This window comes from Azotobacter armeniacus (assembly GCF_054779355.1).
In genome coordinates this window covers 19,724-73,811 of record NZ_BAAGYK010000105.1, presented here as the reverse complement: position 1 = coordinate 73,811, position 54,088 = coordinate 19,724, and the positions used below count along the sequence as shown (strand labels likewise).

The window sequence follows — 54,088 nt, the reverse complement described above, 5'->3', positions numbered from 1 at the left end:
GCACAGTGCCGTATCACTGTTTTACAGACGAATAAAGATGCGAATAATTTTCATTAACCATCAAGTCGAACATGCAACCGCCCGCCCCGGCAGCAGCCGGGAGATTGGCCAAGTGTTCAGTCGTCAGGTTTCAGCCGGTCACGGCAGACCCGGAGCGTTGCGTATCGGGACCTGCACGACGGTCGGCGAGGGTCCCCAGCAGGGCTGGCCCATTCGCACTGGCCGAGGGTCGCCCGCTCCGGCGAGGGGGTCGTCGCGGCCTGCTCGCCGAGTTGCTCCTCGTCGACGTGGTAGCAGCTTTTCAGGATCAGCCTGGCGCAGGCGGTCGATGGCCTGGTTGCGCACCACCCGGAACAGGTAGCCGGACCGGGCACACGGCGCGGCTCTCCCAGAGCTTGAGGAAGGCTCCCTGGATCACGTCCCCGGCCAACGAGCGGCAGCCCAGCACCTTGAACGTGACTTCCACCAGCAGGCGCCACTGGCGGGTGTAGATGACCTCCAACTCCGTTTCCAACGTATCCGCCATGACCTTCACGCCGAGCGAACATGAAGCACAACTCTCCATCGATGGCTTCCCTGACTCGAATCGAGCGCCAAATCTAAATGATAAACATTATCAATACAATACCGGCCAGCAAGGAAAATCCCGTCCCTGGCACGGCCAGCGCCATTGCCTCGGCCTGGCGAAACGGGTACAGCTAGCGGCCTGTGCGGTTGATTGGTTAACTCAAGTTCGGATGACCGGGGTTTCGAGACAAGGCGCCGCGACGAATCATGGCAGGGCTATGGCGAGGAGCGGCAACGCCGTATCGGAGCCTCGGGCGCCGAAATTGACTACTCGAATCAACCAAACAGGCCACTAGGCGCTTGCGCAATGTCCGGCGCCCCTACGCACCGGCTGTCATCCCCCGCTAAGGAGCGCTCCGAGCCCATGCTTTCCACGGAATTCCTTCTCGTCGCCGTGCCGGCGGTACTGCTGACCGGCCTCTCCAAGGGCGGCTTCGGCGGCGCCTTCGGCGGCATCGCGGTGCCCCTGCTGGCCCTGGCGGTGCCGCCCACCCAGGCCGCCGCGATCATGCTGCCGATCCTCTGCACCGCCGACCTGGTCGGCCTGCGTGCCTACTACGGCAAGTGGGACGTGGCGAACCTGAAGATCATGCTGCCCGGCGCGCTGCTCGGGGTGCTGCTCGGCTCGCTGACCTTCGGCATGTTGAACGAGCAGGTCATCGGCCTGCTGATCGGCGGCATCGCCGTGGCTTTCGTGCTGCTCAACCTGCTGCGCGCGCCCGCCAGCACGGCCGGGACGCCGCCGGCCCGCGGCAAGGGCACCTTCCTCTCCACGCTGGCCGGCTTCACCAGCTTCGTTGCCCACGCCGGCGGCCCGCCGGTGATGATGCACCTGCTGCCGCAGCAGCTGGACAAGGTGCGCTACGTCGCCACCATCAACGTCTTCTTCCTGCTGACCAACGCAATCAAGCTGCTGCCCTACGCGCTGCTCGGGCAGTTCTCCAGCGACAACCTGCTGACCAGCCTCGCCTTCGCCCCCCTCGTCCCGCTGGGCGTATGGGCCGGCCTCTGGCTGCAGGACCGGGTCAACCACCTGTGGTTCTACCGCATCGCCCGCGCCGGCCTGCTGCTCGCCGGAATCCAGTTGATCGTCCAGAACCTTTGAGCCGGCGGCTGGCGGGGCGCCCTGGCCGCGGCCGAGAGCGCCCCAGTGTGGCGCCGGAGGCGGCCAAGGCAATCGCATGAACGACTTTCTCCCCTCCCTCATTCATGGGAGACGACTGCATGGATGCAGGAGGCCAAAGCCGAGGGGCCGGGGGAGAGGGCAAATGAGCGGCGATGGCTTGTTTTCCCTCTCCCCAGCCCTCTCACGCACGCGGGAGAGGGAGTGTACGGCTGCACCTGCCCCTTCATGCGATTGCCCTGCGGAGGCGGTCCAGACGCTGCACCGCGCGGCCCTTTTGCCTTAAGCTGCGCAGCCAGCCGCCTCGCGCAGCGCTTCGAAGACTATCGCCGCCCCCGGACTTGCCCCAGGACCCCGACATGAAAACACGCCACCTCCTGCCCCTGCTTGCCCTGACCCTCCTGCCCGGCGCCGCCTTCGCCCACCCCGGGCATGGCGAGAACGACCTGATCGCCGGCCTGCTGCACCCCTTCAGCGGTCTGGACCACCTGCTGGCGATGCTGGCCATCGGCATCTGGGCCGCGCGGCAGCCGCGCGCCCTGCAACTGGCCGTGCCGGCCACCTTTCTCGCCGCGCTGCTCGGCGGTTTCGCCCTGGCCGTGGCCGGCGCCGGCCTGCCGCTGGTGGAAACCGGCATCGCCCTCTCCGTGCTGCTGAGCGGCCTGCTGATCGCCTGCGCCGCGCGCCTGCCGGCGCCGGTTGCGCTGGCCCTGACCGCGACCTTCGCCCTGTTCCACGGCCATGCCCACGGCCTGGAGGCCAGCGGCAGCCTGGTGGCCTTCGCCGCCGGCTTCCTCGCCGCCAGCCTGAGCCTGCACCTGGGCGGCGGCCTGCTCGCCGCAGCCGTGCAGCAGCGCCTGCCCCTGCTGGCCCGAAGCGTCGGTGCGGCCATCGCCGCCAGCGGTGCGCTGATGATGTTCTGATCGCCCCCGGCGACCGCCAGCCTCCGGACCGGGCCTGTGCCCGGTCTTTTTTTGGGCGGGCGCTGGCGGATGGGCGCCCCCGTGGCCTGCTGCCGCCAGAACCAGCACAACCCCGCTCGACTTTCCGTGACACAAATCAACGGAAGTTCAACTTTCTGCAAGAATCGCGACAAAACCCTCTGTCGCCATCGCGACACTTTGTCGCGTGCGTTGTTCGATTTCATTGATAAGTAATTGATTTTATTTAGCAAAGCATACTTGGCATGGTTCGTGGATACAGTTAAAGAGCGAAGCCCACTGAAACGCTCCTCGGAGGAACCGCCATGAACATGCACAGGTTCGGCATTCTGACCCTGACCTTCAGCCTGCTGGCTCTGAGCAATGTACTGGCCGACGAGATCATCGGGGAAACCGAAGACCAGACTGCCGGCCAGTCTGCAGGTGGCATGACCGGCATGATGGTTGGCGCCATCGGCGGCCCGATCGGTGCCCTGGTCGGTGCCGGCGTCGGCGCACTGGTCGGCAGCACCGGCCAGGAAGCCTCCGGCTCCAGCGATCGCGCCTATCAGGTCCGCACCGACAGCGGCAAGGTGCAAACGGTGCGCTCCCCCAACCGCCGCTTCACGATCGGCGATCAGGTCGAGATCCGCGGCAACCGCCCCTATCCCACGTCCGCCGGCAAGTCCGCCGCCCTGGCCGACGCCGACGGCCGCGCACGCGCCCTGCGCTGACCCGCCTGCCGCCCGCCCGGACCGTCGACCGGGCCACTTGCGCACCGGATTGCACGGCCTCCAGCGCCACCCCTCTCCTTCCCACCTGCGTGCCAGACCGCAGGCCACCGGGCCTTGTCAAGCTTCGCCGTGCCAGGCCGCCAGAACCGCTCGCGCCGGCCTGCCGTAGAGGCCACCCCCTCCTTAAGCATAAGAAGGCGTTTCTTTTCTTGATCCACATCAATTGAATGGTTAATTTCTGTTCCAACGGAGACGGAGGCCTGCCAAAAGCTCTGCGCTGCGTCCCGATCAACCGATTTGACCAAGATCGCTGGAACGTTTCCTCGGAGGAACCGCCATGAAAAAGCTCGGCACCCTGGCCCTGACTCTCGCTCTGCTGGCCGCCGGTAGCGTACATGCCGCCGAAGTTCTCGAGGAAACCAAGGATCAGACCACCGGCAAGTCGGTCGGCGGCATGAACGGCATGATGATCGGTGCGATCGGCGGTCCGATCGGCATGCTGGTCGGCGCCGGCATCGGTGCCCTGTTCGGTGGCGAGGTTCAGGAGGCCACCGGCCTCAGCGACCGCGCCTACAAGGTCCGCACCGCCGATGGCGAGGAGAAGGTGCTGCGCTCCCCGGCCGAAGAGTTAGTCGTCGGCGACAAGGTCGAAACCCGCGGCAACCGGGTGTTCAGCGACGTTGCCAAAGCCGACGACAGCCTCTACGACAGCGCGCTCAGCTACCGCGAATAAATTAATTCATGTCAAAAGCCCGGCTCTTCAGCCGGGTTTTTGCTTTCTGGGCCCAGCTGGATTGGTATAAGCATCGAGTCTTATGTGCAAGGCCCCATGTGCTACTCGGCTACAAGCAGGCGCAGGCCCGTTTCCCGTCGTTATGACAAAGCGCTTTCCGCTGCCCGACCGACAGGTTTCGCCTCGCACGGCGAGTTCCTTTCTTCTTGCTTGCCCAAGAAGAAAGGAACCAAAGAAGAAGGGCACCCGACATCCGGCCCTTCACTGCGCTGCGCTCCGTTACGGGTTCCCTCGCTCCGGCACTGTTCCGAGGGCACCTCACGAAGGGACGTCCCTGTCCCTTCGCTCGTCGCTCGGCATCCATGCCTCGCGTCCCCCTCCACAGCGCCTGCGCTCGGCCTCCTGTACGGGACCGGGGAGTTGGCTGGCCGTTGGTAGGAAAACTGGAAAGCTCCGCTTTGCCTTTGACGCCCAAACCGTCAGGCAGCGCCGAACGCCCCTTTCAGGAGGCCGAGCGGAGTCGTCGCGCAAGGGGTCGAGCGGCATGGATGCCGCGAGAGCTGCGAGGGCCATGGATGGCCCTTCGCAGCGAGCCCCTGGAGCGACGACGGAGGGAGGGAACGCCGCCGCAGGCGGGGCCGGATGATAGGGGCAAGCGTTTTTGGTTACTTTTGCCGCGACTGGCAAAAGTGACCCGCCGTGAAAGGCGGAATATGTAGATGGGGCCGAGGAAAGCGCATCGTCCGCACACAAAACCCTGCGCCCCTACAGCCACACTGGTCTCAGCAAATCCTCGGCAACTGCTCCCCATTCAACCAGTCCACCATCCGATTCCCCCCGAACAGCGTCTCCATCTGCACGAAGCACTGCTCGTCCGCCACCACCGTACCGATGATCGCCGCCGCGCGACCCTGCGGATGCTCGCGCATCACCGTCAGCAGGCGCTCGGCCTGGTCGGCCGGGCAGATGGCGATCAGCTTGCCCTCGTTGGCCACGTACAGGGGATCGAGGCCGAGGAACTCGCAGGCGGCGCGTACCGGCTCGCGCAGCGGGATGGCCCGTTCGACGAGCTGCATGCCGACTCCCGACTGGCGGGCCAGTTCGTTGAGGGTATTGCCCAGACCGCCGCGGGTCGGGTCGCGCAGGCAGCGGATTTCCGGCACCGCCTCGACCATGGCGGCGACCAGGCCGTGCAGCGCCTGGGAGTCGGAGCCAATGTCGGCCTCGAAGCCGAGGCCCTCGCGCAGCGAGAGGATGGTCACGCCGTGGTCGCCAATGCTGCCGGAGAGCAGGATGCGGTCGCCCGGCCGCGCCCGGTCGCCGGAGAGGTGCAGGCCCGCCGGCACCACGCCGACCCCGGTGGTGGTGATGAACACCCCGTCGCCCTTGCCACGCTCGACCACCTTGGTGTCGCCGGTGACCACGGGCACGCCGGCTTCACGGGCAGCGGCGGCCATGGACTCGACGATGCGCGCCAGATCGGCCAGGGGGAAGCCTTCCTCGAGGATGAAGCCGGCGGCCAGGTAGCAGGGCCGGGCGCCGGCCATAGCCACGTCGTTGATGGTGCCGTGCACCGCCAGGCTGCCGATGTCGCCGCCGGGGAAGAACAGCGGCGAGATCACGTGGCTGTCGGTGGCCATCACCACCCGCCCGGGCGGCAGGTCGAACTGGGCCTGGTCGTTGCGCTGGTCCAGCCATTCGTTGCGCAGGGCGCGGGCGAACAGTTCCTCGATCAGTTGGCCCATGGCTCGGCCGCCGCCGCCGTGAACCATTTCCACGCTGCCGTACTTGAGATCGAGCCGGCTCATCGGGCCACCGCCACATCCGCCTGGCGCTGGCGGCCGTAGGCGTAGTAGGCGGCGCAGGCGCCCTCGGAGGAAACCATGCACGAGCCGAGCGGGTTGTCCGGGATACAGGGATTGCCGAACAGCTTGCAGTCGCGCGGACTCTTCGCCCCGCGCAGGATCGCCGGGCATTCGCAAACCTTGTTCTCCAGCCCGGTCCTGGGCTCGAGGGCGAAGCGCCGTTCGGCATCGAATTCGGCGAATTGCTCGCGAATCCGCAGGGCGCTGTGCGGCACCGCGCCCAGGCCGCGCCACTCGAAGCTCTCGCGCACCTCGAAGACCCGCTCGGTCAGCGCCTTGGCCTTGCCGTTGCCTTCGGCGGTCACCGCGCGGGTGAACTGGTTTTCCACTACGGCGCGGCCCTCATTGAGCTGGCGCACCAGCATCAGCAGGGCCTGCAGCACATCCAGCGGCTCGAAGCCGGCGATCACCACCGGCGTGCCGTATTGCTGCGGGAAGGGCTCGTAGGGCGCGCTGCCGATCACCGTGCTGACGTGGGCCGGGCCGATGAAGCCGTCCAGCTGCAGCTTGCCGGCACGCGCCTCCGGGGTGGCGAGGATGGCGTGCATCGCCGCCGGGGTCAGCACGTGGTTGCAGAACACCGAGAAATTCTTCAGACCCAGTTTCTGCGCCTGCTCGATCACCAGCGCAGTGGGCGGAGTGGTGGTCTCGAAGCCGATGGCGAAGAACATCACCTCTTTATTCGGGTTGTCCTGCGCCAGCTTCAGCGCCTCGGCCGGCGAGTAGAGCATGCGCACCGCGGCGCCTTCGGCGCGCGCCTTGAGCAGGCTGACCCGGCCGGAGGCCGGCACGCGCAGCATGTCGCCGTAGGTGCAGAGAATCACCTCCGGACGGCGCGCCAGTTCGATGGCCATGTCCAGCCGGCCGATCGGCATCACGCAGACCGGGCAGCCCGGGCCGTGGATCAGGCGCACGTTGCCCGGCAGCAGGTCGGGGATGCCGTAACGGAAGATCGCGTGGGTATGCCCGCCGCAGAACTCCATCAGCCGGTACTGGCGCGCGGGATCGGCCTCGGCGGCGATGCGCGCGGCGAGCTGGCGCGCCATGGCGCCGTCGCGGAATTCGTCGACGTACTTCATGACTCGCCTCCCAGCGCGCCCTGCTCGGCCTCGGCCAGTTGGCCCAGCTCGGCGAGCAGCGCCAGAGTGCGCTGCGCCTCGACCTCGTCGAGCTTCTGCAGGGCGAAGCCGACATGCAGGATCACATAGTCGCCGACCTCGAGATCGTCGAGCAGGGCGACGTTGATGGTCTTGCGCAGGCCGCCGATGCAGGCGATCGCGCTCTGTTCGTCGAGCAGTTCCTCGATGCGGACCGGAATGGCCAGGCACATCCGCTTATCCTCATGTCGATGGAGTGTCCGGTGCCAGCAGCACCGCCCAGGCCTGGCCGAGGGCCAGGCCACCGTCGTTGACCGGCACCCGCCGCGGCAGCAGCGGCTCGAGGCCGGCGGCGCGCAGGCGCGTGCAGAGGCCGTCGCGCAGGTGGGTATTCAGGAAGCAGCCGCCACCCAGGGCGACCCGGCGCAGGCCATTGCCCTCGGCCGCGCGCGCCACCCAGGCGGCCAGCGCGGCGATCAGCACGGCATGGAAGAGCTCCGCGCCGAGCCGCGCTTCACCCATGTCCGCCAGTTGCGCCAGCAGCGGCGAGAGGTTCAGCCGGTTGCCGTCCTCGATCCGCCAGAGTTCGGGGACCGTCGCCGGCAGTCGGCCGACCAGCGACTCCAGGCGCAGCGCCGCTTCGGCCTCGTAGCGCTGGCGCGCGCCCAGCCCCAGCAGGCCCGCCGCGGCGTCGAACAGCCGGCCGGCGCTGCTGCTCGGCGGGCAATTGAAGCTGCGTTCGAGCATCCGCGCAATAGCGGCGCTGCCGGGCTCGCCAGCGAAGCGTGTGGCGATCTCGCTGCCGCGGCCCAGCGCGTGCAGCGCGCCGGCGGCCATGCGCCAGGGCTCGCGGGATGCCTGGTCGCCGCCGGGCAGCGGCAGCGGTGCCAGCTCACCGAGCCAGTCGCAGCCATCCACCGTCACCCGCAACAACTCGCCACCGCGCAGCCGGCCGTCGGCGCCAAGGCCGAAGCCGTCCAGCGCCAGGCCCAGTACAGGTTCGTCCAGGCCATGCTCGGCCATCACCGCGGCAATGTGGGCGTGGTGGTGCTGCACCGGCTGCAGCGGCAGGCCGTGGCGCTCTGCGTAGTCACGGGCGAAGCGGCTGGCGTAAAAGTCGGGGTGCAGGTCGCAGGCGATGCGTTCGGGACGGATCTGCAGCAGCTCGCCAAGCTGCGTCACCGTGCGCTCCAGAGCGCGGCAGCTGTCGGCGCTGTGCAGATCGCCGATGTGCGGGGACAGCCAGGCGCGGTCGCCACGGGTCAGGCAGATGGCATTCTTCAGCTGGCCGCCGAGGGCCAGCACCGAGGGACCGCTGCGGGCCAGGCGGATTTCCTGGGGCGCCAGGCCGCGGCCGCTGCGGATCACCACCGGCGCGCGGCCCAGGGCGCTGACCAGCGAATCGTCGACGCGACGGAGGATCTCGCGGTCGTGCAGCAGCCAGAGGTCGGCGATGCCGGCCAGCTTGTCCTTCGCCTCCAGGTTGCCGGTGATCAGCGGCTCACCGCTCAGGTTGGCGCTGGTCATCACCAATATGAGTGGCTGGGCCTCGGCGCTCCAGGCAGTGCCGGCCGGGCGACCGGCGGCCTCGTGGAACAGCAGCCAGTGCAGCGGGCTGTGCGGCAGCATCACCCCAAGCCAGGCGAGCCCCGGCGCTACTTCGGCGGCGAGCCGGCCGTCGGCTTCGGGACGCTTGCGCAGCAGCACCACGGGCGCGGCCGAGCCCGTCAGTTCGGCCAGCCCCGCCTCGCTCAGCTCGACCAGGGATTCCAGCGAGGCCGGATTGGCGGCCATCAGCGCGAAGGGCTTGGCCGGGCGGCGCTTGCGCCGGCGCAGCGCGGCCACCGCCTCGGCGTTGCGCGCATCGCAGGCCAGGTGGAAGCCGCCGACCCCGCGCAGGGCAACAATCTCGCCGCGCATCAGGGCCGCCAGAGCCTGCCCGACCGGATCGCCGGGAAGGCACTGGCCGGCAGCATCCTCGCACCAGAGCCTGGGGCCGCAGGCCGGGCAGGCGGTCGGCTGGGCATGGAAGCGCCGGTCGGCCGGATTCTCGTATTCGCACCGGCAGTCCGGGCACAGCGTGAAGGCCGCCAGGCTGGTGTGGGCGCGGTCGTAGGGCAGGCGGCGGATCAGGCTGTAGCGCGGGCCGCAGTGGGTGCAGTTGACGAAGGGATAGCGCCAGCGGCGGCTCTGCGGATCGAAGAGTTCCTCGAGACAGGCCGGGCAGACCGCGGCATCCGGCGGCGGCGCCAGCGTTCCGCCCGCCGCGTCGCGACTGGCCGCGATGGCGAAACCGGCGAAGCGTGCCCCGGCGGGCAGGGCCCCGCGATGCAGGGCATCGAGCCGGGCCAGCGGCGGCAACTCATTGGGCAGGCGGCGCTCGAACGCGGCGAGCGCCGCCGGCGGGCCCTGCAGGTCAATGCGCACGCCCTCGCCGGTGTTGCACACCTCGCCGGCCAGGCCGAGGGACGTGGCCAGGCGGTGCACGCAGGGACGCATGCCGACCCCCTGCACCCGGCCGCGCAGCCGCAGGCGCACGCCCCTGTCGTTCAGAGCAGCGCCTCCAGGGCCTGCGCCTGGGCCTTGAGGGCGTCGATCCGCGCGCGCAGACGGGCGCCGCGCTGGCGCTCGATCCACGCCAGCCACTGGTCCATGCCCTCGCCGCTGCGCGCCGAGACGCGGATCACCTCGATGTCCGGGTTGACCCGCCGGGCGTAAGCGATGCAGGCCTCGACGTCGAAGTCCAGGTGCGGCAGCAGGTCGGTCTTGTTCAGCAGCATGAGGTCGGCGGCGTGGAACATGTCCGGGTACTTGAGTGGCTTGTCCTCGCCCTCGGTGACCGAGAGGATCGCCACCTTGTGCGCCTCGCCCAGGTCGAAGGCCGCCGGGCAGACCAGGTTGCCGACGTTCTCGATGAACAGCAGGCCGCCTTCGAGGTTATCCAGCCGCGCCAGGGCATGGCCGACCATGTGCGCATCCAGGTGGCAGCCCTTGCCGGTGTTGACCTGCACCGCCGGCACCCCGGTGGCGCGGATGCGTTCGGCGTCGTGGGCGGTCTGCTGGTCGCCCTCGATCACCGCCAACGGCCGGCGCTTGCCGAGCAATTCGATGGACTTGGTCAGCAGGGTGGTCTTGCCCGAGCCGGGGCTGGACACCAGATTGAGGACGAACAGCGACAGGGCGTCGAAGCGCGCGCGGTTCTCGGCGGCGTGGCGGTCGTTCTTGCCGAGGATGTCCTGCTCGATCCGCAGCATGCGGCTCTGGCTGAGACCCGGCGCGTGGGCGCGGGCCGGGCCCTGGCCGAAGTGCAGGTTCAGGCCCTCGACCACCAGCGGCGCGGCCTCGACCGGCGCCGGGCGGCGCACGAAGGCGTGCTCATGATGGTGATGGCCATGGGCCTGGTCATGGCCGTGATGGTGGTGCTCGCCCTCGATCCGGGTCTCGCCCTCGGCGCAGCCGCAAACGGTACACATGCTTACTCTACCTCCAGTTCCTTGACCCGCAGCTCGTCGCCCTGGGTGACCTGCAATCGGTAACTGCCGCACTGCGGGCAGGCGTCATAGCGCTGGCGGATCGCCACGCTGGTATTGCAACCAAGGCACCAGGCGCGCCCCGGTACGTCGATGATCTCCAGGCGGGCGCCCTCGGCCAGGCTGAGGCGGGTCACCGCCTCGAAGCAGAAGCGCAGCGACTCGACCTCGACCGCGGCCAGCGGGCCGATCTCCAGCCACACCGCCTTGACCCGGCCGAACTGCTGCGCCGCGGCCTGCTCCTCCAGCAGTTGGACGATACCCTCGGCGATCGACATCTCATGCATGGGCGATTTTCACCTCGAAACCGACGCAGGGATCGACCGAAAGGATCAGATCGCGCAGCAGCGCCTCGACCTCCTCTGCAGCCACCTGCACGCCACACAGCTGACGGCGCAACGGGCCGTCGGCATGGAAACTCCAGTCGGTCGGCGCAAGGAGCTGCCAGGCGCCGACCAGCCCCTCGTCCAGGCACAATCGGTGCAGCAGCCAGCCGCGGGCGGTCTGCACCAGCCCCACGCCCTCCCCCGCCGCCAATCCGGCCACGGCCGGCGGCAGCGGCGGCCGGTATAACGAGTCTATCGCCTGCGCCGTCCGCTGCAGCAGCGCGCCGACGTGCTGCTCGATCTGCCCGCCCGCACAGGCCTGCGCCCCGGCCGCACAGAGCGGGCCGGTGATCCGCGGCTGCCCGGCGATCTCGGCACGGGCATCGCCGGCACGCAGCTGCGCCAGCAGCGCCGGCAGATCGGCCGGAGCGAAAATCGGCGGCAGCGGGCCGCCGAGGACGAGCTCATGCCAGCGACTCAGACGCAGACGCAGCCAGTCGGCCGGCGCCGGCAGCTCAAGCCGCCCCCAGGCATCGGCCAGTTCGGCCAGAGTCTCTTTCAATTGCGGATCGGCGGGCAGTGGCGACGCGCGGAAGACGGTCAGCGGCTGCAACCGGGCCGCGCCACGCCGGCACAGGGCGACGAGCACCTTGAGCCGCTCCAGGGGCAGTGGCAGCTCCCAGACCTGCACCAGGCGCAGCAGGGATTCGCGGATCAGCTCCAATTCAGTGAGCTGGGTGCGCCCCCGCTCCACCTCGGGCGCGGCCGGCCAGTGGGCGGCCCGCTCCAGCGCCCGCACCGCCGCCACCTGCTGGGCAGCGGCACACAGGGCGAAGAGCAGCGGAAGGCGCGCCAGGGCCGCCTCTGCCGTCTGCCCGACCAGCAGGCGGGAAATCTGCGCCAGTGGGCGTTGCAGGCAAGTATCGACGGACTGGATGCGCCCCTCGTGCAGCCGCACACTTACCGTCAACTGCCCGGCCAGTGCCGCCAGGGCGCTCACGGCGCACCGCCCAGGGCGCGACGCAGCAGCGCGCGGCGGCCGAGCTGGCCTGACGGCGGCGACTCGGGTTCGGGAACGGCGAAGATCAGCCGGAGCACCTCCTCGGCCATCGCCCGCGCCTCGGCCTGGCCGGGGAAGTCCTGCATCGGCGAGCACAGCGAGGCGCTGGCGTAGCGGCCGAGACTGGCATCCTCGTGCAGGGTGCATTCGTAGTTGCCGGAGGACAGCGCCAGGACCACGCGCTCGCCCTTGGCCGGCAGCTCGGCCTCGGCCAGCGGTTGCCAGAAGAGGTTCATGCACCAGGGGGTGAGCAGCACGCCGAGCGCACCGACGCCCTCGACCGCGCGCCAGCCGAGCAGCTCCACGGCGAGCGCCGGGTTGTACACCGGTAGCTCTGCCATGCGCGTGCCGACCGCCCGGTAGTAGGCCTCGATGGCTTCGCGGCTGTGCATTGCGCTTCAGTCGTCCACGACCATGAACTGTTCGCGGTCGCCGTCGCACTGCGGGCAGCGCCAGTGCGACGGCAGGGCGGCGAAGGGCGTGCCCGGCGAGATCTGCCAGACCTCGTCGCCCACGGCGGGCTCGTAGCGATGCCAGCAGATCTTGCATTCGAGCACGGCATCGTCCGCCAGGCGCGCGGCGTCGCCCAGGTAGCTGCCCTCGAAGTGCGTGCTCACTCCAGCGCCTCGCGGATCTCGCGCAGCCGCTCGGCGGAGTCGTCGATGTCCTCCTGGGCGGCGCAGGCCGCCTGCGGGATGCCGGTCACCTCCAGGGTGTCGAGGATCAGCCGGTCGCTGCTGTTGAAGTACTGCACGCGCCAGATGCCGGGGGTCGCGGTGCCGGTGATGCGGCAGTTGCCGTAGCCGCGCGACAGCACGGTCACCGGCCCCTCGCCCAACTGCTCGGCGAGAAAGCGCTGGTCCTCCGGAGAGAACGGCAGCAGCGACAGATTGATCACATGGGGCGTTGCGCAGGAGCGCTCGGCGTGCTTCTTCGCCACGTCGAGCAGCTCCACCAGCACCGGGCCGGCGTTGAGCAGATCGTCCGGCAGGGCGGCGCCGAGCCGCGGCCAGCGGGCTTCGGCGAAAGCCCTGCGGCGCACCAGCGCGGGGACGTCGGCCACCTCCAGCCACTGGCCGACGACTTCGCCCTGACCGACCTCCAGTTGCACCCACCAGACTCCGGCCAGCACGGTTTCCTGGATGCGCGCCGGGCGCTGGCCGCCCACCTGCACCGCCACCTCGCCCTCGCCGAGGAACTGCTGGAGCAGCTTCAGGTCCGCCTTGGGCTGACGGTCGAGGCCGATCACCCGGCTCTGCTCGCCGACCCGGTAGACGCCCAGCGCCTCCTGCAGCCGCTCCAGCAGCGCCAGGACGATGGGGTGCTCGCCCAGCTGCTCGGGCTCCGGCAGCGAGGGGCGCTCGAAGGTGTGCATGGCACGGGGCATCTGCAGGTAGTCGAGCCGGTCCTCTTCACCGTGCGAGCCGGGACCGAAGCCGGCCGGGAGAATGGGCAGATCGCCGGTCATGGTTCGCTAGCCTCCATCTGGCTGCAGAAAGAAGATGCGTCGCCATCCAGCGACAGCACGGGAATGCACGGCAAATCCTCGGGCTCGCCGGCCAGGATCGCCGGGATGCGCTCGAGGTATTCGCCCCAGTTCAGCACCCGCGACAGGCTGCCCAGGTAGTGCCCTTCCCTGAGGAACACCAGGGTCGGCCAGACGGCGAAGCCGTAGCGCTCCTGCAGGGCGCGCTCGGCATCGCTGGTGATCAGCGCCGGGCGAAGCTGCGCAAAGGCCTTGACCAGCTCCGGCAGGATCACCGCGACGTCCAGGGATTCGGGAAAGCGCTTGGGGTCGCCGGCGAAGAACAACACGGAAAACGGCTGCGCCTGCACGTGACGGTCGACGCCGACGGCGTCCAGCAGGGGGTAGCCGAGCGTCGTGGTCAGACGCTCGATGAGGGGGTGACTCATGGGAAATTCTGCTCCTTGGGTGGCAGTTGCGCCTGCAGGTGGGGCGGCAGTTGCGGCTCACGGTCGAGGTCGGCGAACAGGCCGTCCAGCGCGGCCAGATCGCCGCTCTGCACCGCCTGCAGCGCACGCAGGGCGTCGCGGACCTGCGCGGCGCGCTCGGCACTGATGGCTTCGCGGGCGGCATCGAGGAACACCAGCAGCCAGTCGCCGGGGGCCGGCGGCTCGACCAGCCGGGTGTCGATCCAGCGCGCCTCCCGGTCGTCGCCGCAGAGGGCGCGGCCCGGCGCGCACTCCAGCACCTGCAGGGGTATACCGATGCACATGCTCAGTCTTCCTCTTGGCTGCTGCGCGGAATGAAACGGATGTCGCCGTGGCGGTAGGCCACATCCTCGGCCGGGCGCTCTGCCTCGTAGCGGCCCAGGGCCAACTGGGCCGGGGCCAACTGCTCGGCGGCCTCCTCGCAGCGCGAGGGCACGATGCCGCGCTCGGCGAGGAAGACCAGGGCGATCGCCAGCGCCGGCTCCAGCTGGGCGCGCACCGGCTCGCGCAGGCTGCCGCCGAAGTCCTCCAGCTCCGCGGGCTGCACGCCGATCAGCAGCAGCTCGCGCGGATAGGCGCCGGTGAACTCGGCGAGCGCCAACACTTCCTGGAAGCCGGTCTGGTGCAGGCTCATGCGCTTGGCGCCCATGAATTTGGGCACCTCGGCGTCGCGCACGATCTTCAGGGTGCCGGGCGCCAGGCCGTAGTCGACGGCGTCGAAGACGATCAGGCAGTCGGCCTGCTGGACGTGCTGCACCAGGTAGATGCCCTGGGTGCCTCCGTCCATCAGGCGCACCCCTTCGGGAAAGCGGTAGCGGTCGTTGAGCAGCTCGACGCAGCGCACGCCGAAGCCCTCGTCCGCCCAGAGCAGATTGCCGATGCCGAGAATGAGGATGTTGGAACTGGGACCTGTCATGGATTGCTTACCGCCGAGCTGTGCAGCCCGGACCGTGGGTCAACTTGCGCGCGTCCCCGATGGCGAGAACCCCGGGGCGCCGAAGCGACCCGGGTGGTGAAAAACAGTGCGGCGCAGACCGCCTACGCCCTCTGGCGGTGCGCCAGCGGCGCTCAGTCCGGCCTGTCGTCCTTGAACATCCGCCAGCCGCCGACCATGGTGGAAATCAGCGACTGCCGGGACACAATGTCTTCGCGCACGGCCAGATAGACGTGGATCATGACGAAGACGATGAGGTACCACATGCCAAGATGATGCCAGGTATGCACGTCCTGACTCTGGCCGAACAACGGGATCACCCAGCCGAACAGCCGGTCGGCCCAGCTACCCTGCCCCAGCCCCTCGCCGTAGAGGGCGAAGCCGGTGACGCTCATGAAGAGCGCGCCGATCACGAAGAAGCAGAACATCGCCAGTTGGCCCAGTGGATTGTGGCCGATGTACTTCTTCGGGGTCTTCTCGAGGAACAGGTACCAGCGCACCTCGTGCCACAGCTCGCGCCACCAGGCCTTGCGGTGCACCGGCACGAGGAACAGCTCGCGGGCGTGATGGTTGCCGACGAAGGCCCAGTAGACGCGACCGACGAAGCCGATCGCCAGCACGTAGCCGGCGGCGAAGTGGGCGAAGCGGATGTAGCCCATCAGGTAGTTGTCCATCGCCTCGCCGGGCATCGTCGGCAGCGGCGCGCCGATGAAGTAGCCGGTCACGCCGAGCACGACGATGGACAACGCGGTGACCCAGTGCCAGAGGCGCAGCGGCGCCTCGTACACGTACACCGCGGTCTGCTTGCGGACCCTCTCCTGGCCGTCGCCGGTTTCCAGGGATTTTTCCAGTGCCATCGCGCAATCCTCCGGTTCAGCGGATCTTCACCCGGGTCAGCTCCCGGCCGTCCGGCGACATCACGTGGGTCGAGCAGGCCAGGCAGGGATCGAAGCTGTGCAGGGTGCGCAGGATCTCCACCGGCTCGTCCGGACGCTCCATCCTGGTGTTGAGCAGCGCGGCCTCGTAGGCGCCGATGTTGCCCTGATGGTCGCGCGGCGTGCCGTTCCAGGTGGTCGGCACGATGGCCTGGTAGTTCTCGATCTTGCCGTCCCTGATCCGGATCCAGTGGCCCAGGGCGCCGCGCGGCGCCTCGTTGATGCCGACCCCCTTGGCCTCCTTCGGCCAGGTGCTCGGGTCCCACTTCTCGACGTTGGCGGTGGCGCGGTCGCCGGCCTTGATGTTGTTCACCAGGGACTGCCAGTCGTTGAGCATGCTGTCCACCGCCAGCTCGCACTCCAGGGCGCGCGCCAGGGTGCGGCCGAGGGTCGAGGGCAGGAACTGCTTGAGGCCGAGGTTCAGGCCGGTGCTCTGGTTGAAGGCGGCTAGCGAGCGGTCGACCTGCTCCTTGACGTATTCGCGGCCGGAGGCGTAGGCAATGATGTAGCGCGCCAGCGGGCCGACTTCCATGGCGTGGCCGCGCCAGCGCGGCGCCTTGATCCAGCTGTACTTGTGCGCCTCGTCCAGCTCCTTGATGTTCGTGCGGGTGCCCTTGGTGTTCGGGCCCAGCTCGAATTTCGGCTCGGTGACGCCGTCCCAGGGGTGCAGGCCCTTGGTCTCATCGGCGTAGCTGTACCAGGAATGGCTGACGAACTCCTGGATCTCCTCGGGATCGCGCACGTCGACCGGCAGCACCTCGTCCCAGTTGCCGCCGACGATGGCGCCGGCCGGCAGCAGGTCGCTGGACTTGTCGCCCGGGACCCTGGTGAAGGTGCCGTAGGAGAGCAGGTTGTGCCCGGCCAGACCGCCGCCGTACAGCCAGTCCTTGTAGATCCCGGCGACCGCCAGGACGTCCGGCAGGTAGACGTTCCTGGTGAACTCGCGGGCCTCGTGGATGCGCTCGAGGACGAAGTTCAGGCTGGTCATGTTGACCGGCGCGCCGGCGGCGCCGACGTCGTCCAGGTTGATGGCGCAGGCCACGCCGCCGACCATGTAGTTCGGGTGCGGGTTCTTGCCGCCGAAGATCGTGTGGATCTTGACAATGTCCTTCTGCAGATCCAGCGCCTCCAGGTAGTGGGCCACGGCCATCAGGTCCGCCTCGGGCGGCAGCTTGTAGGCGGGGTTGTCCCAGTAGCCGTTGGCGAACAGGCCGAGCTGGCCGCTCTCGACGAACTTCTTCAGGCGTGTCTGCACGTCGCGGAAGTAGCCGGGGCTGGACTTGGCATGGGCCGGCGAGAGCGCCTGCTGCAGGGCGGAGGTGGCCTTGGGATCGGCCTTCAGGGCGTTGACCGGGTTGACCCAGTCCAGCGCGTGCAGATGGTAGAAGTGCACGATGTGGTCGTGCACCTGCAGCGTCTTGTCCATCAGGTTGCGGATCAGGTGCGCGTTGTAGGGGATCTGGATGCCGAGGGCATCTTCCACCGCGCGCACCGAGGTCAGCGCGTGGGTGCCGGTGCAGACGCCGCAGATGCGCTCGACGAAGGCCCAGGCGTCGCGCGGGTCGCGGCCCTTGAGGATGACTTCCAGACCGCGCCACATGGTGCCGGTGGAGACGGCGTTGGTGATGATGTTGTTGGCGTCGACGTTGACCTCGCAGCGCATGTGGCCTTCGATGCGGGTCACCGGGTCGACGACGATGCGCCGGCCGGACTTGTCCAGCTGGCTGGCGTTCGGCAGGCTGCTCATGCCTGATCCCCCTTGTTCTGCAGACGCTTGATGGCGGTGACCGCGGCGTGGGCGGCGATGGCGGCACCGACACCGCCGGCGACGGCGGCGCCGATCTGGTCGGCGTTCTTCTCGATGCCGAACTGCGGAATGGTGCTCAGGCGCTCATAGAACGAGCCCTTGTCCCAGAAGCCGTCCTCCGAGCAGCCGATGCAGCCGTGGCCGGCCTGGATCGGGAAGGAGGTGCCCTCGTTCCAGCGCACGGTGGAGCAGGCGTTGTAGCTGGTCGGGCCCTTGCAGCCGACCTTGTACAGGCAGTAGCCCTTGCGCGCGCCCTCGTCGTCCCAGTGCTCGACGAACTGGCCGGCGTCGAAGTGCGGGCGGCGGTAACATTTGTCGTGGATGCGCTGGCCGTAGAACATCTTCGGGCGGCCCTGGCGGTCCAGCTCGGGGAGCTTGCCGAAGGTCAGCATGTAGGTGATCACCCCGGTCATCACCTCGGCGATCGGCGGGCAGCCCGGCACCTTGATGATCGGCTTGTCGGTGATCACCTTGTGGATCGGCACCGCCTGGGTCGGGTTGGGCCTGGCGGCCTGCACGCAGCCCCAGCTGGCGCAACTGCCCCAGGCGATCACCGCCTTGGCGTCCTTGGCGGCATGCTTGAGCTGGTCGAGGAACGGCTTGCCGCCGACGATGCAGAACATGCCGTCCTCGTTCAGCGGCGGGTTGCCCTCCACGGCGAGGATATACTCGCCCTTGTACTTGCGCATGGTCTCTTCGAGGGCCGCCTCGGCCTGGTGGCCGGCGGCGGCCATCAGGGTGTCGTCGTAGTCGAGGGAGATCATCGACAGCACCACGTCCTTGACCAGCGGGTGGGCCGAGCGAATGAACGACTCGGAGCAGCAGGTGCACTCCAGGCCGTGCAGCCAGAGCACCGGGGTGCGCGGCCTGGTTTCCATCGCGTGGGCGATCTGCGGGGCGAAGGTGGGACCGAGGCCCAGGGCCGCGGCCGTCAGGCTGCAGTACTTGAGAAAGCTGCGGCGAGTGATGCCCTGACGCCGCATCACGTCATAGAAGGTTTCGAGTTGAGACATGCCGTTACCCTTGTGGCCAGGTCGTTTCGGCGCTCCTGCGCGTCGTCCTTCGGCTATGACGGCGCGCCGGCGAAATTGCCCACGGTTGCTGAATAAAAACCGCGCGAATAATGCGCCAATGCCATGCTTTTGTCATGACTCGGCATCGGGACATTCGTCGGGGGACAGACCCGGCCGCTCTGGCCCGGGCCTTGCGATCAACCGGCGAAATAACGGCTGTAGAGGAAGAACAGGCTGAAGCCGGTCAGGAACAGGATGCCGGCCCAGCTCAACAGGCGCAGCGCCAGGCCGGGCCGCGCCTCGGCACCGACCTGGTCCGAGAAGATCAGCCGGTAGTTCATCACCGCGAAGACCGGCGCCGAGAGGAAGGCGATGCTGGTGACCAGGTCGATCAGCCGGGTCAGGTCATCGAGGAAGGCCTGCACGATCAGCCAGCCGAGCAGGCTGGTGCCGACCATCCACAGGGCGTGGTGGGCGTGGTGGCGAATCTTCAGGCGCGGCGCCAGCAGGTGCAGGGCCTCGGCGAGCGAGCGCGGATAGGCCTCGACCACGGTCAGCACGGTGGAGAGCATGGCCGAGAAGGCAGCGGCAGCCACCACCGGCTTCCATAGCTCGCCAAGGGTCGCTCCGTACAGCTGCACCAGCTGCTTGGAAAACACGCTGGCGTTGCCCGACAGGGTTTCGCCCGAGCCGAACATCACCAGCGCGCCGAGGGCAGTGAAGACCAGCGCCAGCAGGATGGTCAGGGCGTAGCCGAGGTTGAAGTCCCAGCGCGCCTCAGCCAGGGAGATGCGCCGACCGAGGGTGCGCTCCTTGGCCTGGACCCACAGCGAGTTCCACACCGACACCTCGATCGGCGCCGGCATCCAGCCGAGCAGTGCGACCAGAAAGACGATGCTCAGCGCCGGCACCGGGGTACCCGCTGCGGCCACCGGCCCCTTGATCGCCGCGGCGAGGGTGGCCGAGACGGTGGCGAGGAACAGCACCACCAGCATCAGCTTGATCACGCCCTCCACGTAGCGGTAGTGGCCGAGCACCGTCAGGGCGACGCAGAGCAGCAGCAGGCCGGCGCTCCAGGCGGCATTGGAAAAACCGAAGCCGAACAGGTTCTCGGCCAGCGCCGCGGTGACGAAGCTAACCCCGGCGATGCTGGTGATCGCGGTGACCACATTCAGCGCGAAGAACAGCCCCAGCACCCAGCGGCCCTGCTTCAGGTAGCCCTCCAGCAGGTTCTGCCCGGTGGCCGCGGTGAAGCGGTGGCCGAACTCGAAGAACGGATACTTGAGAATGTTGGCCAGAAGGATCACCCACATCAGCGTGAACCCGTAGTCGGCCCCGGCGCGGGTCGACTGCACCAGGTGCGAGACGCCGATGGCCGCGCCGGCCATCATCAGCCCCGGCCCGAGCACGGCCAGCAGGCGCTGGAGGGGGCGGCGGGAAACCGCAGGCGAACGGCCGGCAGGCGTGCCGGAGGCGGGGGAGTGGCTCATGACGTGTCCGGGAAAAGGAAAGGGACGGAATGCCGTCGTCCGCGCCCATCGCAGAAGGCTCCCGCACGAGCACGGAGCGGGAGGCGGCTATTTAATGCCGCCTGGGGGGATGGAAACAAGAGGAGGCACCGGAGGATGAGAGTTGTCATGCTGCTCCTGGCTAAGGGTCGGGCCACTGGCTCAACAGCATCTCCGGCAACAGGCTTTCCAGCAGGTTGTCCGGTGTTGCCCCGGCATACATATGCGCAAGCTTCCCGTCGAGCACCAAATGGGCAAAACCATGGACCATCGACCAGGTGGCAAGCAGCGCGGCACGTGCTTCGGCGTCCAGGGGCTGATCCTCGGGGATGGAGCGGATCGCGCGAATGCTGTCCTCGAGCTGCGTCAGGGTTCGCTCGCCCGCTTCCCGCAGGGCTGAATGATCCTCGCTCAATAGATCGCGTCGGAACATGAGGTGAAACCGGCCCGGATATGCAAGCGCGAAACGCACGTAGCCGATTCCCTGCATCCGCAGCCGCTGTAGCGGCGTGGTCCCGGCGGCAGCACCGACCTCCAAATGCTTCGCGAGCTCCACGAAACCGAGGATGGCCACTTCGGAAAGCAGGCCGGCAGCGCTGCCGAAATGATGGGCCGGCGCAGCTGGGGAGACCCCCGCACGCCGAGCCGCTTCACGCAGGCTGAAGCCTTCCACGCCCTGCTCCGCCAGAATTTCGTCGGCCGCACGGATCAGGGCCGCCTTGAGATCTCCGTGATGATAGCGCTCGGGATGGCGCGCTTCCGTTCGGCCGTTTCGTTTCGTTTTGGGCATGATGAATCTTTACACTGTTTAGATCATGGCACAGACTGAATCTTATCACTGTTAAGACAGGAGATGGACAGATGGCCACGACAGCAGCAGAAAGCCGGAACGGCTCCGACACTTCCCTCTCCGGCCCGCGCGGCTGGACCAGCAGTGACATTCCAGATCAGACAGGCCGCAGCGTGCTTGTTACCGGGGCCAACAGCGGGCTGGGGTTTCTGACCAGCCTAGAGCTGGCCAGGCACGGCGCTCATGTGCTCATGACTGCGCGGGACTTGCAGAAGGGGCGGGATGCCCTGGCGAGGATTCAGGCACATCGTCCCAGAGGCAGCGCCGAGCTGCGCCAACTCGACCTGACCGATCTGGAGCAGGTGAAGGCATTCGGCGAGCGACTGATCGCCGAGGAAACGCGCATTGACCTCCTCGTCAACAACGCTGGCATCATGATGCCGCCACACACGCTGACGCCTCAGGGGCACGAACTGCAGTTCGGCGTGAACCATCTGGCCCATTTCGCGCTCACCGGGCTGCTGTTGCCACGAATCGGCGAGAGTCGGGATGGCCGTGTCGTCACCATCACTTCCGACTTGCACAAGCGTGGCCGGATCCATTTCGGCGATCTCGCGGGCGAACACAAGTACGGCCGCATCGCCTTCTATGCCCAATCCAAGTTCGCCAATGTGCTGTTCGCGCTCGAGCTGGATCGCCGGCTCAGGGCCGTCGGCGCCCCCATCAAGAGCGTGCTCGCACATCCCGGATATGCAGCCACCAACCTGCAGATGAGCGGGCCGCGCGGAATCCTCAAGCTATTCCTACGGTTCGGCAATCGCTTCCTGGCGCAGCCTGCCGAGATGGGAGTCTTACCCCAACTGTATGCAGCCACCGCCCCCGAGGTCGAGAGCGGCGAGTTCGTCGGGCCGGACGGCCGGAACGAAAAGAAGGGCTACCCAACCCGGGTACGGCCTGTGGAAGTAGCCCTCGATACCAGTCTTGCCGGACAGGTCTGGCAGCTTTCGATGGATCTCACCGGCGTTCGTCCCGACTTTTCGAAGATGGCGGGCGTCGCGACTTGACGGCTCCGGACCTCCTCACGCCCAGACATCGAATCCGTTGCCGGTTCGGCCCCATGGGAGCAATCGTGAAAAACAGCGTAGGCTGGCCCCGCCCGATCCGCCTCAGCCGAGCAGCGCCACCGCCTTGATCTGCGCCCATATCCGCCTGCCGGGGATGATCTCGAGCTGGTCGCAGGAGCGACGGGTGATGCGGGCGATCAGCGGGGTGCCTTCGGCATCGAGGCGCACCAGCACGTGGGCCTGGGTGTCGGCCTCGACCACCGCGCGGACCGTAGCGAGCAGCACGTTGGTGATGCTGGTGTCTTCGATGTAGCTGAGCGCCAGGCTGACGTCGCGGGCATGCACGCGCAGGCGCAGGCGGTGGCCGACCGGTTCCGGGCGGCGCGCGACCAGTACCGCGCCGCCGAGGAATTCGAGACGGGTGAGGTGGTAGTGGTCGTCGTGCTCGGTCACCACCGACTCGATGACTACCCCCGCATCCTCGCTGAAGGCGGTGGGCAGGTCGAGCCGCGCCAGGGTTTCCTGCAGCCCGCCCTGGGCGACCACCCGGCCCTGGTCGAGCAGCACCACATGGTCGGCGAGGCGCGCCACCTCGTCCGGCGAGTGGCTGACGAACAGCACCGGGATGTCCAGTTCGTCATGCAGGCGTTCGAGGTAGGGCAGGATCTCGTTCTTGCGCTTGAGGTCGAGCGCCGCCAGCGGCTCGTCCATCAGCAGCAGGCGCGGACTGGTAAGCAGTGCACGGGCGATGCCGACACGCTGGCGTTCGCCGCCGGACAGGCGGCCGGGCAGGCGTTCGAGCAGGTGGCCGATGCCGAGCAGCTCGAGCACCCGCTCCCAGGACACCCGCCGGGTTGCGGCGTCGACGCGGCGCATGCCGTATTCCAGATTGCGCCGCACCGTCAGGTGGGGGAACAGGCTGGACTCCTGAAACACATAGCCGAGGGCGCGCTTGTGGGTCGGCAAAAACATGCCGGCGGCGCTGTCCTGCCACAACTCGCCGTTGATCTCCAGGTGTGCCTCGGCCGCCCGCTCCAGGCCGGCGACGCAGCGCAGGAGGGTGGTCTTGCCGGAGCCGGAGTGGCCGAACAGCGCGGTCACACCACTCCCCGGCAGCTTCAGGTCGACATCCAGATCGAACCCCGAATAGCTCACCCGGAAACGGGCCCGGATGCCGCCCGCCGGCACGCGGGCCGAGACGGCCTTGGCGTTGGCAGCGGCGACCTCGAAGGCTGCGGTCATGGATGAACCTCCTGATGGATCAGCTCAGCCCCGCCTTGAAGCGGCGGCTGGAATAGAGTGCAAGCAGCACAAGGAAGGAAAACAGCACCATGCCCCCGGAAAGCCAGTGGGCCTGGGCGTACTCCATCGCCTCGACGTGGTCGAAGATCTGTACCGCTACGGTACGCGTCTTTTCCGGAATATTGCCGCCGATCATCAATACCACACCGAACTCGCCCACGGTATGGGCAAAACCGAGAATGGCGGCGGTGACGAAACCGGGCCGCGCCAGCGGCAGCACCACGGTGAAGAAAGTGTCCCAGGGACCGGCGCGCAGCGTCGAGGCCACCTCCAGCGGGCGCTCGCCGATCGCCTCGAAGGCATTCTGCAGCGGCTGCACGACGAAGGGCAGCGAATAGAACACCGACGCCACCACCAGGCCGGCGAAGGTGAAGGGCAGCGTGCCGAGGCCCAGGGACTGGGTCAGCTGACCGATGGGACCATGCGGCCCCATGGTCACTAGCAGGTAGAAGCCGAGCACGGTCGGCGGCAGCACCAGCGGCAAGGCCACCACCGCCCCGATCGCCCCCTTCAGGCGCGAACGGGTGCGCGCCAGCCACCAGGCGATCGGCGTGCCGATTATCAGCAGCAACAGGGTGGTCAGCGAGGCCAGCTCCAGGGTCAGGCGGATGGCGGCGAAATCGAGTGCGGACAGCGGCATTGCCTGGACCTCCAGCGCTTACAGGTCGTAACCGTAGGCCTTGATCACCTCGGCGGCCTTGGGCCCCTTGAGGTAATCGACCAGCGCCTGGGCCGCCGGGTTGTCCTTGCCCTTGGCGAGAATCACCGCGTCCTGGCGGATCGGTTCATGGAAGTTGGCCGGCACTATCCAGGCCGAACCGCCAGTGAGCTTGCCGTCCTTTGATACCTGCGACAGGGCGACTAAGCCGAGTTCGGCGTTGCCGGTAGCGACGAACTGATAAGTCTGGGTGATGTTGGTGCCCTCGACGTACTTCGGCGCGACCTGGTCGGTCAGGCCGAGCTTCGCCAGCACCTGGGTGGCGGCCAAGCCGTAGGGCGCGGTCTTAGGGTTGCCGATGGCCAGGTGCTTGAAGGCGTTCTTCTTCAGTACCTCGCCCTGATCATCCACGTAGCCGGGCTTGGCCGACCAGAGCGCCAGCCTGCCGAAGGCATAGGTGAAGCGCGACCCCGGAACGGTGGCGCCCTCCTTTTCCAGCCTCTCTGGAGTGCTGTCGTCGGCGGAGAGGAAGACCGCGAAGGGCGCGCCGTTGTGGATCTGGGTATAGAAACCGCCGGTCGGACCGAAGGAGGTGACTATCTTGTGGCCGGTGTCCTTCTCGAACTGGACGGCGATCTCCTTGATCGGCGCGGTGAAGTTGGCGGCGACGGCGATCTGCACCTCAGCGGCCTGGGCGGCGCAGGCAATCAGGCCGGCGCTCAGGGCGACGAACAGGCGGGATACTGAAAAGCTCATGGGACACTCCATGTGAAGGAAGAAAGCGGAAAACGGAACACTCAGCCGTAGGTGGCGAGGATGACGCTGGACGACTTGAAGAAGGCGCAGGCCTCCACCCCCGGAGCAAGGCCGAGGGCCTCGCAGCTGTCGGCGGTGACCACACAGGTCACACTGCGCCCGGATGGCAGCGCCAGGGTCACCTCGCTGTTCACCGGCCCCTCGTGGATCTCGACGACCTCGCCCCACAGCTGGTTACGCGCGGTGAGCTTGAGCGAGCGCTCGGTGGTGAGCATCACCGAGGAGGACTTGACCAGGGCGAAGACCTCCTTGCCCATGGCCAGCTCCAGGTTTTCCGCGCTGCCCTTGGTGATGATCGCGGCGATCTCGTTCTCGGCATCGAGGCGGATGCGCACTTCGTAGTCGACGCCGCCGACGCGCAGGCCGGTGATGGTGCCGGCAAACTGGTTGCGCGCACTGGTCTTCATGCTCATGGAGTGCATGAGGCGCTGGAAGGACTGGATGTCGCCGCCGGTCACCTCGTTGAGGCGCTCGGAGAGGCGGTCGAGGGCGTGCTGGTACTCGATCTCCAGGGCACGGTACATGGCGATGATGCGCCGGCCGTATTCGGTGAGCTGGGTGCCACCGCCCTGGCGGCCACCGGCGACCCGCACCACCAGGGGCTCGGGGGCGAGATTGTTCATGGTGTCGACGGCATCCCAGGCCGCCTTGTAGGAAAGCGGCACGGCCTTGGCGGCCCGGTTGATCGAGCCCTCGCGCTCGATCTGCTCGAGCAGGCGAATGCGGATATCGGAAAGGGCAGTACCGACATCGGTATCCAGGGACATGCGGGCAAGGAAGCGGGTGGCGGTCATCGTCTGTAGCCTGTAACTTATCTATCTACTTAGGTTTATATAAAGCAATTCGCATGCCAAATGGCACATGGTAATTGTGCCATGTCTACAATGGCTTTGCGTATAGTTTCGCCATGTACCACTTGTTGGCTTTCCGACAAGCTATGGTGCAAATGATATAACGATTGTTTCAAATCCTGCACGATACTGGAAAAGGAAAACAGCATGAAAATCAGTGCCCGCAACATCTTCAGCGGTACCGTCAGCACTCTAAAGGAAGGTGCGGTCAACGCCGAGGTGGACATCGTCCTGGGCGGCGGCGACAAACTCGCCGCCGTGGTGACCATGGAAAGCGCCAAGTCCCTGGAACTGGTCACCGGCAAGCCGGTAGTCGCCGTCATCAAGGCTCCCTGGGTTCTGCTGATGACCGACAGCAGCGGCTATCGCCTGTCCGCCCGCAACATCCTGACCGGCACCGTCAAGTCGATCGAGACCGGCGCGGTCAATGCCGAAGTCACCCTGGCCCTGCCGGGCGGCACCGAGATCACCGCCATGGTCACCAAGGAAGCCGTGGCCGAGCTGGGCCTGAAGCCGGGCGCCAGCGCCAGCGCGGTGATCAAGGCCTCCAACGTGATCCTCGGCGTCCCGGCCTGAGTCCGCACGCCCTCCCGCCTCAGGGCGGCGGATGGCATGGGGCGTGCTTGCAACAAGTACGCCTCGCCACGAATCTTTGCCATGCACGCCTTCACACTTCCGAGTTTCCTTCGCCGCTCCCGCCCGATCCGCCCGCTTCCGCCGGAGCGCCTGCACTTCCACCTGCGCAAGCGCCTGGCCTCAACCAGCGGCCCCATCGAACTCAATATCGAACTGGACCTCGAGCGCGGCGCAAGCCTCGCCCTGCTCGGCCCTTCCGGCAGCGGCAAGACCACCCTCTTGCGCCTGCTCGCCGGCCTGCAGCCGGCGGATGCCGGGCACATCGCCGCCTTCGGGCAGCTCTGGCTGGACAGCGCCTGCGGCATCGACCGCCCGCCCCGGAAGCGCCGCGCCGGGCTGGTCTTCCAGGATTACGCGCTGTTTCCCAACATGAGCGTGCAGGGCAACGTGCGCTTCGCCCTGCCCGCCGGTACGCCCGCCCGGCGCGCCGACGAACTGCTGGAACTGGTCGGCCTCGCCGGCCTCGCCAACGAGCGGCCGGCGCGCCTGTCCGGCGGCCAGCAGCAACGCCTGGCGCTGGCCCGCGCCCTGGCCGCGGAGCCGGACCTGCTGCTGCTCGACGAACCGCTCTCGGCCCTCGACGGCACCCTGCGCCGCGAGCTGCAGGACGCCCTGGCGTCCTTGCGCGAGCACCAGCGCACCACCCTGGTGCTGGTCACCCACGACCCCGGCGAGGCCCTGCGTCTGTGCGAGCGCGCCGTGCTGCTGGAGGCCGGCCGGGTGGTCGCCGATGCGGCGCCGGCCCGGCTGTTCGGCGCCGGGCGCTTTCCCGACGCGGAGAGCCGCCTGATTCTCGCCGGCCGGGTGATCGAGCGCGTCAGCGCCGCCGACGGCAGCCCGCTCTACCGCATCGAGGCCGAGGGCCGCACCTGTCTTGCCAGCGCCGCCTCCGGCGCCTGCCTGGCGCCGGGCGACAGCGTGCTGGTCAGTGCCGGGGACTGGCTGGCGAGTCCGCTCGGCAGCCCGTGCTGAGCGCCGGCGGCGCCTTCGCCAGGCCGTAGATCCAGGGGCCGCCGGCCTCGGCATTGGCGGCGGCGAGATCGGCCTGCCCGGCGGGCGAGACCAGGTAGTCCACCACCCGCCGGGCGCCTTCGCGCGCTGCGGCAGAGGCCGGATGGGCAGGGCCCGGCTCCAGCGCGACATAGGCCCGACGCATCTGACGGTCGCCGCGCAGCAGAATCTCCAGGCCCTCGCCGTGCAGCTTGCCGAAGGCCGCCGGAATCCCGCCGACGACCACGTAGGCCCGCTGCCGGGCAGCCTGGGCGAGGATCGCCTGCGGACGCTCGCCCTCGTCGAGCAGTACCCAGTCCGCCGCCGGGCGGATGCCAGCCTGCTTCCACAGGCGCTGGACGATCTCGTGGCTGCCGGCATCACGGAAGGCGACGAAGGGCGCGCGCGCCGCGGCGATGCGCCGGAAGGCCTCGGCGCCGTCCGCCGCCTCGCGGATCCCGGCCGGGTCGTCGGCGGGACCGACCAGGACGTGCTCGTTGAAGCCCCACACCTGCATGCGCCCGCCGTGTCCCGCCGCCTGCAGGGCGAAGGTCTCGCTGCCGCCGTGGATCAGCAAGAGCTCGGCCTCGCCGCGGACGAAGCGCGGCACTATGGCCTCCTTGTTCGCCACCGCGACCAGCTCCAGGCGGACTCCGCTGGCTGCCTCCAGACGCGCCCGCAGCCGCTCGCCGACGCCGCTCAGCTGGATGCCGCCGACCATGGCCAGGCGCAGCGGCTCGTCGGCCCGCACGCCCGGCGCCAGCCCCAGCAGCAGGCCGAACAGCAGAGGCCCGTACTTGGCGAAGCCCCTGCCGCGGCGGGGCTGCATATTCTTCTTCTGCATGCTCTTCTCCGCTGCTCGTTCAGAACTCGTAGGCCAGCTTGGCCATCAGCGTGCGCGGCGCACCCGGGAAGAAGCTGCTGCCGTTGTTGGTCTCGTTGGCGTTGTTGAAGCCGATGTAGCGCTTGTCGAACAGATTGATCACCGCCAGGTTCGCCTGCAGCCTGCCACGGCTGACTGGCACGCGATAGGCGAGGTCGAGGTTGGTCACGCTGTAGGCGGCCATCGTCTGGGTGTGCTCGACATTGGCGTAGCGCCGGCCCATGTAGTGCAGCACCGGCGACAGGGTGAAGCGGCCGCGGGTCCAGGAGGCGCCGAGGGTGGCCATGCGCCGGGGCACGTCGGGCAGTTGCTCGCCCTCGGTATCCAGGGTGGTATTCGCACCGGTCTGCAGGTCGTCGTCGAACTCCGCGCGGATCCAGCTCAGGTTGCCGAACAGGTTCAGCCCGGGCAGCGCCTCCCAGCCCCCGGCCAGCACCAGGCCGAAGCGCCGCGCATCGGCGATGTTCTGGGTATACGAGGCCTTGTACTCCGGGTCATAGAGGGAGACCCCCTTGTTCTTGTACCGGGTGTAGAACAGCAGCGGCTCGAGATAGCCGTGGGCGAGATTGAAGCGCACGGCGAGGTCGATGCCGTCGGCGACTTCCATCTCGCTGTCGCTCCACAGCTGCTGCTTCGACACGCCGGAGACCACCGGCGAATGGAAGGCGTCGAAGGCCGGCGTGCCCAGGTTGCGCCCGGCCGAGGCGCGCAGCTCGATCATCGGACTCAGTTGGTAGCGCAGCGCCAGGTAGGGCGCCCACTCCTCGAGGATGCTGCTGTCGACGCTGCGCGACGCCACCTCGCCCCGCGACCGGTCGAGGGCGTCCTCGTAGGACAGATCGCCGACTCCCGCAGGGTCGTAGTACTTGATCGAGGGCAGCACGTCGCGCACGTAGCGCACCCCGGCCTTGACGTTGAGGGCGCCGAAATCGCGCTCGGCGACGGCGAACAGATTGTGCAGGTCGTGCCGGTGGTCGACGTCGGCCAGCATGCTCCACTTGGAGAAGGTCAGGCCGCCGGAGGCGTTCGGCGTGTAGTCCTTCCAGCGCGTCGCCGGCGCCGGCGGCTCGCTGGACACCCAGCCGTAGCCGAAGGTCAGCCCGGTGCCGGCCAGCCTGGTGTGCAGCTCGGCGATCGCCCCGTAGGTCTTCTGGTCGATCCGCCACTTGCGCACGACGTTGCCGCTGGCATACAGGTACTCGCCGTCCTCCTTGCTGTAGAAGGGCTTGAACACCAAGCGGGTGTCGGCGCCCAGCGCATAATCGAACTCGGCGAAGGCCGCGCTGGTGTTGAATGCCTGGCGGTTGTAGCCCTGCCAGTTGGCCAGCGCCGCGGCGCCCTTGCCGGTGGGGCTTTCGTCGTAGTCGATCTCGTCGTAGCGCGACTGGTCCTTCGACTGCTCGAAGGTCAGGCCCTTGTAGTTGTCCGCGGCCATCTCGTTGTGGCCGGCGAAGAACTTCATGTCCAGCGCGCCGAGCACCTGGGTCAGGCCCAGGGCGAAGGTGTCGCGGCGCTTGGGCGACTGCCCGCTGCCCCGCCACTTGTCGGCACCGGTCTTGGAGGCCGACAGGAACAGCGCGCTGTCGCTGGCCAGCCGGCCGGTGTCGAGGCGCACGAAGCGGCGGCGGAAGTCCTCCTCGCCCACCCCCAGGGACACCACACCGCCCGCCTCGGCCTTGGGCCAGAGGATGCGCGTGTCGAGCTGGCCGGAACTGTCGTAGAGGGAGAAGCGGTCGGGCGCGACCGGGCCCTGGGCGAGCGAAACGCCGGCGATGTTCTCGGCATCGAGCAGGAACAGGTACCCAGGCCCCGGTCCCGGCCCGTTGAGCGGCATGCCTTCGACCGTGCCGTTGGCGCCGTGGGTCGCCATCTCCCCGCGCACCCGCAGCCCCTTGTTGCCGCCCTGCTGGTTGACCAGCCCCCAGGCATCGGTGCTGTGCACCTGCACGGCCGGCAGCCGGGAAACCATCGAATAGGGATTGCTGCCGCCCTTGCCGCCGAACAGCTCGATGCCCTCGCGGCCGACGCGGTACAGCGTCGAGGGCGAGTCGGGGTCCGAGTCGAACCAGGGCGCCTGCGACGCGTCCGCCTCGCCGGTCACCAGCATCGGCGGCAGCGTCTCTTCGGCCGGAACGACGCCGCAGGCCAGCGCCGACAGCAGGGCGGCGCAACAGCGCGGGAACGCGGGGCGCCAGCCGGCAGGCGGCGCATGGACGGGGAAGTGCTTCATGGGACTCTTTCTCTGGTCGTGCAGGAATTGCCGGCGCCGGCACGGCGCCGTGATTGAAAAGCCAGGGAATCGGGGAGGGTCGCCGGCCGCTATAGGGCTCCCAGCCGGCGCAGCACGGCGAACAGCGCGAGGGAGATCAGGCCGAGCAGCAGCGACAGCACGGCGGCGCGCTCGAACTCGCCGCCGCCGACCGCGTTGAAGATCTCCAGCGACACCGTGGTGGTGCGCCCGGAGACGTTGCCGCCGAGCATCAGGGTGATGCCGACCTCGCCGAGCGAGCGCCCGAGGCCGAGCACCAGGCCGGCGGCCAGCGGCCCGCGGATATTCGGCAGCAGCACGCGCAGGAAGATTTCCAGCTCGCCCTTGCCGAGCACCCGGGCCGCCTCGCCGAGGCGCGCGGAGAGGCTTTCCAGCGCCGACTGCACCGGCTTGACCACCAGCGGCAGGCCGGCGACCAGCGAGGCGATCAAAACACCCCAGAAGGAGAACACCACCTCCACGCCCCAGGTCTCGCCCAGCCAGACGCCGAGCGGGCCGCGCCGGCCGAACAGCATCAGCAGCAGGAAGCCGGTGGCGACCGGCGGAAACACCAGCGGCAGGGTCACCAGTGCATCGACCAAACCGCGCCCGGCCCAGCCCGGCCGTGCCAGGGCATAGCCCAGCGCCAGGCCGAGCAGCAGATGCAGCGCCAGGCTGGCCAGAGCCACCTCGGCGGTCAGCCGCAGGGCATCGGCGACCAGCGGCTCGGCGAGCACGCCGGCCAGCGACCGCAGCGGCTCGCTCACAGGCCGTGCCGGGTCAGGATGGCCCGGGCCTCGGGGCTGGCCAGGTACTCGGCCAGCGCCTTGACGCCGGGCAGGCTCTCGCGCCCTTCGACGACACCGGCGACGATGCGGATTTCGTCGTGCAGCGCCGGGTCGATCTCGACGAAACCGCCGATGCGCTCGCGCACGCCGAGGGCGTCGGTGAGATTGACGAAGCCGGCATCGACCTCGCCGCTGACCAGATAGGCGGAGACCTGCGGCACGTTGGCCACCATGAGCAGCCGGCCCTCGAGCCTTTGCGCCAGCCCACTGCGCGCGAGGAACTGGCTGGCGGCCTTGCCGTAGACTGCTTGACGCTCGTCCGGCAGGGCGATGCGGGCGAATGTCGGATCGACGAGATCCTCGGGCTTCGCCAGCGTCCAGCCCGTCGGCCAGGCCAGCACCAGACGGCCACGTCCGGCCGGCAGATAGCGGGCGAAGGCGATCTGCCCGGCGCCTTCGAGGAAAGCCTGATCGCCGAACACCAGGGCCACCTTGTCGCTCTGGCGGGCCTGCGCCAGCACTTGGCCCATGTTGCCGAAGAAGGGCTCGATGCGGATCCCGCTGCGGCGCTCGAAGGCGGCGGCCAGTTCGCCGACCGGGCGCTTGTAGCCAGCCCCGGCGGCGATGGTCAGGGATTCGGCGGCAGAGGCCGGCAGAGCCCCGATAACGGACAGGCAGGCCAGCGCCAGCCAGAGGCGAAGCCCGCGCGCACGGCGACGGAGTGCGCAGTCAGCGGCCAGCGCGAGAAGGGTGGACAGATTCATGCTGTCATGGCTCCTATTTTCTATATATATAGAAATACAAGGCATATGACATGCCATTGGGCAGCAATCACGGTGAGAAAAATAAAATATTAAAAATCAATTACTTATATAGAAAAAGAATCGGCCTGCAGCCAGGCTTCGCTCGAAAATCGAAAATTGTTATATGCACAACAATACATATAAATAAAATGTCGGGAACTCGACAGGCGGGCGCAAGCCGCCCAGGCCAGGCGTCGGGCGCGCCGGTCACAGGCAGAGGGGGACGATAAGGGGAGATCCTGGCACACAGGAACATTGCGGCGGGAAAGGCGGCAGCGCATGGCGCACCGGCCGCACGTTCAAGGCGAAGCGGTAGGCGGGATGACAGGACACCAGAAGCGAGGGAAAGGGAAAGCCGGGTGGTTCCCCTCCCCCGACCGCGGGAGAGGAGGAAAACCCGTGCATGCCGTCAGCAGGCCGGCTCGACGGCGTGCAGGCGAGTGAGGCGCGGCGTTAGTGCTGGTGCCCTTCCCCGCCGCAGGAGTGCTCGTCGTGCGGCTTGCCGGGCGGCAGCTCATTGGCCAGCCAGGCCTTGACCGCCTGCTCCGGGTCGCTCTCGCCGGTGGTGAGCAGAGTCACCCCGCGTTCGCCGAGGCGGCGGATGACCCCCTCGCCGGCGGTCGCGGCGATGGCCAGATCCATGCCATGCAGCGGATGGCGCTCGGGGTAGTCGGTGACGTGCCAGTTGTGCAGGACAGCCTGCTCTTCCAGCTCGATGGCGTAGATGTGCACCGGCGCCTGGCCGGGCCAGACGTCGAACACCACCCAGCGCTGGGCACGCCCGGCATGGTCGGCCACGCGGCCCTGGCGATCGACCGCCACGGCAATCAGTCGACGTTCTTCGCTCATGCCTTGGCCGCCTCTTCCTCGTCATCGGAAACGGAGAAGCGCACGCGCTCCTCGGCGGCGACGCCGAGGAGCTTGGCCAGCCACGGCGGCGGCGAGCCGGCCATGACCGACTGCAGCTCGGCGACGGCCTCGAGCGCCGCACCGCCCTTGGGCTTCTTCAGCGGATGGATGCCGGCCCTGACCACCTTGGCTGCCGCCGGTCCGCCAATGGACACCACGTAGAGCACCTGACAGTCCTGGATCTGCTCGACACGCCAGGCGTTCTTGTCCTCGGCCAATGCCGCGTCCAGGGTCGAACGGATGTCGACCAGCGCCTTCTCCTTGGCGCTCACCTGATAGACGAGAAAGCGCAGGCAGGAGCCGAAGTGCCCGTCCAGCTGCTCGCCGTTGTTGGAGGCAATGGCTACGCGGATCGAGCCTTCCGGCATGCGCTCCAGCTTCACCGGCTGGGGCAGGCTGTCGACCTCGGTCTCGCCCCAGAGGATACGTACCGCATCCTTCAGCGCCGTCATGGGGGTGTCGAGCATGTCGACATCTTCCTCGGAGCCGGCCAGACCGATCTTCAGGTCGGTGACGCTCACACCTTGCAGGCTCTCCTCGGTCAGCGGACCATCGATCTGCTGGTGCAGGATTTCCAGCAGCTGGCCGACCGTGGTACCGGGCAGAGCCCTGGCAGCCAGGGCAATGCGCAGGGCAGTTTCGCGACTCATGTTCACGGGGGTTACCATAAGCGGCCTCCTGGGCGACTGAACTCAATCGTCATCATCGTCGTCATCGTCATCCACCCGCGTGATGCGCTGGTAGACCTCCACGCGGTCGCCTTCCTTGAGCGGACTGTCCAATTTGACGAACTTGCCGAATACCCCGACCTTCTGCTTCTTCAGGTCGATGTCCGGGCAGCAGCGCAGCAGTCCGGACTGCTCGATCGCCTGCTCCACGCTGCAGCCATCCTCCACCTTGCAGCTGAGCTGGAGGGGCTTGGCCGGATCGGCGTATACCACTGAAACTCTCATCTTGACGTCACTCCTCGGCCAGGATCACTGCAGAACCACCAGCTCGCCATGGGTCTCCTGCCGCCGTTCGGCGCGCTTGCGGTCGATCACCCGCTTGGCGGCCAGCAGGAAGCCCAGGACGATGAAGGCGCCCGGCGGCAGGATGGCCAGCAGAATGCCCTGGAAGTCGGGCAGCACGGTGATCTCCAGCCACTCGAAATGCGGGCCGAGCAGCGAGGATGCCTGGGCGAACAGGGTGCCGCTGCCAAGGATCTCGCGGATGCCGCCGATCACCACCAGCACCCAGGTGAAGCCGATGCCCATGCCGGCGCCGTCGAGCATCGAGGGGATCACCGGGTTCTTGGTGCAGAAGGACTCGGCACGGCCGAGTACCGCGCAGTTGGTCACGATCAGCGCGATGAACAGGCCAAGTACCTTGTACATCTCGTGCATCCAGGCATTCATCGCCATGTCGATCAGGGTCACCACGCCGGCGATCACGCCAATCATCACCGGGTTGCGCACTTCCGGGGAAATGGTGTGGCGCATCGCCGAGATGATCGCGTTGGTGCAGATCAGCACCAGGGTGGTGGCCAGGCCCATACCCAGGCCGTTGGTAGCGGTGGTGGTCACCGCCAGCGCCGGGCAGAGCGCGAGCATCTGCACCAGGGCGACGTTGTAGTCCCACAGGGCCGAGTTGAAATAGTGCCACGGCACCTTCTTCTTTTCCGGTGCACTGGCGACGGGTGCTGCGCATTCACTCATGGTTAGGCTCCTCTTACTCGGCTTTCAGCTGCTCGGCATGCCGGACCTGGAACTGCAGGCCCTGGAGCACGCTCTTGACCACGGCACGCGGGGTGATGGTGGCGCCGGCGAACTGGTCGAACTGGCCGCCGTCCTTCTTCACCTTCCACTTTTCCAGCGCGGTGTTTTCCAGGGAGAGGCCGTCGAAGACCTTGATCCAGTCGCTGCGCGAGGCCTCGATCTTGTCCGCCAGGCCGGGGGTTTCCTTGTGCGCCAGCACCCTCACGCCGAGGATCTTGCCCTGGGCGTCGAGGGCGACCATCTGGTCGATAGGACCGCCATAGCCGATGTTGCTGACCTGGAAGACCACCGCGGTGAGCTTGCCCTGCAGGCGCGCCGGATAGACCTCGACCTCGCCGAGGTCCGAATCCTGCACCTTGAAGCCGTCGGACAGCGGATTGTTGTCGTACAGCGCATCGGGCAGCACCTGGCGCAGCATGGCCAGGCGGTCCTCCAGCATCTGGGCGGCGATGGTGCTGTGGGTCAGGGCGTTGGCGACCAGCAGAGTCAGGGCCACCAGGGCGCAGATCAGGCCCAGCGACAGGCTCTGGTAAGCCACCAATGGGCGCCAGCGCTCCAGGCGTTCGAGGAGCGAGGGTTTGCCCGCGACCGTCTCGGCGGGCGCGGTGGCCTCCTCGGCCGGGGTCATAGTCGTCTGGTTCATACCTTGTCCACCTCTTTAACCTGACTGGTCCACTTGGCGGCGATCAGCGGCTTGCCCCGTGCGTTGCGGCCGTAGGCGCGCGGCCGCCAGTACCGGTCGATCAGCGGGGTCAGCGAGTTCATGAAAAGCACCGCGAAGGCCACAGCCTCGGGGAAGCTGCCCCAGGCGCGGATCACGAAGATCAGCACCCCGCAGCCGACGCCGAAGATCAGTCGCCCTGTGCGGCTGATCGGCGAGGTGACCGGATCGGTGGCGATGAAGAAGGCGCCCAGCAACAGGCCGCCGGAGGTCAGGTGATAAAGGCCGCCGGCATAGCGCTCGGGGTTGATCAGATAGGCGAGGGTCGCCATCGCCAGCACGGTTGCCAGCATGGAAACCGGGATCTCCCAGTGAATGATGCGGCGCAGCACCAGCCAGAGGCCGCCGACCAGCAGCAACAGTTCAGAGGTCTCGCCGAGGCTGCCGGCGGTGCTGCCGAACAGCGCCGAGAGCAGGAGGAAGTCGCTGGAGAGGATTTCCTCGGCGCTGCGGTTGAGGGTCAGCTCGGTCTTCAGGTTGCCCAGCGCGGTAGCGCCGGTCATGCCGTCGGCCAGCGGGGCGCCGCCGAAGGTGATCGCCAGGCTGTCGAGGAAACCCGGAGCCGACGCCGAAAACAGCGGGCTGGGCAGCGCCCAGGTGGTCATCTGCAGCGGGAAGGCGATCAGCAGGGCGACGCGCGCCAGCATGGCCGGGTTGAAGATGTTCTGGCCGATGCCCCCGTACAGCTGCTTGCCGATGCCGATGGCGAAGACGCTGCCGCCGACGCCGATCCACCAGGGTGCCCACGGCGGCAGGGAAATCGCCAGCAGCCAGCCGGTGAGCAGGGCCGAGCCGTCCAGCAGGCGGCGCATGGGCTGACCCAGCAGGCGCAGGCAGACCGCCTCGGTGGCCAGGGCGCTGATACAGGTGACCAGCCACAAGTTGATCGCCGGCCAGCCAAACATCACCAGGCCGAACAGGGTAGCCGGCAAAAGTGCCAGACACACGTCCAGCATGATGCGGTTGACCGAGGAGCGGTCGTGGGCAAACGGCCCTGCCGCGACGCTGATGGTGCTCATGACTCTACCTCATTGCTCGACTTGGCGGCCTTCGCCTTCGCTGCCTTGGCTGCCTTGGCCGCCTCCTTGGCGGCTTTGGCGGCTGCCTTGGCGGCCTCTTCTTCTGCCAGACGCGCGGCGCGGGCCTCGGTCTGACGCTTGATATGGTCGGTCTTGCGCGCCGCGCTGCGGCGTTCGTCCTGCTGGCCCTTGGCATACTGGAAGTAGTGCACCAGCGGGATGTGCGAGGGGCAGACGTAAGAGCAGCAGCCGCAGAGGATGCAATCGCGCAGGCCGTATTCGCTGGCCCCGTCGTAGTCGTCGACGCGGGCACGGACGGCCATGTCCAGGGGCGCCAGGCCCATCGGGCAGGCGTCCACACAGCTCGCGCAGCGGATGCACGGCGCCGGATCCTTGTTCGGCAGCTCGTGCTGGGCCAACGCCAGCAGGCCGGTGGCGCCCTTGATCACCGGCACCTGGGTGGAGGGCAGCACGGAGCCCATCATCGGCCCGCCGAGCAGCAGCTGGTCGGGGGTGCCGATCAGGCCGCCGCAGGCGTCGAAGAGCGCCTGGGCCGGCGTGCCGATCAGCACATCGAGATTCTGCGGAGTCTTCACGCAGGCACCGGAGACGGTGACCACCCGCGAGATCAGCGGACGGCCGTAACGCAGGGCCTGCTGGATGGCGTACACGGTACCGGCGTTGTGCACCAGCACGCCGACGTCGGTACTGCGTCCGCCGGCCGGCACTTCGCGGCCGGTGACCGCCTGGATCAGCTGCTTGGCCGAACCCATGGGATAGAGCGCCGGCACCGCCACCACCTCGACGGCGCCGAAGTGCTCGGCGGCCGCCCGCATGGCGGCCAGGGCCTCGGGCTTGTTGTCCTCGATGGCGATGACCACGCTGTAGGCGCGCAGGATGTGCTGGATCAGCCGGGCGCCGTCGACGACGGCCTCGGCGCGCTCGCGCATGATCCGGTCGTCGCAGGTCAGGTAGGGCTCGCACTCGCTGCCGTTGACCACCACGGTCTTGATCTCGTGGCGGGTGCCCTGCTTGAGCTTGACCGCCGCCGGGAAGATGGCCCCGCCGAGGCCCACGATGCCGGCCTGGGCGACGCGCTCGGCGAGCACCAGCGGGTCCTCGGCGAACGGATCGGCGGGCACCTCCAGATCGATCCAGCGATCCTCGCCGTCGCACTCGAGAACGATGCCGTTGGCGGTAAGGCCGGACGGGTGCGGCGCCGGGATCGGCCCCACGGCGACGATGCGCCCGGAGCTGGGCGCGTGTACCGGAGCGGAGACTTCCGAGGGCGGGACGGCCAGCAACTGGCCCTTGAGCACCGTGTCGCCGACCTTGACCAGCGGCAGGGCTTCGGCCCCAGCATGCTGGCGCAGTGGCAGGTAGAGGCGCGGAGGCAGCGGCAGGCTGCCGATGGGCAGCGTCGCCGAAAGGTCCTTGTGGGCAGCCGGATGGATGCCGCCGCGGATACTGGAAAGGTTGAAGAACATGCGAAGGCTCCGTAATCGACTCAGGCGGCGGCGGGCTTGTTCCAGCGCCAGGTGTCCAGGGTCTGCTCCTGCGGGACCAGGAGGACGCAATCTTCCGGACAGGCGTCACGGCACTTGCCGCAACCGGTGCAGGCATCCTCCAGCACCACGTGGATCTGTCCGCTGGCGCCGACGATGGCGTCGGTGGGACAGGCACGGTAGCAGCGGGTGCAGCCGATGCACTCCGAGGCCACGACCTGTGCCATCAGGGGGGCGGCCATCTGGCTGGTATCCAGGGTCACGCCGAGAATCGCGGCGAGCCTCTCGGCCAGGGCCACGCCGCCGGGCGGGCAGCAGGTGACTTCGGCGGTCCCCTCGACCATCGCCACGGCGGCGGCGCCGCAGCCGGGGAAGCCGCATTGCCCGCACTGACTGCCCGGCAGCAGTTCCCCGACCTCCTTGATCAGGGGGTTTTCGTCGGTCACCGCGAACTTGCGCGCCGCGTACCCCAGGCCACCGCCCAGGAGCACGCCCATCAGTGCCAGTGCCAGAGTTGCCACTACCATAATTTGCCCTCCTCTCGTCGCCGGCTGCGCCGGCCGTCCAGTGTCAGAATCAGATCAGGCCGCCGAAGCCCATGAAGGCCAGCGCCAGCAGGCCGGCGGTGACGAAGGCGATCGGCGGACCGGAAAAGGCGGCCGGCACATTGGCCAGGGCCAGGCGCTCGCGCAGACCGGCGAAGATGATCATGATCAGCGAGAAGCCCAACCCCGAGCCCAGGCCGAACAACGCAGCCATGGTCAGGTCGTGGCCTTCGCGCACGCTGAGCAGCGGCACGCCGAGCACGGCGCAGTTGCTGGTGATCAGCGGCAGGTAGATGCCCAGCGAGCGGTGCAGCGGCGGACTGATCTTGCGGATGATCAGCTCGATGAGCTGTACCATGCCGGCGATGACCACGATGTAGGCGAGGATGCGGATGAAGCCGATGTCCAGCGGCAGTAGCACATAGTGTTCGAGCAGCCAGCTGCTGGCGCCACCGAGGGTCATGACCAGGGTGGTGGCCACGGCCATGCCGATCGAGGGGTCGAGCTTGCTTGACACGCCCATGAACGGACACAGACCCAGAAAGCTCACCAGCACCACGTTGTGAACCAGCACGGTGCCCAACAGAAACAAAATGTACTCCATAGCGACCTCACCCACTCGGCTGAACCTTGTCGATGCACCTTTGTCGGGCGCAACTCTGTTGCCGAGTGTTTGTGCATCAAGCATGCCACTGCTCGAAATTTACACAGCCGCGCCTTGCAAGCCCCGAAAAAATTGACCTAAATCAATGAACAGCTTCGCCATGCCGGCCGCCTATCCACCCGGCGCACCCGGTTTTGTAAGGTTTGTGACAGCTCGTTACGGTGCCTGCCGCCCAGCTTGTGCGCTTTCGCACAGCTAGAGAGCGATTAGCTGGAAACCCGTTGTTCCACGGTTTTCCCCGAGCCACTAGGCGTGCCTGGGCATTCGATGTACGGCACAGGATTTGCAAATTTTTTTCAGGCCAAACGCGCCATTCCGGCAGACGCGCACTCCGCGCTCGCCGGTTCCCTTGGACAGACGAGGCACAGCATGACCCCGGCCAACCCGACCCTGAGCAACGAGCCGCAAGCGCCTCATGCCGAGAGCGACGAGCTGCTCCCCGCAATATTCCGCCAGACGGTGGAGCATGCACCCATCGCCATCTCCATCACCGACCTCAAGGCCAACATCCTTTATGCCAACCGCGCCTTCCGCACCCTCACCGGCTACGACAGCGAGGAAGTGCTCGGCAAGAACGAATCGATGCTCTCCAACGGCACCACGCCGCGCCTGGTCTACCAGGCGCTGTGGGGCCGGCTGGCGCAGAAGAAGCCCTGGTCCGGCGTGCTGGTCAACCGGCGCAAGGACCGCAGCCTGTACCTGGCCGAACTGACCGTGGCGCCGGTGCTCAACGAGGCCGGCGAAACCATCTACTACCTGGGCATGCACCGCGACACCAGCGAGCTGCACGAGCTGGAACAGCGCGTCAACAACCAGCGCCTGATGATCGAGGCGGTGGTCAACTCTGCGCCGGCGGCGATGGTCGTGCTCGACCGCCTGCACCGGGTGGTGCTGTCCAACCCGAGCTTCTGCCGCCTGGCACGCGACCTGGCCGAGGACGGCCGCAGCGAGAGCCTGGTGACGCTGCTGCGGGAAAACCTCGCCATCCCCTTCGAGGCGCTGGAGAGCAAGGGCACCGCCTTTTCCGGCAAGGAGATCTCCTTCGACCTGGGCGGCCGCGCGCCGCGCTGGCTGTCCTGCCACGGCCGGGCCATCCACATCGAGGACGAGCAGGCCCACGTGTTCTTCGCCCCCACCGAGGAGCGCTACCTGCTACTGACCATCAACGACATCTCCGAGCTGCGCCAGAAGCAGCAGGACTCGCGGCTCAACGCACTGAAGGCGCTGATGGCCGAGGAGGAGCTGCTGGAGGGCATGCGCGAGACCTTCAATGCCGCCATCCACCGCCTGCAAGGGCCGGTCAACCTGATCAGCGCGGCGATGCGCATGCTCGAGCGGCGCCTCGGCGACCAGGCCGGCAACGATCCGGTGCTGAGCGCCATGCGCGAGGCCAGCGCCGCAGGCATGGAGGCGCTGGACAACCTCAGCGGCTCGATTCCGGTGCGCCAGGGCGAGACCAAGATGCCGGTCAACCTCAACCAGCTGATCCGCGAGGTGATCACCCTGTGCACCGACCAGCTGCTGGCCCAGGGCATCGTCATCGACTGGCAGCCGGCACTGCGCCTGCCTTGGGTGATGGGTGCGGAAAGCGGCCTGCGCAGCATGATCAAGCACCTGATCGACAACGCCATCGAGTCCATGAGCCAGAACCAGGTCAGTCGCCGCGAGCTGTTCATCAGCACCCGGGTGGAGAACCATCTGGTGCGCATGGAGATCACCGACAGCGGCCCGGGCATCCCGTCCGACCTGGTGCTGAAGGTGTTCGAGCCGTTCTTCAGCACCAAGCCGCCGCATCGCGTCGGGCGCGGCATGGGCCTGCCGATGGTCCACGAGATCGTCTCCAAGCACTCCGGCATGGTGCATGTCGACACCACCTATCGCGAGGGCTGCCGGATCATCGTCGAGCTGCCCTTCTCGGCCTCCACTTGAACAGCGACAGGGAATGCCCATGAATGCACCCATCCCTCAGCGCTCGACCAAACAGACCCAGGTCGAACTCTATGACCTTCAGTTGCAGGCCTTGGCGAGCATCGCCCGCACGCTCAGCCGGGAGCAGCAGATCGAGGAGCTTCTCGAGCAGGTCCTGGCGGTGCTGCACAACGACCTCGGGCTGCTGCACGGCCTGGTGACCATTTCCGATCCGGAGCACAGCGCCCTGCAGATCGGCGCCATCCACACCGATTCGGAAGCGGTCGCCCAGGCCTGCGAAGGCGTGCGCTACCGCAGCGGCGAAGGCGTGATCGGCAACGTACTCAAGCACGGCAACAGCGTGGTCCTCGGGCGCATCTCCGCCGACCCGCGCTTTCTCGACCGCCTGGCGCTGTACGATCTGGAAATGCCGTTCATCGCCGTGCCGATCAAGAACCCCCAAGGCAGAACCATCGGCGTGCTGGCGACCCAGCCGGACTGCCGCGCCGACGAGCACATGCCCGCGCGCACGCGCTTCCTGGAGATCGTCGCCAACCTGCTGGCGCAGACCGTGCGCCTGGTGGTGAACATCGAGGACGGCCGCGAGGCCGCCGACGAGCGCGACGAACTGCGCCGCGAGGTGCGCGGCAAGTACGGCTTCGAGAACATGGTGGTGGGCCACACCCCCTCCATGCGCCGGGTGTTCGACCAGATCCGCCGGGTCGCCAAGTGGAACAGCACCGTGCTGGTCCTCGGCGAATCCGGCACCGGCAAGGAGCTGATCGCCAGCGCCATTCACTACAACTCGCCGCGCGCACACCGCCCGCTGGTGCGCCTGAACTGCGCAGCGCTGCCGGAAACCCTGCTCGAATCCGAGCTCTTCGGCCACGAGAAGGGCGCCTTCACCGGCGCGGTGAAGCAGCGCAAGGGGCGCTTCGAGCAAGCCGACGGCGGCACCCTGTTCCTCGACGAGATCGGCGAGATCTCGCCGATGTTCCAGGCCAAGCTGTTGCGCGTACTGCAGGAAGGCGAACTCGAGCGGGTCGGCGGCAACCAGACGGTGCGGGTCAACGTGCGCATCGTCGCCGCCACCAACCGCGACCTGGAAAGCGAGGTGGAGAAGGGCAAGTTCCGCGAGGACCTCTACTACCGCCTGAACGTCATGGCCATCCGCATCCCGCCGCTGCGCGAGCGCACCGCCGATATTCCGGAACTGGTGGAATTTCTCCTCAGCAAGATCAGCCGCCAGCAGGGTCGCCCGCTGACCGTCACCGACAGCGCTATCCGCCTGTTGATGAGCCACCGCTGGCCGGGCAATGTGCGCGAGCTGGAGAACTGCCTGGAGCGCTCGGCGATCATGAGCGAGGACGGCACCATCACCCGCGACGTGGTCTCACTGACCGGGGTCGACAACGAGACTCCGTCGCTCGCCGCCCCGCTGCCCGAGATCAACTTCGCCGACGAGAGCCTGGACGACCGCGAGCGAGTGATCGCCGCCCTCGAACAGGCCGGCTGGGTGCAGGCCAAGGCCGCGCGCCTGCTGGGCATGACGCCGCGGCAGATCGCCTACCGCATCCAGACCCTCAACATCCACATGCGCAAGATTTGACGGGAACCCCCGGCAATGGATGGCCGGCCCCCCTCCCTTTCCCCGAATCCGTCCGCTGCGGACCTCCGCTCACGACGGGAGCCGCCGGCCCCCTCCCTGGCCGTTTCGCTTGTCGCTTGTCGTACAGAAGCGCCCGCATGGCTGTTCGGATTTGTCCGTTGCGCGACAAACCGGGCCCCATATTTTCAACTAAATCCTTTAAAAACAGTAATTTAATTAATCGGCACGGGTATTGCTCAACTCCTGTGGTAAAGACTCTCTCAGCCGGAGACAGACCATGGAACTGAGCGTACTTGAGCAAAACAATGGGGGGCAGCACAGCGCTGGCGGCTGCTCCTCAAGTAGCTGCGGCAGCACGAACGATCAGCTCTCCCACCTGCCGGAAAATATTCGCGAGAAGGTGCACAACCATCCCTGCTACTCGGAAGAGGCGCACCACTATTTCGCGCGCATGCACGTGGCGGTGGCCCCTGCCTGCAACATCCAGTGCCACTACTGCAACCGCAAGTACGACTGCGCCAACGAGTCGCGTCCGGGTGTGGTTTCCGAAGTGCTGACCCCCGAACAGGCGGTCAAGAAGGTCAAGGCCGTGGCCGCCAACATCCCGCAGATGACCGTGCTCGGCATCGCCGGTCCCGGCGACCCCCTGGCCAACCCGCAGCGCACCCTCGAGACCTTCCGCATGCTCAGCGAGCAGGCGCCGGACATCAAGCTGTGCGTCTCCACCAACGGCCTGGCCCTGCCGGAGTGCGTCGAGGAGCTGGCCAAGCACAACATCGACCATGTGACCATCACCATCAACTGCGTGGACCCGGAGATCGGCGCCAAGATCTATCCGTGGATCTACTGGAACAACAAGCGCATCCGCGGCAAGAAGGCCGCCAAGATCCTCATCGACCAGCAGCAGAAGGGGCTGGAGATGCTGGTGGCGCGCGGCATCCTGGTGAAGGTCAACTCAGTGATGATCCCCGGGGTCAACGACGAGCACCTGAAGGAAGTGAGCAAGATCGTCAAGGCCAAGGGCGCCTTCCTGCACAACGTCATGCCGCTGATCGCCGAGCCCGAGCACGGCACCTTCTACGGCGTGATGGGCCAGCGCAGCCCCGAGCCGGAAGAGCTGCAGGACCTGCAGGACGCCTGTGCCGGCGACATGAACATGATGCGCCACTGCCGCCAGTGCCGCGCCGACGCGGTCGGCATGCTCGGCGAGGACCGCGGTGACGAGTTCACCCTGGACAAGATCGAGTCGATGGAAATCGACTACGAGGCGGCCATGGTCAAGCGCGCTGCCATCCATGCCGCGATCAAGGAAGAGCTGGACGAGAAGGCCGCGAAGAAGGCGCGGCTGGCTGGCCTGTCTGTTGCATCCGTACAGAACAACACGACCGGCAGGTACCGTCCGGTGCTGATGGCCGTGGCCACCAACGGCGGCGGACTGATCAACCAGCACTTCGGCCATGCCACCGAGTTCCTGGTGTACGAAGCCTCGCCGTCCGGGGTGCGCTTCATCGGTCACCGCCGGGTCGACCAGTACTGCGTCGGCAACGATACCTGCGGCGAGAAGGAAAGTGCGCTCGCCGGCAGCCTGCGCGCCCTGAAGGGGTGCGAGGCGGTGCTCTGCTCAAAGATCGGCTTCGAGCCCTGGAGCGATCTGGAGGCCGCCGGCATCCAGCCCAATGGCGAACACGCCATGGAGCCTATCGAGGAAGCAGTCATGGCGGTCTATCAGGAAATGATCGAGTCGGGTCGCCTAGAGAATGACGGAGCCCTGCTGCAGGCCAAGGCCTGAGCAGGGTACGAGACAATCCGAGGATTGCGTGGAGGTGCGTGATGGCGCTGAAGATTGTGGAATCCTGTGTCAATTGTTGGGCATGTGTCGATGTCTGTCCGAGCGAAGCGATCTCTCTGACTGGCAGACACTTCAAGATCAGTGCGAGCAAGTGCACTGAGTGCGATGGGGACTACGAAGAAAAGCAGTGTGCGAGCATCTGCCCGGTCGAGGGGGCGATCCTGCTTGCCGACGGCACCCCAGCCAATCCCCCGGGTTCGCTGACCGGCATTCCTCCAGAGCGCCTGGTCGAAGCCATGCGCGAAATCCAGGCCCGCTGAGGAGAGCCGACATGACCAGCACCAGCATTGTCTTCTACGAGAAACCCGGCTGCGCCACCAACCGCCTGCAGAAGCAGCTGTTGCGCTCGGCCGGCCTGCAACTGGAAGTGCGCAACCTGCTCAGCGAGCCCTGGACGCCCGAGCGCCTGCGGCCGTTCTTCGGCGATCGTCCGGTGGTCGAGTGGTTCAACCGCTCGGCGCCGGTAATCAAGTACGGCGAACTGGATCCCCAGCAGCTGACCGCCAGCCAGGCGCTGGACCTGATGCTGACCCATCCGATCCTGATCCGCCGCCCGCTGATCAGCTACGGCTCGCAGTGCATGGCCGGTTTCGACCTGGTCAAGCTGTGCACCCACCTGCCCGGCAAGAATGACCTGCCCGATTCCGACTCCGAACCGGAAAGCTGCTCGGTCGGCCGGAGCTCGATCGGTTGCCTGGCCGCAGGGAGCCAATAATGCTCCAAACAGAGGCCTGCCAAGAGGCCGCCCCGCAAGCCGTGCGCCATGAGGGTGCCAACCGCCCCTGGCTGGAGCAGATCATCCAGTCCCAGCGCGGCGGCCTGAGCTGTCTGCCGTTCCGTCTGGGCCTCGACGAGCAGAACTACGCCGAGTTGATCCGGACTCATTTCCCCGCGCTGGCTACCCAGAGCAGCGCCGACTTGGGCCTGCTGGCCCACGAATGCAGCGAGCTGCGCGAAGACCTGCTGGAAATGCGCCGCGACGAATGGGAAGAACTGCGCAACCTGCTGCTGGACAGCCGGCACGGCAGCGACCCGGAGGAAGTCTGGATGGCCAGCATCCTCGCCGCCGCCTGCCTGGGAGGCGACCATCTGTGGCGCGACGTGGGGCTGGAGTCGCGCGAGCACCTGCAGGCTCTGCTGATGCACAACTTCCCCAGCCTCGCCGAACGCAACGTGCACAACATGCGCTGGAAGAAGTTCTTCTACAAACAGCTGTGCGAACGGGATGGCGGCTACGTCTGCCGTTCGCCCAGTTGCGAGCAGTGTCCCTCCCACCACGACTGTTTTGGAGCAGAGGTATGACCCCATTCGCCCGCATAAATATCGAGCAAGCCGAGGCCCTGCTGGCCAGCCAGGACAACGTCATGCTGCTGGATACCCGCGATGCCCGCGCCTACTGCCAGGGGCACGATGCGCGCGCCATCCATCTCAGTGACCTTAACCTGCGCACCCTGCTGAAGGTCACCCCGAAGCAGGTGCACCTGATCTTCAGCTGTGCCGATGGCGATTCCAGCCAGGACATGGCACGCCTGTTCGGCGAATTCGGCTTCATCAACTGCTACAGCCTGGAAGGTGGCTACGCCGCCTGGAAGGCCAGGCCGCCGCGCGCGGCCAAGGCACGCGGCATCAGCGCGCAGCAAACCGCTGCCCTGCTGGGATAGGAGAGAACCATGCAAGTACTGGACACCGAAGCACGCATTCGCAAGCAGATCGCCGAGAACCCGGTGATCATCTATATGAAGGGCACCCCCGCGGCACCGGAATGCGGCTTTTCCCGCGCCGCTGTCGGCGCTCTGAGCAAGACCGGCAAACCCTTCGCCTTCGTCAACGTGCTGACCGCCCCACACATCCGCGAGAAGCTGCCGAAGCTTTTCCAGTGGCCCACCTTTCCCCAGCTGTTCGTCAACGGCGAACTGATCGGCGGCTGCGACATCGTCCTGGAGATGGAAGCCGACGGCAGCCTGCAGGAGCTGCTGGAAAAGGCCACCGCCCAGGCCTGAGCGGATCGCCAGCGCCCGGCGTCCCCAGCGACCCGCCGGGTGGTAGGCGCCGGGCGCTGCCTTTTGCGCATCTCCCTCTCTTCAAGCATCTTTGTAACCTGTTGATCCTTAAGGGGGTCTCTCGCAGGAGCCGCGGCTTTAGCGCAACCCCAGGCGCCTGCCCAGACGGTGCAGATTGGCGCGGTCCACGCCGAGTGCACGAGCTGCGGCGGCCCAGTTGTGGCTGTGCGCCTCCAGAGCAGCGAGGATCCGCTCGCGCTGGAAGCGCTCCACCGCCTGGCGCAGGTCGCCCGTCGCCGGGGCGTGGCCGGCGGCTGTGACGGCCGAAGGCGCCTCGCCGTCCGGCGCGCCCGGCAGATCCAGAAACTCCGGGCCGATGCTGAGAACCCGCCGGTGCTCGCCGCGGGCCATGGCCCGGAGCGCGGCACGGCCGATCAGGTGCTCCAGTTCGCGCACGTTGCCCGGCCAGTCGTAGGCGAGCAGCGCGGCCTGGGCCTCGGCGCTCAGGCGCAGGCCGCGCAGACCGAGGCGGGCGCGGTTCTCCTCGAGGAAGAAGCCGGCCAGCAGCAGCACGTCGCGACCGCGCTCGCGCAGCGGCGGCACCGGCAGCGGATAGACGCTGAGACGGTGGTAGAGATCGGCGCGGAAGCGCCCGGCGCGCACCTCGCCGGCCAGGTCGCGGTTGGTCGCGGCAATCACCCGCACGTCCACCCGGTGTTCGCGGTCGGAGCCCAGCCGCTGCAGCTGGCCACTCTGCAGCACCCGCAGCAGCTTGGCCTGCACCACCAACGGCAGCTCGCCAACCTCGTCGAGGAACAGCGTGCCGCCGTCGGCCAGCTCGAACTTGCCGCTGCGCTCGGCCACCGCCCCGGAGAAGGCGCCGCGTACATGGCCGAACAGCTCGCTCTCCACCAGGGTGTCGGGCAGCGCCGCGCAGTTCAGGCTGATCAAGGGCTTGTGGGCGCGCGCCGAGGCGGCGTGAATGGCTTGCGCCACCAGCTCCTTGCCGACCCCGGTCTCGCCGCTGACCAGCACGCTCAAGTCGCTGCCGGCGACCACCGCGATCTCCTCCACCAGGCGCCGGTGGGCGCGGCTCTGGCCGATCAGCTCGTGGCAGCCCTGACGGTCGACGGCCTCGCGGTAGGCCTCCATCAGCCGCTCGTCGCGCTCGGCGCGGCGGGTCAGTGCACTGATCCGCTCGCCGACCTGCACGGTGGCGGCCGCCAGACTGGCGAAGGCCTCCAGGGTGGCCAGGTCGATGCCGTCGAAGCGCGCCGGGTCCAGGGCATCCAGGGTCAGGAGGCCCCAGGGGCGTTCGTCCAGGTACAGCGGACAGCCGAGGCAGTCGTGGATCTCCAGCTGGCTGGAGACCCCTTCCACCAGGCCGTCGTAGGGGTCCGGCAGGCTGCAGTCGCTGGCGAAGCGGGTGGCGCCGCGACGCTCCAGCAGCGCCCGCAGGCGCGGCTGCTCGTCGAGACGGAAGCGCCGCCCCAGGGTATCCGGACTCAGCCCGTCCACCGCCAGCGGTACCAATGTGTCGCCGTCCAGGCGCAGCAGCGCCGCGGCGTCGGTCGGCAGCAGCCGGCGCAGGGTGCCGAGCAGGCGCCGGTAGCGTTCGGCCTCAGGCAATTCGCGGGTCAGGTCGGCGACCAGCGGGAGGAAGGCGTCGAGCAGCGGAGGCGTAGTCATTTCGATAACATGCTGTCTGGTTGACTACGATCTACCGTAGTCAATCAGACAGCAATAGGCAACCAGCCGGTGATTTCCGCGGCCTGTAGCCCTGGCACGAAAACTGATGACGCTTCCCGTATTCCCCGCGGCCGATCCGGCCGTCCATCGCACGCTACAGGAGTCACCCATGCTGACCGAACAACAACGCGCCATCATCAAGGCCACCGTGCCGCTGCTGGAAACCGGCGGCGAAGCCCTGACCCGGCATTTCTACCGGATCATGCTCGCCGAGTACCCTGAAGTGCGCCCACTGTTCAACCAGGCCCACCAGGCCAGCGGCGAACAGCCGCGGGCGCTGGCCAACGCCGTGCTGATGTACGCCCGGCATATCGACCGCCTGGAGGCGCTCGGCCCGCTGGTGGCACAGATCGTCAACAAGCACGTGTCGCTGCAGGTGCTGCCGGAGCACTACCCAATCGTCGGCACCTGCCTGCTGCGCGCCATCCGCGAGGTGCTCGGCGCGGAAACCGCCAGCGACGCGGTGCTCGACGCCTGGGGCGCGGCCTATGGGATGCTCGCCGAGCTGCTGATCGGCGCCGAGGAGGCGGCCTACGCCGCCAGTGCCGCGGCCCCGGGCGGCTGGCGCGGGGCGCGGACGTTCCGCGTGGCGCGCCGGGTGGTGGAGAGCGAGGAAATCCTGTCCTTCCATCTGTGCCCGGAGGACGGCGGCGCGCTGCCGTCCTTCCTGCCCGGCCAGTACATCGGCCTGCGTCTGATCCTCGATGGCGAAGAAGTACGCCGCAACTATTCGCTGTCGGCGGCGCCGAACGGCGTGGCGTACCGCATCAGCGTCAAGCGTCACGCCGAGGGCCGGGTATCCCGCCACCTGCATGACGAGGTGCGGGAAGGCGACCTCCTGGAGCTCTTCCCGCCGGCCGGAGAGTTCGTCCTGGACGCATCGAACAAGCCGCTGGTGCTGATCGGTGCCGGCGTCGGCGTCACCCCGCTGCTCGCCATGCTGGAAGCCGCGCTGCCTGGCGGACGGCCGATCCGCTTCATCCACTGCGCACGGCACGGCGGCGTGCAGGCCTTCCGCCATCAGATCGAGGCGCTGGCCGGGCGGCATCCGCAGCTGCAACCCTTCTTCTGCTACAGCGAACCGCGCGCCGAGGACCGCGCCGACACCAGCGGCCGGCTCGACGCAGAACGCCTGGCCGCCTGGCTGCCGGTGGAGCGTGATCTGGAGGCCTATTTCCTCGGCCCGCAGCCGTTCATGGCGCAGATCAAGCGGCAACTGCGCGAACTCGGCGTGCCGCAGGAGCAGTGCCACTACGAATTCTTCGGCCCGGCGCAGGCGCTGGAGAGCTGATCCACCCGCCCGGCGCCGGTGGACAGGGCGAAGCCTTCCCCTCTAGAGTGCGCCCTCTGCCGACGCCGGGTCGGTGCAGCGGAGCCTTTTCCATGGCTAAAGAACAACTTTTCGGCGACGTCTGCCAGCCGGCGCAGATCGCCCGGCGGATCGAAGGCATGGGCGTCGCGAAGACCCGCGTCGACGTCCTCACCCTGCTGGTGCTGGCGGTGCTCGCCGGTGCCTTCATCTCCCTGGCCGCTCTCCTCTATACCGTGGTGCTCACCGGGAGCGACCTGGGCTTCGGCCCCACCCGGCTGCTCGGCGGCCTGAGCTTCTGCCTGGGCCTGGTGCTGGTGGTGATCGGCGGTGCCGAATTGTTCACCGGCAACAACCTGCTGGCGATGGCCTGGGCGAGCCGGCTGATCGGCAGCCGCGAGGTGCTGCGCAACTGGGCCCTGGTCTACCTGGGCAATGTGGTTGGTTGCCTGGGCACGGTGCTGCTGGTGGTCTGGGCAGGCACCGCCAGCCTGGGCGACGGCACGGTGGGGGAAATGGCGCTGAAGATCGCCCGCGGCAAGGCAGAGCTCACCCTCGGCGAGGCCTTCGCCCGCGGCATCCTGTGCAACGCCCTGGTGTGCCTGGCGACCTGGCTGGCGATGGCCGGGCGCAGCGTGACCGACAAGATCCTCGCCATCCTCTTTCCCATCGCCGCCTTCGTCGCTCTCGGCTTCGAGCACTCGATCGCCAACTGGTTTTTCCTGCCGTTCGGGCTGGTGCTGGATGGGCAGGGTACGGTGTCGCTCGCCGGCGCCGTCGGCAACCTGCTCGCAGTGACCGCCGGCAACCTGGTCGGCGGTACCCTGCTGGTCGCCGGCATGTATTGGCTGGCCTATCTGCGCGACGGCAACGGGGTGGAAGAACGGCTGTCCTGAGCTGCACCGGCATTTCCGATCCGCAAAAGCGAAGGGGGCCGAAGGCCCCCTTTTGCGTGACGAATGATCCTCAGCCTTCGAGCTTGCGCGGTGCCATGAAGTACATCCAGGTCAGCGCGAGGAAGTACATGCTCGGGATGATGGTGAACAGCAGGGCATAGTTGTTGTCGGTGGCGGTCAACACGTAGCCGACGATCTGGGTCATGAACATGCCGCCGATCGCTGCGCACATGCCGCCGAAGCCGAACACCGTGCTCATCAGGTGCTTGGGCGTGTAGTCCATCACCAGGCTCCAGATGTTGGCAGTCCAGGTCTGGTGCGCGCCGACGGCCAGGGAAATCGCCAGCACCGCGATCCACAGGCCGCTGGCATTGGCGGCGAACACCACCGAGCAGATGCAGGTGGCGAAGATCAGCATCGACACCAGGCGTGCACGGATCGGATTCACCCCGCGACCGATCAGGAAGGACGAGAGGATGCCGCCGCCGATGCTGCCGAAATCGGCGGTCAGCCAGATGATGATCAGCGGGATGCCCATCTGCGTGACGTTGATGCCCAGGTTGTACTGCTGGTTGAGGAACGGCGGCAGCCAGTACAGGTAGAACCAGAACACCGGTGCGGTATGTAGGCCCCGGCAAAGGCCCAGGTGCCGCGCCGGCGCAGGATGCTCGACAGGGGCACCTTGACCGGCTCGGGCTCGACTTCCTTCTGGATGTAGGCCAGCTCGCTCGACTTGACGGTCGGGTGCTCCTCCGGGTTGAAGTACTTCAGGGCCCAGAACACCGCCCACACCAGGCCCAGCACGGCCATGCTCAGGAAGGCGGCCTGCCAGCCCCAGACGCTGAGGATCAGCGGCAGCAGCGCGGGGGTGACCATCGCGCCGACATTGGTGCCGGCGTTGAAGATGCCGGTGGCCAGGGCGCGCTCGCCGGCCGGAAACCACAGGCGGGTGGTCTTCACGCAGGCCGGATAGTTGGCCGCCCCGGTCAGGCCGAGGATGAAGCGACAGACCATGAAGCCGACCGCCGAGGTCGCCAGGCCGTGGGCGCCGGTGGCCAGGCTCCAGAGCAGCACGGCGAAGAAGAAGGCGCGCTTGACGCCGACCTTGTCGATGACGCGGCCCTGCAGGAAGAAGCCGACGGCGTAGCCGACCTGGAACCAGAAGCTGATGTTGGCGTAGTCCATGGTGGACCAGCTCATCTCCTTGGCCAGGATCGGCTGCATCACGCCCAGCGCGGCGCGGTCGATGTAGTTCAGGGTGGTGGCGCAGAACACCAGGGCGAGCATGCCCCAGTGTACCTTGCCGACGGCGAGGGCGGCGCGGACCTTGCTGCCGACCGGCTCATGGACCTATGCAGGGGAATCGGCAGCCGTGGGTAGAGCCGTGGAATTACCTTGCGAAGTGAACATTTTCAGTAGTCATCCGTTCGGGGACCAGGAGTGCAGCAGCCCGGTCGGGCCTCTTTCGTGTCCCAGTAGCCAACGCCGGCGGAGCGGAGTGTCCTTTTTCTGGCGTGTAGCGGACCACCCCGCCTGGCGGCGGGAATGCTCAGGGTTTACTGGTTGCGGTATGGCGCAGGTTCAGCGCAGCGAGTTCAGCAGAAAGCTGACAGGTCGCGACTAGACCGCGGGATGACGCAGGCGGACGACGGGCGGGGCGAATGCCGCCGGAGCGGAACACCGATGGGAAAAGCGCAGGCTTGGCGGAATTGAAATATGCACATGAGCGTTTACCGATTTTGAAGTTGTTATAACGGGCTCTGGTTGCCCAGCGAATATGCTTGCAACCTGAGGGCAATCTTGGCCAGTGCTCAAAAAAGCGTCAATCGACCGATCGGGCTTCCGTTCGATAATCGAACAGAACTAACCGTTCGGTACATTTTCCGCCGCTCCGCCATCGGCCTCGCCCCCGAGCGCAGCATCCGTGCGGCAAGCCACGACCGCGCGCCGGCGCTCGCCCGGTACGCGGTCGCGATCGTCCGGCGCCGTTACCCGCCGGCTTCAGGTGCAGGGGATCTTTCGTGCACCGCGCGGCTCAGGCCGCGGATTGCTTGACGATGCGCAGGTAGGGCTTGGGCGCCCGCCAGCCCTGTGGAAACAGCTGCTTCGCCTCATCATCGGACACCGAGCCGGCGATGATCACGTCTTCGCCCGGCTTCCAGTTGACCGGCGTCGCCACCTTGCACGCCTGCGTGAGCTGTATCGAGTCGAGCACCCGCAGGATCTCGTCGAAATTGCGGCCGGTGGTCATCGGGTAGGTCATCATCAGCTTGATCCGCTTGTCGGGACCGATCACGAACACCGAGCGTACCGTCGCGTTGGCGGCGGGCGTGCGGCCTTCCGAAGTCCCGGGCTCGTCCGCGGGCAGCATGTTGTAGAGCTTGGCTACCGTCAGGTCGGGGTCGCCGATAATCGGGTATCTGGGAAGACAGCCCTGGGTTTCCTCGATGTCCCTGGCCCAGGCGTGGTGGCTCTCGACGGGATCGACGCTCAGGCCGATGAGCTTGCAGTTGCGCTGGCTGAACTCCGGTTCGATCCGGGCCATGTAGCCCAGCTCCGTGGTGCATACTGGCGTGAAGTCCTTGGGGTGGGAAAACAGGATCGTCCAACTGTCACCGATCCACTCATGAAAGCGGATCCGGCCCTGGGTGGTCTCGGCGCTGAAGTCGGGGGCGATATCATTGATGCGTAAAGACATGAGCGAAGCTCCTGCATAAGTCATTCGAGCGGCGAGTCCCGCCGGCGATTGGCGACGCCCAAAGGCCAAGACAACCACTTGCGCCGAACGCCAGCCACGGCTGGACGCCCCGCGGCTGGCTGGATGCGAACACGCCGGACATGGCCTGCTGGTGAGCGCAGGCTCTGCTTAGGTATAAACGCACACGCGCCTTATTCAAGCGCAGCGCCCGGACGCGGACCTCGAACCGGGGCCAACTCTAGATCTCTCAGCTCCAGGGCTGCGGTCGGTCTGCGCCTCGGCCGCCTCGCGCAGCAGCGCGAAAGCCTGCTGCAGCAGGTACTGCAGGGCCAGCGGGCCGACTCCAACCAGGCGCGCTCTCGAATCTGCGGAAAAGGGATACCTGGCCGGAATGCGAACCACGGCGGGCATCCTCGATACCCAGCAGCGCCTGTTCGAGGCGCGCCGCGCCCGGCCCAATACCTAACTCGACGTGCTCGGCGGTTACGTCGCCCTGCACACACCCGCACCGGCCCGCCTGGACCGCAAGCTGCTGTAGCAAGTGCAGAGTCTGCTGTGAAGTCGGGAAGGGGAATATCGAAGGGTGGGTAACCGCACGGCGTCAGCCACCCGACCGAGAGCAGTGCCGCGGGGCGTCCGCCGTGGCGAAGATGAAATCGTCGGCGGAGAACTGAGCGAAGTAGTTGCCCTCCAGCGCGATCTCGATGGGAAGGCGCTCGAGCAAAACGGTCCACGCGTTTCTATGGGTAAGGGTGGAGAGGACTCCATCGGCTCATCCAGCGGTCGGCAACCGGCAGGGTTGCCGACCGCTGGGACCAGCGCCTCAGACGATCTGATCGGCCGGCAGGCTGCTGGTACCGATTACCTCGAGCTCGGTGGCTACCGGTTCGCCAGTACCAGGGTCCGCCACGGGGGCTGGATCGACCGGAGCCGCTGCGACGAAAACGATATTGCTCGCGGAGAGCGCGGCGGAATGGTTGCCGTCCAGGGCCACCTCGAAGGTCCGGCCCTGGGCG

Annotated in this window: 57 protein-coding genes and 1 pseudogene; 17 read left to right on the top strand and 41 right to left on the bottom strand. The window is 67.4% G+C overall.

Annotation, left to right across the window (positions count from 1 at the left end; all coding sequences use genetic code 11):
- Positions 1–307: 307 nt before the first annotated feature.
- Positions 308–526 carry a hypothetical protein gene (locus ACYVD0_RS14430; RefSeq protein ID WP_460427448.1) on the bottom strand — a complete coding sequence of 73 codons (219 nt, stop codon included), beginning with the start codon at positions 524–526 and terminating at the stop codon, positions 308–310.
- 405 nt (positions 527–931) lie between these two features.
- On the opposite strand from ACYVD0_RS14430, the gene ACYVD0_RS14425 reads away from it, so the two are divergent.
- From ACYVD0_RS14425 to ACYVD0_RS14410, 4 genes are all read left to right on the top strand, one after another.
- Positions 932–1,672, top strand: coding sequence for a sulfite exporter TauE/SafE family protein (locus ACYVD0_RS14425; protein ID WP_460427447.1), 741 nt, complete (start codon positions 932–934; stop codon positions 1,670–1,672).
- Positions 1,673–2,049: 377 nt separating this feature from the next.
- A complete protein-coding gene (locus tag ACYVD0_RS14420; RefSeq protein WP_460427446.1) occupies positions 2,050–2,613 on the top strand; it encodes a HupE/UreJ family protein in 564 nt (187 codons plus the stop codon).
- Between the two features lie 329 nt (positions 2,614–2,942).
- Positions 2,943–3,344, top strand: coding sequence for a hypothetical protein (locus ACYVD0_RS14415; RefSeq protein ID WP_460427468.1), 402 nt, complete (start codon positions 2,943–2,945; stop codon positions 3,342–3,344).
- Between the two features lie 337 nt (positions 3,345–3,681).
- A complete protein-coding gene (locus ACYVD0_RS14410; protein ID WP_460427445.1) occupies positions 3,682–4,077 on the top strand; it encodes a hypothetical protein in 396 nt (131 codons plus the stop codon).
- A 782-nt stretch (positions 4,078–4,859) separates the two neighbouring features.
- Here the strand turns inward: ACYVD0_RS14410 and hypE are convergent.
- The 18 genes from hypE to ACYVD0_RS14320 all read right to left on the bottom strand — a co-directional run bounded on the left by hypE (position 4,860) and on the right by ACYVD0_RS14320 (position 20,895).
- The gene (gene hypE / locus ACYVD0_RS14405; RefSeq protein WP_460427444.1) at positions 4,860–5,885 is read right to left on the bottom strand and encodes a HypE family hydrogenase expression/formation protein; all 1,026 of its coding nucleotides are present in this window, start codon (positions 5,883–5,885) and stop codon (positions 4,860–4,862) included.
- On the bottom strand, positions 5,882–7,021 hold the full coding sequence (hypD, locus tag ACYVD0_RS14400; protein WP_460427443.1) for a HypD family hydrogenase formation protein: 1,140 nt from the start codon (positions 7,019–7,021) through the stop codon (positions 5,882–5,884). Before hypD ends, hypE begins: the two co-directional genes overlap by 4 nt.
- Positions 7,018–7,272, bottom strand: a complete 255-nt coding sequence (locus ACYVD0_RS14395; protein WP_460427442.1) for a HypC/HybG/HupF family hydrogenase formation chaperone — start codon at positions 7,270–7,272, stop codon at positions 7,018–7,020. The genes hypD and ACYVD0_RS14395 overlap by 4 nt, the downstream gene beginning before the upstream one ends.
- A 10-nt stretch (positions 7,273–7,282) precedes the next feature.
- Positions 7,283–9,577 carry a carbamoyltransferase HypF gene (gene hypF, locus ACYVD0_RS14390; protein ID WP_460427441.1) on the bottom strand — a complete coding sequence of 765 codons (2,295 nt, stop codon included), beginning with the start codon at positions 9,575–9,577 and terminating at the stop codon, positions 7,283–7,285.
- A gap of 11 nt (positions 9,578–9,588) precedes the next feature.
- A complete protein-coding gene (hypB, locus tag ACYVD0_RS14385; protein ID WP_460427440.1) occupies positions 9,589–10,512 on the bottom strand; it encodes a P-loop NTPase family protein in 924 nt (307 codons plus the stop codon).
- A gap of 2 nt (positions 10,513–10,514) precedes the next feature.
- Complete coding sequence (hypA, locus tag ACYVD0_RS14380) at positions 10,515–10,856, bottom strand: hydrogenase maturation nickel metallochaperone HypA/HybF (protein ID WP_460427439.1); 342 nt, start codon at positions 10,854–10,856, stop codon at positions 10,515–10,517.
- Complete coding sequence (locus ACYVD0_RS14375) at positions 10,849–11,895, bottom strand: nickel-dependent hydrogenase large subunit (RefSeq protein ID WP_460427438.1); 1,047 nt, start codon at positions 11,893–11,895, stop codon at positions 10,849–10,851. The genes hypA and ACYVD0_RS14375 overlap by 8 nt, the downstream gene beginning before the upstream one ends.
- A complete protein-coding gene (gene hybE / locus ACYVD0_RS14370) occupies positions 11,892–12,347 on the bottom strand; it encodes a [NiFe]-hydrogenase assembly chaperone HybE (RefSeq protein ID WP_460427437.1) in 456 nt (151 codons plus the stop codon). Before hybE ends, ACYVD0_RS14375 begins: the two co-directional genes overlap by 4 nt.
- A 6-nt stretch (positions 12,348–12,353) precedes the next feature.
- A complete protein-coding gene (locus ACYVD0_RS14365) occupies positions 12,354–12,572 on the bottom strand; it encodes a rubredoxin (RefSeq protein ID WP_460427436.1) in 219 nt (72 codons plus the stop codon).
- The gene (locus tag ACYVD0_RS14360) at positions 12,569–13,423 is read right to left on the bottom strand and encodes a hydrogenase expression/formation protein (protein WP_460427435.1); all 855 of its coding nucleotides are present in this window, start codon (positions 13,421–13,423) and stop codon (positions 12,569–12,571) included. Before ACYVD0_RS14360 ends, ACYVD0_RS14365 begins: the two co-directional genes overlap by 4 nt.
- Positions 13,420–13,869, bottom strand: coding sequence for a thioredoxin domain-containing protein (locus ACYVD0_RS14355; RefSeq protein WP_460427434.1), 450 nt, complete (start codon positions 13,867–13,869; stop codon positions 13,420–13,422). Before ACYVD0_RS14355 ends, ACYVD0_RS14360 begins: the two co-directional genes overlap by 4 nt.
- A complete protein-coding gene (locus ACYVD0_RS14350; RefSeq protein WP_460427433.1) occupies positions 13,866–14,192 on the bottom strand; it encodes a HypC/HybG/HupF family hydrogenase formation chaperone in 327 nt (108 codons plus the stop codon). Before ACYVD0_RS14350 ends, ACYVD0_RS14355 begins: the two co-directional genes overlap by 4 nt.
- Positions 14,193–14,194: 2 nt before the next feature.
- On the bottom strand, positions 14,195–14,824 hold the full coding sequence (locus ACYVD0_RS14345; protein WP_460427432.1) for a HyaD/HybD family hydrogenase maturation endopeptidase: 630 nt from the start codon (positions 14,822–14,824) through the stop codon (positions 14,195–14,197).
- Between the two features lie 152 nt (positions 14,825–14,976).
- Positions 14,977–15,699, bottom strand: coding sequence for a Ni/Fe-hydrogenase, b-type cytochrome subunit (gene cybH / locus ACYVD0_RS14340; RefSeq protein WP_460427431.1), 723 nt, complete (start codon positions 15,697–15,699; stop codon positions 14,977–14,979).
- A 16-nt stretch (positions 15,700–15,715) separates the two neighbouring features.
- Complete coding sequence (locus ACYVD0_RS14335) at positions 15,716–17,524, bottom strand: nickel-dependent hydrogenase large subunit (protein WP_460427430.1); 1,809 nt, start codon at positions 17,522–17,524, stop codon at positions 15,716–15,718.
- A complete protein-coding gene (locus tag ACYVD0_RS14330) occupies positions 17,521–18,597 on the bottom strand; it encodes a hydrogenase small subunit (RefSeq protein ID WP_460427429.1) in 1,077 nt (358 codons plus the stop codon). The genes ACYVD0_RS14335 and ACYVD0_RS14330 overlap by 4 nt, the downstream gene beginning before the upstream one ends.
- Before the next feature lie 197 nt (positions 18,598–18,794).
- Positions 18,795–20,087 (bottom strand): NRAMP family divalent metal transporter, encoded by a 1,293-nt coding sequence (locus tag ACYVD0_RS14325; protein ID WP_460427428.1) that lies wholly within the window; start codon positions 20,085–20,087, stop codon positions 18,795–18,797.
- Positions 20,088–20,247: 160 nt separating this feature from the next.
- Positions 20,248–20,895: a TetR/AcrR family transcriptional regulator gene (locus ACYVD0_RS14320; RefSeq protein WP_460427427.1), complete on the bottom strand. Its 648-nt coding sequence runs from the start codon at positions 20,893–20,895 to the stop codon at positions 20,248–20,250.
- Between the two features lie 71 nt (positions 20,896–20,966).
- On the opposite strand from ACYVD0_RS14320, the gene ACYVD0_RS14315 reads away from it, so the two are divergent.
- Positions 20,967–21,959 carry an SDR family NAD(P)-dependent oxidoreductase gene (locus tag ACYVD0_RS14315; protein ID WP_460427426.1) on the top strand — a complete coding sequence of 331 codons (993 nt, stop codon included), beginning with the start codon at positions 20,967–20,969 and terminating at the stop codon, positions 21,957–21,959.
- A 102-nt stretch (positions 21,960–22,061) separates the two neighbouring features.
- Here the strand turns inward: ACYVD0_RS14315 and modC are convergent, their stop codons facing one another.
- From modC to ACYVD0_RS14295, 4 genes are read right to left on the bottom strand one after another with little or no spacing between them, the layout of a single operon-like run.
- Positions 22,062–23,201, bottom strand: a complete 1,140-nt coding sequence (gene modC / locus ACYVD0_RS14310) for a molybdenum ABC transporter ATP-binding protein (protein ID WP_460427425.1) — start codon at positions 23,199–23,201, stop codon at positions 22,062–22,064.
- Between the two features lie 19 nt (positions 23,202–23,220).
- Positions 23,221–23,901: a molybdate ABC transporter permease subunit gene (gene modB / locus ACYVD0_RS14305; protein ID WP_460427424.1), complete on the bottom strand. Its 681-nt coding sequence runs from the start codon at positions 23,899–23,901 to the stop codon at positions 23,221–23,223.
- An 18-nt stretch (positions 23,902–23,919) separates the two neighbouring features.
- Entirely contained in the window at positions 23,920–24,675 is a 756-nt protein-coding gene (gene modA, locus ACYVD0_RS14300) for a molybdate ABC transporter substrate-binding protein (protein WP_460427423.1), read from the bottom strand.
- Positions 24,676–24,716: 41 nt separating this feature from the next.
- Positions 24,717–25,529 (bottom strand): TOBE domain-containing protein, encoded by an 813-nt coding sequence (locus tag ACYVD0_RS14295; RefSeq protein WP_460427422.1) that lies wholly within the window; start codon positions 25,527–25,529, stop codon positions 24,717–24,719.
- Positions 25,530–25,733: 204 nt separating this feature from the next.
- On the opposite strand from ACYVD0_RS14295, the gene ACYVD0_RS14290 reads away from it, so the two are divergent.
- Together ACYVD0_RS14290 and ACYVD0_RS14285 are read left to right on the top strand one after the other, a co-directional pair.
- Positions 25,734–26,162 (top strand): TOBE domain-containing protein, encoded by a 429-nt coding sequence (locus ACYVD0_RS14290; RefSeq protein ID WP_460427421.1) that lies wholly within the window; start codon positions 25,734–25,736, stop codon positions 26,160–26,162.
- Between the two features lie 81 nt (positions 26,163–26,243).
- Positions 26,244–27,194: an ATP-binding cassette domain-containing protein gene (locus ACYVD0_RS14285; RefSeq protein ID WP_460427420.1), complete on the top strand. Its 951-nt coding sequence runs from the start codon at positions 26,244–26,246 to the stop codon at positions 27,192–27,194.
- Here ACYVD0_RS14285 and ACYVD0_RS14280 read toward each other — a convergent pair.
- The 13 genes from ACYVD0_RS14280 to rsxA all read right to left on the bottom strand — a co-directional run bounded on the left by ACYVD0_RS14280 (position 27,148) and on the right by rsxA (position 38,994).
- Positions 27,148–28,056, bottom strand: a complete 909-nt coding sequence (locus ACYVD0_RS14280) for an ABC transporter substrate-binding protein (protein ID WP_460427419.1) — start codon at positions 28,054–28,056, stop codon at positions 27,148–27,150. The genes ACYVD0_RS14285 and ACYVD0_RS14280 overlap by 47 nt on opposite strands.
- A gap of 19 nt (positions 28,057–28,075) precedes the next feature.
- Entirely contained in the window at positions 28,076–30,325 is a 2,250-nt protein-coding gene (locus tag ACYVD0_RS14275) for a TonB-dependent receptor (RefSeq protein WP_460427418.1), read from the bottom strand.
- An 89-nt stretch (positions 30,326–30,414) separates the two neighbouring features.
- On the bottom strand, positions 30,415–31,110 hold the full coding sequence (locus tag ACYVD0_RS14270; RefSeq protein ID WP_460427417.1) for a molybdate ABC transporter permease subunit: 696 nt from the start codon (positions 31,108–31,110) through the stop codon (positions 30,415–30,417).
- Positions 31,107–31,895, bottom strand: coding sequence for a molybdate ABC transporter substrate-binding protein (modA, locus tag ACYVD0_RS14265; protein WP_460427416.1), 789 nt, complete (start codon positions 31,893–31,895; stop codon positions 31,107–31,109). Before modA (ACYVD0_RS14265) ends, ACYVD0_RS14270 begins: the two co-directional genes overlap by 4 nt.
- 492 nt (positions 31,896–32,387) lie before the next feature.
- Entirely contained in the window at positions 32,388–32,783 is a 396-nt protein-coding gene (locus ACYVD0_RS14260) for a NifB/NifX family molybdenum-iron cluster-binding protein (RefSeq protein WP_460427415.1), read from the bottom strand.
- Positions 32,780–33,511 carry a dinitrogenase iron-molybdenum cofactor biosynthesis protein gene (locus tag ACYVD0_RS14255; RefSeq protein ID WP_460427414.1) on the bottom strand — a complete coding sequence of 244 codons (732 nt, stop codon included), beginning with the start codon at positions 33,509–33,511 and terminating at the stop codon, positions 32,780–32,782. Before ACYVD0_RS14255 ends, ACYVD0_RS14260 begins: the two co-directional genes overlap by 4 nt.
- A gap of 24 nt (positions 33,512–33,535) precedes the next feature.
- On the bottom strand, positions 33,536–33,796 hold the full coding sequence (locus ACYVD0_RS14250; protein WP_460427413.1) for an RnfH family protein: 261 nt from the start codon (positions 33,794–33,796) through the stop codon (positions 33,536–33,538).
- 24 nt (positions 33,797–33,820) lie between these two features.
- A complete protein-coding gene (locus ACYVD0_RS14245) occupies positions 33,821–34,540 on the bottom strand; it encodes an electron transport complex subunit E (RefSeq protein ID WP_460427412.1) in 720 nt (239 codons plus the stop codon).
- A gap of 13 nt (positions 34,541–34,553) precedes the next feature.
- Positions 34,554–35,243: an electron transport complex subunit RsxG gene (rsxG, locus tag ACYVD0_RS14240; protein WP_460427411.1), complete on the bottom strand. Its 690-nt coding sequence runs from the start codon at positions 35,241–35,243 to the stop codon at positions 34,554–34,556.
- Entirely contained in the window at positions 35,240–36,340 is a 1,101-nt protein-coding gene (locus ACYVD0_RS14235; RefSeq protein ID WP_460427410.1) for an RnfABCDGE type electron transport complex subunit D, read from the bottom strand. The genes rsxG and ACYVD0_RS14235 overlap by 4 nt, the downstream gene beginning before the upstream one ends.
- Positions 36,337–37,827 carry an electron transport complex subunit RsxC gene (rsxC, locus tag ACYVD0_RS14230; protein ID WP_460427409.1) on the bottom strand — a complete coding sequence of 497 codons (1,491 nt, stop codon included), beginning with the start codon at positions 37,825–37,827 and terminating at the stop codon, positions 36,337–36,339. Before rsxC ends, ACYVD0_RS14235 begins: the two co-directional genes overlap by 4 nt.
- A 20-nt stretch (positions 37,828–37,847) precedes the next feature.
- Positions 37,848–38,372, bottom strand: coding sequence for an RnfABCDGE type electron transport complex subunit B (locus tag ACYVD0_RS14225; protein ID WP_460427408.1), 525 nt, complete (start codon positions 38,370–38,372; stop codon positions 37,848–37,850).
- 49 nt (positions 38,373–38,421) lie between these two features.
- Positions 38,422–38,994 (bottom strand): electron transport complex protein RnfA, encoded by a 573-nt coding sequence (gene rsxA / locus ACYVD0_RS14220; RefSeq protein ID WP_460427407.1) that lies wholly within the window; start codon positions 38,992–38,994, stop codon positions 38,422–38,424.
- Between the two features lie 429 nt (positions 38,995–39,423).
- Between rsxA and nifL the strand changes: the two genes are divergently transcribed.
- The 8 genes from nifL to grxD all read left to right on the top strand — a co-directional run bounded on the left by nifL (position 39,424) and on the right by grxD (position 46,420).
- Complete coding sequence (nifL, locus tag ACYVD0_RS14215; protein WP_460427406.1) at positions 39,424–40,983, top strand: nitrogen fixation negative regulator NifL; 1,560 nt, start codon at positions 39,424–39,426, stop codon at positions 40,981–40,983.
- A 19-nt stretch (positions 40,984–41,002) separates the two neighbouring features.
- Positions 41,003–42,571, top strand: coding sequence for a nif-specific transcriptional activator NifA (nifA, locus tag ACYVD0_RS14210; RefSeq protein WP_460427405.1), 1,569 nt, complete (start codon positions 41,003–41,005; stop codon positions 42,569–42,571).
- 277 nt (positions 42,572–42,848) lie between these two features.
- A complete protein-coding gene (gene nifB / locus ACYVD0_RS14205) occupies positions 42,849–44,360 on the top strand; it encodes a nitrogenase cofactor biosynthesis protein NifB (RefSeq protein WP_460427404.1) in 1,512 nt (503 codons plus the stop codon).
- A gap of 41 nt (positions 44,361–44,401) precedes the next feature.
- A complete protein-coding gene (locus ACYVD0_RS14200; RefSeq protein WP_460427403.1) occupies positions 44,402–44,680 on the top strand; it encodes a 4Fe-4S dicluster domain-containing protein in 279 nt (92 codons plus the stop codon).
- Positions 44,681–44,691: 11 nt separating this feature from the next.
- Positions 44,692–45,135, top strand: a complete 444-nt coding sequence (locus ACYVD0_RS14195; protein ID WP_460427402.1) for a thioredoxin domain-containing protein — start codon at positions 44,692–44,694, stop codon at positions 45,133–45,135.
- Complete coding sequence (locus ACYVD0_RS14190) at positions 45,135–45,722, top strand: nitrogen fixation protein NifQ (protein ID WP_460427401.1); 588 nt, start codon at positions 45,135–45,137, stop codon at positions 45,720–45,722. Before ACYVD0_RS14195 ends, ACYVD0_RS14190 begins: the two co-directional genes overlap by 1 nt.
- The gene (locus ACYVD0_RS14185) at positions 45,719–46,081 is read left to right on the top strand and encodes a thiosulfate sulfurtransferase GlpE (protein WP_460427400.1); all 363 of its coding nucleotides are present in this window, start codon (positions 45,719–45,721) and stop codon (positions 46,079–46,081) included. Before ACYVD0_RS14190 ends, ACYVD0_RS14185 begins: the two co-directional genes overlap by 4 nt.
- Before the next feature lie 9 nt (positions 46,082–46,090).
- Complete coding sequence (gene grxD, locus ACYVD0_RS14180) at positions 46,091–46,420, top strand: glutaredoxin family protein (RefSeq protein WP_460427399.1); 330 nt, start codon at positions 46,091–46,093, stop codon at positions 46,418–46,420.
- Positions 46,421–46,558: 138 nt separating this feature from the next.
- On the opposite strand, the gene norR is transcribed toward grxD, so the two are convergent.
- On the bottom strand, positions 46,559–48,109 hold the full coding sequence (gene norR / locus ACYVD0_RS14175) for a nitric oxide reductase transcription regulator (protein ID WP_460427398.1): 1,551 nt from the start codon (positions 48,107–48,109) through the stop codon (positions 46,559–46,561).
- Positions 48,110–48,278: 169 nt separating this feature from the next.
- Between norR and hmpA the strand changes: the two genes are divergently transcribed.
- A complete protein-coding gene (hmpA, locus tag ACYVD0_RS14170) occupies positions 48,279–49,460 on the top strand; it encodes an NO-inducible flavohemoprotein (RefSeq protein WP_460427397.1) in 1,182 nt (393 codons plus the stop codon).
- A 92-nt stretch (positions 49,461–49,552) separates the two neighbouring features.
- The gene (locus ACYVD0_RS14165) at positions 49,553–50,374 is read left to right on the top strand and encodes a formate/nitrite transporter family protein (RefSeq protein ID WP_460427396.1); all 822 of its coding nucleotides are present in this window, start codon (positions 49,553–49,555) and stop codon (positions 50,372–50,374) included.
- Positions 50,375–50,444: 70 nt separating this feature from the next.
- On the opposite strand, the pseudogene ACYVD0_RS14160 reads toward ACYVD0_RS14165, so the two are convergent.
- The 4 genes and pseudogenes from ACYVD0_RS14160 to ACYVD0_RS14145 form a co-directional block, all read right to left on the bottom strand.
- A pseudogene (locus tag ACYVD0_RS14160) lies at positions 50,445–51,712 on the bottom strand (MFS transporter); the annotation flags it as partial.
- A 697-nt stretch (positions 51,713–52,409) separates the two neighbouring features.
- Positions 52,410–53,072 (bottom strand): peroxiredoxin, encoded by a 663-nt coding sequence (locus ACYVD0_RS14155; protein WP_460427395.1) that lies wholly within the window; start codon positions 53,070–53,072, stop codon positions 52,410–52,412.
- A gap of 601 nt (positions 53,073–53,673) precedes the next feature.
- Positions 53,674–53,796, bottom strand: a complete 123-nt coding sequence (locus ACYVD0_RS14150; protein WP_460427394.1) for a hypothetical protein — start codon at positions 53,794–53,796, stop codon at positions 53,674–53,676.
- A 99-nt stretch (positions 53,797–53,895) separates the two neighbouring features.
- Positions 53,896–54,088, bottom strand: a 193-nt coding sequence (locus ACYVD0_RS14145) for a hypothetical protein (RefSeq protein WP_460427393.1), incomplete at its 5' end; no start/stop codon positions are given.

What these genes read in the sequence shown, in the direction of transcription:
- ACYVD0_RS14430 (WP_460427448.1), bottom strand. Translation starts at nt 526, where the DNA reads ATGGCGGATACGTTGGAAACGGAGTTGGAGGTCATCTACACCCGCCAG.
- ACYVD0_RS14425 (WP_460427447.1), top strand. Translation starts at nt 932, where the DNA reads ATGCTTTCCACGGAATTCCTTCTCGTCGCCGTGCCGGCGGTACTGCTG.
- ACYVD0_RS14420 (WP_460427446.1), top strand. Translation starts at nt 2,050, where the DNA reads ATGAAAACACGCCACCTCCTGCCCCTGCTTGCCCTGACCCTCCTGCCC.
- ACYVD0_RS14415 (WP_460427468.1), top strand. Translation starts at nt 2,943, where the DNA reads ATGCACAGGTTCGGCATTCTGACCCTGACCTTCAGCCTGCTGGCTCTG.
- ACYVD0_RS14410 (WP_460427445.1), top strand. Translation starts at nt 3,682, where the DNA reads ATGAAAAAGCTCGGCACCCTGGCCCTGACTCTCGCTCTGCTGGCCGCC.
- hypE (WP_460427444.1), bottom strand. Translation starts at nt 5,885, where the DNA reads ATGAGCCGGCTCGATCTCAAGTACGGCAGCGTGGAAATGGTTCACGGC.
- hypD (WP_460427443.1), bottom strand. Translation starts at nt 7,021, where the DNA reads ATGAAGTACGTCGACGAATTCCGCGACGGCGCCATGGCGCGCCAGCTC.
- ACYVD0_RS14395 (WP_460427442.1), bottom strand. Translation starts at nt 7,272, where the DNA reads ATGTGCCTGGCCATTCCGGTCCGCATCGAGGAACTGCTCGACGAACAG.
- hypB (WP_460427440.1), bottom strand. Translation starts at nt 10,512, where the DNA reads ATGTGTACCGTTTGCGGCTGCGCCGAGGGCGAGACCCGGATCGAGGGC.
- hypA (WP_460427439.1), bottom strand. Translation starts at nt 10,856, where the DNA reads ATGCATGAGATGTCGATCGCCGAGGGTATCGTCCAACTGCTGGAGGAG.
- hybE (WP_460427437.1), bottom strand. Translation starts at nt 12,347, where the DNA reads ATGCACAGCCGCGAAGCCATCGAGGCCTACTACCGGGCGGTCGGCACG.
- ACYVD0_RS14360 (WP_460427435.1), bottom strand. Translation starts at nt 13,423, where the DNA reads ATGACCGGCGATCTGCCCATTCTCCCGGCCGGCTTCGGTCCCGGCTCG.
- ACYVD0_RS14355 (WP_460427434.1), bottom strand. Translation starts at nt 13,869, where the DNA reads ATGAGTCACCCCCTCATCGAGCGTCTGACCACGACGCTCGGCTACCCC.
- ACYVD0_RS14350 (WP_460427433.1), bottom strand. Translation starts at nt 14,192, where the DNA reads ATGTGCATCGGTATACCCCTGCAGGTGCTGGAGTGCGCGCCGGGCCGC.
- ACYVD0_RS14345 (WP_460427432.1), bottom strand. Translation starts at nt 14,824, where the DNA reads ATGACAGGTCCCAGTTCCAACATCCTCATTCTCGGCATCGGCAATCTG.
- cybH (WP_460427431.1), bottom strand. Translation starts at nt 15,699, where the DNA reads ATGGCACTGGAAAAATCCCTGGAAACCGGCGACGGCCAGGAGAGGGTC.
- ACYVD0_RS14335 (WP_460427430.1), bottom strand. Translation starts at nt 17,524, where the DNA reads ATGAGCAGCCTGCCGAACGCCAGCCAGCTGGACAAGTCCGGCCGGCGC.
- ACYVD0_RS14330 (WP_460427429.1), bottom strand. Translation starts at nt 18,597, where the DNA reads ATGTCTCAACTCGAAACCTTCTATGACGTGATGCGGCGTCAGGGCATC.
- ACYVD0_RS14325 (WP_460427428.1), bottom strand. Translation starts at nt 20,087, where the DNA reads ATGAGCCACTCCCCCGCCTCCGGCACGCCTGCCGGCCGTTCGCCTGCG.
- ACYVD0_RS14320 (WP_460427427.1), bottom strand. Translation starts at nt 20,895, where the DNA reads ATGCCCAAAACGAAACGAAACGGCCGAACGGAAGCGCGCCATCCCGAG.
- ACYVD0_RS14315 (WP_460427426.1), top strand. Translation starts at nt 20,967, where the DNA reads ATGGCCACGACAGCAGCAGAAAGCCGGAACGGCTCCGACACTTCCCTC.
- modC (WP_460427425.1), bottom strand. Translation starts at nt 23,201, where the DNA reads ATGACCGCAGCCTTCGAGGTCGCCGCTGCCAACGCCAAGGCCGTCTCG.
- modB (WP_460427424.1), bottom strand. Translation starts at nt 23,901, where the DNA reads ATGCCGCTGTCCGCACTCGATTTCGCCGCCATCCGCCTGACCCTGGAG.
- modA (WP_460427423.1), bottom strand. Translation starts at nt 24,675, where the DNA reads ATGAGCTTTTCAGTATCCCGCCTGTTCGTCGCCCTGAGCGCCGGCCTG.
- ACYVD0_RS14295 (WP_460427422.1), bottom strand. Translation starts at nt 25,529, where the DNA reads ATGACCGCCACCCGCTTCCTTGCCCGCATGTCCCTGGATACCGATGTC.
- ACYVD0_RS14290 (WP_460427421.1), top strand. Translation starts at nt 25,734, where the DNA reads ATGAAAATCAGTGCCCGCAACATCTTCAGCGGTACCGTCAGCACTCTA.
- ACYVD0_RS14285 (WP_460427420.1), top strand. Translation starts at nt 26,244, where the DNA reads ATGCACGCCTTCACACTTCCGAGTTTCCTTCGCCGCTCCCGCCCGATC.
- ACYVD0_RS14280 (WP_460427419.1), bottom strand. Translation starts at nt 28,056, where the DNA reads ATGCAGAAGAAGAATATGCAGCCCCGCCGCGGCAGGGGCTTCGCCAAG.
- ACYVD0_RS14275 (WP_460427418.1), bottom strand. Translation starts at nt 30,325, where the DNA reads ATGAAGCACTTCCCCGTCCATGCGCCGCCTGCCGGCTGGCGCCCCGCG.
- modA (WP_460427416.1), bottom strand. Translation starts at nt 31,895, where the DNA reads ATGAATCTGTCCACCCTTCTCGCGCTGGCCGCTGACTGCGCACTCCGT.
- ACYVD0_RS14260 (WP_460427415.1), bottom strand. Translation starts at nt 32,783, where the DNA reads ATGAGCGAAGAACGTCGACTGATTGCCGTGGCGGTCGATCGCCAGGGC.
- ACYVD0_RS14255 (WP_460427414.1), bottom strand. Translation starts at nt 33,511, where the DNA reads ATGGTAACCCCCGTGAACATGAGTCGCGAAACTGCCCTGCGCATTGCC.
- ACYVD0_RS14250 (WP_460427413.1), bottom strand. Translation starts at nt 33,796, where the DNA reads ATGAGAGTTTCAGTGGTATACGCCGATCCGGCCAAGCCCCTCCAGCTC.
- ACYVD0_RS14245 (WP_460427412.1), bottom strand. Translation starts at nt 34,540, where the DNA reads ATGAGTGAATGCGCAGCACCCGTCGCCAGTGCACCGGAAAAGAAGAAG.
- rsxG (WP_460427411.1), bottom strand. Translation starts at nt 35,243, where the DNA reads ATGAACCAGACGACTATGACCCCGGCCGAGGAGGCCACCGCGCCCGCC.
- ACYVD0_RS14235 (WP_460427410.1), bottom strand. Translation starts at nt 36,340, where the DNA reads ATGAGCACCATCAGCGTCGCGGCAGGGCCGTTTGCCCACGACCGCTCC.
- rsxC (WP_460427409.1), bottom strand. Translation starts at nt 37,827, where the DNA reads ATGTTCTTCAACCTTTCCAGTATCCGCGGCGGCATCCATCCGGCTGCC.
- ACYVD0_RS14225 (WP_460427408.1), bottom strand. Translation starts at nt 38,372, where the DNA reads ATGGTAGTGGCAACTCTGGCACTGGCACTGATGGGCGTGCTCCTGGGC.
- rsxA (WP_460427407.1), bottom strand. Translation starts at nt 38,994, where the DNA reads ATGGAGTACATTTTGTTTCTGTTGGGCACCGTGCTGGTTCACAACGTG.
- nifL (WP_460427406.1), top strand. Translation starts at nt 39,424, where the DNA reads ATGACCCCGGCCAACCCGACCCTGAGCAACGAGCCGCAAGCGCCTCAT.
- nifA (WP_460427405.1), top strand. Translation starts at nt 41,003, where the DNA reads ATGAATGCACCCATCCCTCAGCGCTCGACCAAACAGACCCAGGTCGAA.
- nifB (WP_460427404.1), top strand. Translation starts at nt 42,849, where the DNA reads ATGGAACTGAGCGTACTTGAGCAAAACAATGGGGGGCAGCACAGCGCT.
- ACYVD0_RS14200 (WP_460427403.1), top strand. Translation starts at nt 44,402, where the DNA reads ATGGCGCTGAAGATTGTGGAATCCTGTGTCAATTGTTGGGCATGTGTC.
- ACYVD0_RS14195 (WP_460427402.1), top strand. Translation starts at nt 44,692, where the DNA reads ATGACCAGCACCAGCATTGTCTTCTACGAGAAACCCGGCTGCGCCACC.
- ACYVD0_RS14190 (WP_460427401.1), top strand. Translation starts at nt 45,135, where the DNA reads ATGCTCCAAACAGAGGCCTGCCAAGAGGCCGCCCCGCAAGCCGTGCGC.
- ACYVD0_RS14185 (WP_460427400.1), top strand. Translation starts at nt 45,719, where the DNA reads ATGACCCCATTCGCCCGCATAAATATCGAGCAAGCCGAGGCCCTGCTG.
- grxD (WP_460427399.1), top strand. Translation starts at nt 46,091, where the DNA reads ATGCAAGTACTGGACACCGAAGCACGCATTCGCAAGCAGATCGCCGAG.
- norR (WP_460427398.1), bottom strand. Translation starts at nt 48,109, where the DNA reads ATGACTACGCCTCCGCTGCTCGACGCCTTCCTCCCGCTGGTCGCCGAC.
- hmpA (WP_460427397.1), top strand. Translation starts at nt 48,279, where the DNA reads ATGCTGACCGAACAACAACGCGCCATCATCAAGGCCACCGTGCCGCTG.
- ACYVD0_RS14165 (WP_460427396.1), top strand. Translation starts at nt 49,553, where the DNA reads ATGGCTAAAGAACAACTTTTCGGCGACGTCTGCCAGCCGGCGCAGATC.
- ACYVD0_RS14155 (WP_460427395.1), bottom strand. Translation starts at nt 53,072, where the DNA reads ATGTCTTTACGCATCAATGATATCGCCCCCGACTTCAGCGCCGAGACC.